Origin of the sequence: Aggregatibacter actinomycetemcomitans (assembly GCF_003130205.1) — a bacterium.
Lineage (GTDB): Bacteria > Pseudomonadota > Gammaproteobacteria > Enterobacterales > Pasteurellaceae > Aggregatibacter > Aggregatibacter actinomycetemcomitans_A.
Map to the genome: position 1 here is coordinate 1 of NZ_NRDF01000010.1, position 57,671 is coordinate 57,671.

52 protein-coding genes, 1 tRNA gene and 3 pseudogenes (1 of these 56 running past the window's edge) are annotated in these 57,671 nt (G+C 42.0%); 30 read left to right on the forward strand and 26 right to left on the reverse strand.

What is annotated here, in order from left to right; translation table 11 throughout:
- Positions 1 to 312: 312 nt before the first annotated feature.
- Positions 313 to 2,364, forward strand: coding sequence for an alpha-amylase (locus DK423_RS07770; protein ID WP_061886787.1), 2,052 nt, complete (start codon positions 313 to 315; stop codon positions 2,362 to 2,364).
- Between the two features lie 54 nt (positions 2,365 to 2,418).
- Here DK423_RS07770 and DK423_RS07775 read toward each other — a convergent pair whose 3' ends face one another.
- The 3 genes from DK423_RS07775 to DK423_RS07785 are packed head-to-tail and all read right to left on the reverse strand — an operon-like array spanning position 2,419 to position 6,504.
- Positions 2,419 to 3,459 (reverse strand): ATP-binding cassette domain-containing protein, encoded by a 1,041-nt coding sequence (locus tag DK423_RS07775; RefSeq protein WP_005556008.1) that lies wholly within the window; start codon positions 3,457 to 3,459, stop codon positions 2,419 to 2,421.
- On the reverse strand, positions 3,443 to 5,476 hold the full coding sequence (locus tag DK423_RS07780; protein ID WP_005556007.1) for an ABC transporter permease: 2,034 nt from the start codon (positions 5,474 to 5,476) through the stop codon (positions 3,443 to 3,445). Before DK423_RS07780 ends, DK423_RS07775 begins: the two co-directional genes overlap by 17 nt.
- Positions 5,476 to 6,504 (reverse strand): ABC transporter substrate-binding protein, encoded by a 1,029-nt coding sequence (locus DK423_RS07785; RefSeq protein ID WP_061886490.1) that lies wholly within the window; start codon positions 6,502 to 6,504, stop codon positions 5,476 to 5,478. Before DK423_RS07785 ends, DK423_RS07780 begins: the two co-directional genes overlap by 1 nt.
- Before the next feature lie 492 nt (positions 6,505 to 6,996).
- Between DK423_RS07785 and DK423_RS07790 the strand changes: the two are divergent.
- A pseudogene (locus DK423_RS07790) lies at positions 6,997 to 7,317 on the forward strand (type I restriction-modification system subunit M N-terminal domain-containing protein); the annotation flags it as partial.
- A gap of 470 nt (positions 7,318 to 7,787) precedes the next feature.
- Here DK423_RS07790 and DK423_RS07795 read toward each other — a convergent pair.
- The gene (locus DK423_RS07795) at positions 7,788 to 8,294 is read right to left on the reverse strand and encodes a helix-turn-helix domain-containing protein (RefSeq protein WP_061886788.1); all 507 of its coding nucleotides are present in this window, start codon (positions 8,292 to 8,294) and stop codon (positions 7,788 to 7,790) included.
- A gap of 136 nt (positions 8,295 to 8,430) precedes the next feature.
- Here DK423_RS07795 and DK423_RS07800 point away from each other — a divergent pair, with 136 nt between their 5' ends.
- From DK423_RS07800 to yfaE, 12 genes and pseudogenes are all read left to right on the forward strand, one after another.
- Positions 8,431 to 8,619, forward strand: a complete 189-nt coding sequence (locus DK423_RS07800) for a helix-turn-helix domain-containing protein (protein WP_061886789.1) — start codon at positions 8,431 to 8,433, stop codon at positions 8,617 to 8,619.
- 8 nt (positions 8,620 to 8,627) lie between these two features.
- Entirely contained in the window at positions 8,628 to 8,780 is a 153-nt protein-coding gene (locus DK423_RS07805) for a DNA-binding protein (protein ID WP_109043943.1), read from the forward strand.
- Complete coding sequence (locus DK423_RS07810; protein ID WP_081111338.1) at positions 8,773 to 9,495, forward strand: N-6 DNA methylase; 723 nt, start codon at positions 8,773 to 8,775, stop codon at positions 9,493 to 9,495. Before DK423_RS07805 ends, DK423_RS07810 begins: the two co-directional genes overlap by 8 nt.
- Positions 9,496 to 9,584: 89 nt before the next feature.
- Positions 9,585 to 9,845, forward strand: a complete 261-nt coding sequence (locus DK423_RS07815; protein WP_005556001.1) for a hypothetical protein — start codon at positions 9,585 to 9,587, stop codon at positions 9,843 to 9,845.
- Complete coding sequence (locus tag DK423_RS07820) at positions 9,835 to 11,073, forward strand: restriction endonuclease subunit S (RefSeq protein WP_109043944.1); 1,239 nt, start codon at positions 9,835 to 9,837, stop codon at positions 11,071 to 11,073. The genes DK423_RS07815 and DK423_RS07820 overlap by 11 nt, the downstream gene beginning before the upstream one ends.
- A 5-nt stretch (positions 11,074 to 11,078) precedes the next feature.
- The gene (locus DK423_RS07825; protein ID WP_061886790.1) at positions 11,079 to 12,161 is read left to right on the forward strand and encodes an AAA family ATPase; all 1,083 of its coding nucleotides are present in this window, start codon (positions 11,079 to 11,081) and stop codon (positions 12,159 to 12,161) included.
- Positions 12,162 to 12,164: 3 nt separating this feature from the next.
- Positions 12,165 to 12,405 (forward strand): annotated as a pseudogene (locus DK423_RS07830) (hydroxyacid dehydrogenase); the annotation flags it as partial.
- A gap of 34 nt (positions 12,406 to 12,439) precedes the next feature.
- Positions 12,440 to 15,569, forward strand: a pseudogene (locus tag DK423_RS07835) (type I restriction endonuclease subunit R).
- Positions 15,570 to 15,871: 302 nt separating this feature from the next.
- Positions 15,872 to 18,142: a class 1a ribonucleoside-diphosphate reductase subunit alpha gene (gene nrdA / locus DK423_RS07840; protein ID WP_032996516.1), complete on the forward strand. Its 2,271-nt coding sequence runs from the start codon at positions 15,872 to 15,874 to the stop codon at positions 18,140 to 18,142.
- Positions 18,143 to 18,246: 104 nt separating this feature from the next.
- Complete coding sequence (locus DK423_RS07845; RefSeq protein ID WP_005555990.1) at positions 18,247 to 18,687, forward strand: hypothetical protein; 441 nt, start codon at positions 18,247 to 18,249, stop codon at positions 18,685 to 18,687.
- Positions 18,688 to 18,789: 102 nt separating this feature from the next.
- Positions 18,790 to 19,920, forward strand: coding sequence for a class Ia ribonucleoside-diphosphate reductase subunit beta (gene nrdB, locus DK423_RS07850; protein ID WP_005555988.1), 1,131 nt, complete (start codon positions 18,790 to 18,792; stop codon positions 19,918 to 19,920).
- 353 nt (positions 19,921 to 20,273) lie between these two features.
- Positions 20,274 to 20,522, forward strand: a complete 249-nt coding sequence (gene yfaE, locus DK423_RS07860; RefSeq protein WP_005555986.1) for a class I ribonucleotide reductase maintenance protein YfaE — start codon at positions 20,274 to 20,276, stop codon at positions 20,520 to 20,522.
- Between the two features lie 111 nt (positions 20,523 to 20,633).
- On the opposite strand, the gene dapB is transcribed toward yfaE, so the two are convergent.
- Genes dapB through ribH form a run of 6 tightly spaced genes read right to left on the reverse strand, consistent with a single transcriptional unit; the run spans position 20,634 to position 24,508 of the window.
- Positions 20,634 to 21,446 carry a 4-hydroxy-tetrahydrodipicolinate reductase gene (gene dapB, locus DK423_RS07865; RefSeq protein WP_005555984.1) on the reverse strand — a complete coding sequence of 271 codons (813 nt, stop codon included), beginning with the start codon at positions 21,444 to 21,446 and terminating at the stop codon, positions 20,634 to 20,636.
- Positions 21,447 to 21,467: 21 nt separating this feature from the next.
- Positions 21,468 to 22,091 (reverse strand): LysE family transporter, encoded by a 624-nt coding sequence (locus DK423_RS07870; RefSeq protein ID WP_005555982.1) that lies wholly within the window; start codon positions 22,089 to 22,091, stop codon positions 21,468 to 21,470.
- Complete coding sequence (locus DK423_RS07875; protein WP_005555980.1) at positions 22,091 to 22,591, reverse strand: phosphatidylglycerophosphatase A family protein; 501 nt, start codon at positions 22,589 to 22,591, stop codon at positions 22,091 to 22,093. The genes DK423_RS07870 and DK423_RS07875 overlap by 1 nt, the downstream gene beginning before the upstream one ends.
- A 9-nt stretch (positions 22,592 to 22,600) precedes the next feature.
- A complete protein-coding gene (gene thiL / locus DK423_RS07880; RefSeq protein ID WP_005555978.1) occupies positions 22,601 to 23,584 on the reverse strand; it encodes a thiamine-phosphate kinase in 984 nt (327 codons plus the stop codon).
- Positions 23,585 to 23,602: 18 nt separating this feature from the next.
- The gene (gene nusB / locus DK423_RS07885) at positions 23,603 to 24,028 is read right to left on the reverse strand and encodes a transcription antitermination factor NusB (RefSeq protein WP_005555976.1); all 426 of its coding nucleotides are present in this window, start codon (positions 24,026 to 24,028) and stop codon (positions 23,603 to 23,605) included.
- 6 nt (positions 24,029 to 24,034) lie between these two features.
- Positions 24,035 to 24,508: a 6,7-dimethyl-8-ribityllumazine synthase gene (ribH, locus tag DK423_RS07890; protein WP_005537755.1), complete on the reverse strand. Its 474-nt coding sequence runs from the start codon at positions 24,506 to 24,508 to the stop codon at positions 24,035 to 24,037.
- A 245-nt stretch (positions 24,509 to 24,753) separates the two neighbouring features.
- Between ribH and DK423_RS07895 the strand changes: the two genes are divergently transcribed.
- Together DK423_RS07895 and DK423_RS07900 are read left to right on the forward strand one after the other, a co-directional pair.
- On the forward strand, positions 24,754 to 25,638 hold the full coding sequence (locus tag DK423_RS07895) for a hypothetical protein (protein WP_005555974.1): 885 nt from the start codon (positions 24,754 to 24,756) through the stop codon (positions 25,636 to 25,638).
- 12 nt (positions 25,639 to 25,650) lie between these two features.
- Positions 25,651 to 25,848: a YqaE/Pmp3 family membrane protein gene (locus tag DK423_RS07900; protein ID WP_005555972.1), complete on the forward strand. Its 198-nt coding sequence runs from the start codon at positions 25,651 to 25,653 to the stop codon at positions 25,846 to 25,848.
- Positions 25,849 to 25,959: 111 nt separating this feature from the next.
- Here DK423_RS07900 and pgi read toward each other — a convergent pair whose 3' ends face one another.
- From pgi to DK423_RS07955, 10 genes are all read right to left on the reverse strand, one after another.
- Positions 25,960 to 27,609, reverse strand: coding sequence for a glucose-6-phosphate isomerase (pgi, locus tag DK423_RS07905; protein WP_005555970.1), 1,650 nt, complete (start codon positions 27,607 to 27,609; stop codon positions 25,960 to 25,962).
- Between the two features lie 15 nt (positions 27,610 to 27,624).
- Positions 27,625 to 28,701 carry an alanine racemase gene (alr, locus tag DK423_RS07910; protein WP_176607394.1) on the reverse strand — a complete coding sequence of 359 codons (1,077 nt, stop codon included), beginning with the start codon at positions 28,699 to 28,701 and terminating at the stop codon, positions 27,625 to 27,627.
- Positions 28,702 to 28,730: 29 nt separating this feature from the next.
- Positions 28,731 to 30,137: a replicative DNA helicase gene (locus tag DK423_RS07915; protein WP_005555967.1), complete on the reverse strand. Its 1,407-nt coding sequence runs from the start codon at positions 30,135 to 30,137 to the stop codon at positions 28,731 to 28,733.
- Positions 30,138 to 30,287: 150 nt separating this feature from the next.
- Positions 30,288 to 31,367 (reverse strand): 3-deoxy-7-phosphoheptulonate synthase AroG, encoded by a 1,080-nt coding sequence (gene aroG / locus DK423_RS07920; protein WP_005555965.1) that lies wholly within the window; start codon positions 31,365 to 31,367, stop codon positions 30,288 to 30,290.
- Between the two features lie 100 nt (positions 31,368 to 31,467).
- Complete coding sequence (gene lolE, locus DK423_RS07925) at positions 31,468 to 32,718, reverse strand: lipoprotein-releasing ABC transporter permease subunit LolE (RefSeq protein WP_005555964.1); 1,251 nt, start codon at positions 32,716 to 32,718, stop codon at positions 31,468 to 31,470.
- On the reverse strand, positions 32,718 to 33,404 hold the full coding sequence (gene lolD, locus DK423_RS07930) for a lipoprotein-releasing ABC transporter ATP-binding protein LolD (RefSeq protein WP_005555963.1): 687 nt from the start codon (positions 33,402 to 33,404) through the stop codon (positions 32,718 to 32,720). The genes lolE and lolD overlap by 1 nt, the downstream gene beginning before the upstream one ends.
- A 15-nt stretch (positions 33,405 to 33,419) precedes the next feature.
- Complete coding sequence (locus DK423_RS07935) at positions 33,420 to 34,604, reverse strand: lipoprotein-releasing ABC transporter permease subunit (RefSeq protein WP_005555962.1); 1,185 nt, start codon at positions 34,602 to 34,604, stop codon at positions 33,420 to 33,422.
- Positions 34,605 to 34,982: 378 nt separating this feature from the next.
- Positions 34,983 to 35,312 (reverse strand): DMT family transporter, encoded by a 330-nt coding sequence (locus tag DK423_RS07945; protein ID WP_005555960.1) that lies wholly within the window; start codon positions 35,310 to 35,312, stop codon positions 34,983 to 34,985.
- 157 nt (positions 35,313 to 35,469) lie between these two features.
- Positions 35,470 to 36,414 (reverse strand): 2-hydroxyacid dehydrogenase, encoded by a 945-nt coding sequence (locus DK423_RS07950; RefSeq protein ID WP_005555959.1) that lies wholly within the window; start codon positions 36,412 to 36,414, stop codon positions 35,470 to 35,472.
- Positions 36,415 to 36,569: 155 nt separating this feature from the next.
- Entirely contained in the window at positions 36,570 to 37,136 is a 567-nt protein-coding gene (locus DK423_RS07955; protein ID WP_005555958.1) for an anthranilate synthase component II, read from the reverse strand.
- 102 nt (positions 37,137 to 37,238) lie between these two features.
- Here DK423_RS07955 and DK423_RS07960 point away from each other — a divergent pair, with 102 nt between their 5' ends.
- Positions 37,239 to 38,213, forward strand: a complete 975-nt coding sequence (locus DK423_RS07960) for an aminodeoxychorismate synthase component I (protein ID WP_109043945.1) — start codon at positions 37,239 to 37,241, stop codon at positions 38,211 to 38,213.
- 2 nt (positions 38,214 to 38,215) lie between these two features.
- Positions 38,216 to 38,803: an aminotransferase class IV family protein gene (locus DK423_RS07965; protein ID WP_005555956.1), complete on the forward strand. Its 588-nt coding sequence runs from the start codon at positions 38,216 to 38,218 to the stop codon at positions 38,801 to 38,803.
- 405 nt (positions 38,804 to 39,208) lie between these two features.
- Here the strand turns inward: DK423_RS07965 and DK423_RS07970 are convergent, their stop codons facing one another.
- Positions 39,209 to 40,744 carry a peptide ABC transporter substrate-binding protein gene (locus DK423_RS07970; protein ID WP_109043946.1) on the reverse strand — a complete coding sequence of 512 codons (1,536 nt, stop codon included), beginning with the start codon at positions 40,742 to 40,744 and terminating at the stop codon, positions 39,209 to 39,211.
- A gap of 55 nt (positions 40,745 to 40,799) precedes the next feature.
- Complete coding sequence (locus DK423_RS07975; RefSeq protein WP_005540969.1) at positions 40,800 to 41,165, reverse strand: YbaN family protein; 366 nt, start codon at positions 41,163 to 41,165, stop codon at positions 40,800 to 40,802.
- 123 nt (positions 41,166 to 41,288) lie between these two features.
- Here DK423_RS07975 and prlC point away from each other — a divergent pair, with 123 nt between their 5' ends.
- Entirely contained in the window at positions 41,289 to 43,328 is a 2,040-nt protein-coding gene (gene prlC, locus DK423_RS07980; protein WP_005555954.1) for an oligopeptidase A, read from the forward strand.
- A gap of 125 nt (positions 43,329 to 43,453) precedes the next feature.
- Here prlC and crr read toward each other — a convergent pair whose 3' ends face one another.
- The 4 genes from crr to rsgA all read right to left on the reverse strand — a co-directional run bounded on the left by crr (position 43,454) and on the right by rsgA (position 47,391).
- Positions 43,454 to 43,954, reverse strand: coding sequence for a PTS glucose transporter subunit IIA (crr, locus tag DK423_RS07985; RefSeq protein WP_005555953.1), 501 nt, complete (start codon positions 43,952 to 43,954; stop codon positions 43,454 to 43,456).
- 60 nt (positions 43,955 to 44,014) lie between these two features.
- Positions 44,015 to 45,742, reverse strand: a complete 1,728-nt coding sequence (ptsI, locus tag DK423_RS07990; RefSeq protein WP_005555952.1) for a phosphoenolpyruvate-protein phosphotransferase PtsI — start codon at positions 45,740 to 45,742, stop codon at positions 44,015 to 44,017.
- Positions 45,743 to 45,872: 130 nt separating this feature from the next.
- Complete coding sequence (locus DK423_RS07995) at positions 45,873 to 46,130, reverse strand: HPr family phosphocarrier protein (protein ID WP_005555951.1); 258 nt, start codon at positions 46,128 to 46,130, stop codon at positions 45,873 to 45,875.
- Between the two features lie 220 nt (positions 46,131 to 46,350).
- Positions 46,351 to 47,391, reverse strand: a complete 1,041-nt coding sequence (rsgA, locus tag DK423_RS08000; RefSeq protein ID WP_005555950.1) for a small ribosomal subunit biogenesis GTPase RsgA — start codon at positions 47,389 to 47,391, stop codon at positions 46,351 to 46,353.
- A 70-nt stretch (positions 47,392 to 47,461) separates the two neighbouring features.
- On the opposite strand from rsgA, the gene orn reads away from it, so the two are divergent.
- The 11 genes from orn to mutL form a co-directional block, all read left to right on the forward strand.
- A complete protein-coding gene (gene orn, locus DK423_RS08005) occupies positions 47,462 to 48,010 on the forward strand; it encodes an oligoribonuclease (RefSeq protein ID WP_005555949.1) in 549 nt (182 codons plus the stop codon).
- Between the two features lie 98 nt (positions 48,011 to 48,108).
- Positions 48,109 to 48,184, forward strand: a tRNA-Gly gene (locus DK423_RS08010).
- A gap of 234 nt (positions 48,185 to 48,418) precedes the next feature.
- The gene (locus DK423_RS08020; RefSeq protein ID WP_109043947.1) at positions 48,419 to 50,044 is read left to right on the forward strand and encodes a phosphoethanolamine transferase; all 1,626 of its coding nucleotides are present in this window, start codon (positions 48,419 to 48,421) and stop codon (positions 50,042 to 50,044) included.
- A 28-nt stretch (positions 50,045 to 50,072) separates the two neighbouring features.
- Positions 50,073 to 50,690 (forward strand): fused MFS/spermidine synthase, encoded by a 618-nt coding sequence (locus DK423_RS08025; protein WP_005555947.1) that lies wholly within the window; start codon positions 50,073 to 50,075, stop codon positions 50,688 to 50,690.
- Entirely contained in the window at positions 50,677 to 52,185 is a 1,509-nt protein-coding gene (locus tag DK423_RS08030) for a fused MFS/spermidine synthase (protein ID WP_005555946.1), read from the forward strand. Before DK423_RS08025 ends, DK423_RS08030 begins: the two co-directional genes overlap by 14 nt.
- Positions 52,186 to 52,192: 7 nt before the next feature.
- The gene (locus tag DK423_RS08035; protein ID WP_109043948.1) at positions 52,193 to 53,113 is read left to right on the forward strand and encodes a glycosyltransferase family 2 protein; all 921 of its coding nucleotides are present in this window, start codon (positions 52,193 to 52,195) and stop codon (positions 53,111 to 53,113) included.
- A gap of 5 nt (positions 53,114 to 53,118) precedes the next feature.
- On the forward strand, positions 53,119 to 53,475 hold the full coding sequence (locus DK423_RS08040) for a GtrA family protein (RefSeq protein ID WP_231102133.1): 357 nt from the start codon (positions 53,119 to 53,121) through the stop codon (positions 53,473 to 53,475).
- A gap of 24 nt (positions 53,476 to 53,499) precedes the next feature.
- Positions 53,500 to 55,293 (forward strand): hypothetical protein, encoded by a 1,794-nt coding sequence (locus DK423_RS08045; RefSeq protein WP_005555944.1) that lies wholly within the window; start codon positions 53,500 to 53,502, stop codon positions 55,291 to 55,293.
- A 155-nt stretch (positions 55,294 to 55,448) separates the two neighbouring features.
- Positions 55,449 to 55,943: a tRNA (adenosine(37)-N6)-threonylcarbamoyltransferase complex ATPase subunit type 1 TsaE gene (tsaE, locus tag DK423_RS08050; protein WP_005555942.1), complete on the forward strand. Its 495-nt coding sequence runs from the start codon at positions 55,449 to 55,451 to the stop codon at positions 55,941 to 55,943.
- Positions 55,940 to 57,424, forward strand: coding sequence for an N-acetylmuramoyl-L-alanine amidase (locus DK423_RS08055; RefSeq protein ID WP_005555939.1), 1,485 nt, complete (start codon positions 55,940 to 55,942; stop codon positions 57,422 to 57,424). Before tsaE ends, DK423_RS08055 begins: the two co-directional genes overlap by 4 nt.
- Positions 57,424 to 57,671 carry the 5' portion of a DNA mismatch repair endonuclease MutL gene (gene mutL, locus DK423_RS08060; protein WP_005555937.1) on the forward strand. 1,615 nt of this gene lie beyond the right edge of the window, so only the first 248 of its 1,863 coding nucleotides appear in the window; the start codon lies at positions 57,424 to 57,426; its stop codon lies beyond the right edge, outside the window. The genes DK423_RS08055 and mutL overlap by 1 nt, the downstream gene beginning before the upstream one ends.

The following is a 57,671-nucleotide window of genomic DNA, read 5'->3' on the forward strand; positions in this document are numbered from 1 at the left end:
CTCAGTGTCTGGCACTTGGGACAGGTTCAATTTCTTACCCTGATTTTATGATTTAACTTTATCGGTTGAGATACAAGGGGCGGGTCCCGTGCCCGCCCGATATAATGTATATCAATTCCCCTCCCCTACTTGCGGGGGAGGGTGGAGAAAATCCGAAGGATTTTCGGAGGGAGAGGGGAAATAGCGTCCACCTTCCCCTCTCTCCGGCTTCAAGTGCTAAACGCACTTTTCGCCTGTCTCTCTCCCGCTTGCGGGCGAGAGAGAAAAACACTGCAAAAAACCACCGCACTTTTGTTCATCAGGAGGCGTTCCATGCAAAGATCCCTACTCTATTTTTCCCTGTTCTGCGCCACCAATGCCTTTGCCGCGTGGCAACACCCACAGTTTAACGAACTGAACGATAACGCCGAAAAGCAACTCTTCCAAGGACAGGTAACGCTGGATAAAGGCAATTATCCGTTACAATTCCACAGCGACGGCAAATGCTTCCAGCCGCAAACCGCCGTGAAACTCAACCAAACCGCGTCCCTCGAACCTTGCCACGGCGACGCACCGCAATTACGCATTTTCCGTCACGGCAATTATCTCGCCCGAATCGACACCCGCAGTGGCACGCCGACTTTACGTATCAGCATTGAACAACAGCCGGAGCCGGAAGCCGTGGCGAAAACCTGCCCGAAGTGGAATCAGAAACCGTTGGAAATTGATGTGAGCCAAACCTTCGCCGATGGCGATAGCGTGCGCGATGCTTATTCGGGCAAAAGTGCGGTGGTAAAAAACAGTAAAGTAACCTTAACTCCGGATCCGCTGGCGGGTGGCTTGCTGTTATTGGAAAAAAGTGCGGTTAAAAATCCAAGTGTTTTTCACTGGAAGAATGCCACCGTCTATTTCGTGTTGACTGATCGCTTTCGTAACGGCAACCCGCACAACGATCATAGCTACGGACGACAAAAAGACGGTATGCAGGAAATCGGCACATTCCACGGCGGCGATTTAAAAGGCTTAACGGAAAAACTGGATTACCTGCAACAGCTCGGTGTAAACGTCATTTGGATTTCCTCGCCGTTGGAACAAATGCACGGCTGGGTCGGCGGCGGGGATAAGGGCGATTTTCCACATTACGCTTACCACGGTTATTATCATCAGGACTGGACGAAAATTGACGCCAACATGGGGACGGAACAGGATCTCAGCCATTTCATTGAGCAAGCCCATAAACGCGGCATGAAAGTGATTTTCGACGTGGTGATGAACCATACCGGCTACGCCACCCTAGCGGATATGCAGGAATTCGGTTTCGGTTCGTTTTACCTGAAACCGGAGGAAATGCAATCTGTGCTGGGTGAAAAATGGACGAATTGGAAACCGAAACGCGGTCAGAATTGGCATAGTTTTAACGATTACATTAATTTCGGCGATAGCGCAGGCTGGGCGAAATGGTGGGGCAAGGATTGGGTGCGCTCCGACATCGGCGACTATGACAGCCCGAAATTCGACGATCTGAAAATGTCCCTCGCCTCACTGCCCGATCTCAAAACCGAAAGCGACAACGCGGTGGGTTTGCCACCGTTTTATCAACATAAACAAACCCACGCCAAAGCCCTGCCGAATGCCAAAGTGCGTGATTATCTCATCGGTTGGCTGTCCGACTGGGTGCGTAACTACGGCGTGGACGGCTTCCGCGTGGATACCGCCAAACACGTTGAAAAATCCACTTGGCTGGCATTAAAACAATCGGCAGACGCAGCATTGCGCCAATGGCAACAAAAACATCCGTCCGAGAGCAACGGAGAACCGTTTTGGATGACGGGCGAAGCCTGGGGACACGGCGTGCTGAAAAGCGATTACTACCAAAACGGTTTTGACGCCATGATCAATTTCGACTTTCAGGATCAGGCGAAAAACGCCTTGGATTGCTTTGCCTACATTGACCCCGTATATCAGGACATGAGCGACAAACTGAAAGAGTTCAATGTGTTGAGTTATCTTTCCTCCCACGATACCCGCTTGTTCTATCACACCGACAGCCAAGGCAACAACGCGAAACAAAAAATCGCCGCCAACCTGTTATTACTGGCGCCGGGCGCCGTGCAAATCTATTACGGCGATGAAAGTGGTCGTGAATTCGGACCGACAGGATCAGACCCGATGCAAGGCACACGCTCCGACATGAACTGGCAGGAACTCGGCACGAACGCCGACAAACAAGCCCTGCTCACCCACTGGCAAACACTCGCCCGCTTCCGCCAGGCACATCCGGCAATCGGCGCGGGTAAACAAACCACCGCCAAAACGGATAAATACTACGCCTTCAGCCGTGAATTAGACGGCGATAAAGTGATGGTCGTTTGGGCGGGGGAATAAGATTGTTGCAAAAGTGCGGTCATTTCAAAAAACGTTTTTTAAATTTACCGCGCTTTACCCTTCTGCCGGCAGCAAAAACCAACCGATGGGGCGTAGTTGCACGAAATAATGCGGTTGGTTCGGTATGTAATCGTTCGGGTTAAGATGAATCAATAGCGGCAAGCTCTGCCACAAGGCGTGAATTTCCCAATAATTTCCCATGAATACTGCCGACCGAATCGTACATTGTGCAGCTGACTCACCTTGCAAACCAAGCAACACCCCTTCCGGGCGAATGCCCAGCTGATAATTGCCGTCCGCCAAGCCTGTTTGAGGGGCTAATGCCAACGGATTTTTCTCCATAAATAATTTACCGTTTTTTGACTGCACGGGAAAAAATGAGGCGTCGCCCATGAAGGTGGCGGTGAAGCGGGAAGCCGGCGCGCGGTAGAGTTCGCTCGAGGTGCCGATTTGCTCAATCTTGCCCTGATTCATCACCACCACTTCATCGGAAATAGCAAAGGCTTCGCTTTGATCGTGGGTGACATATAAGGTGGTGATATTCAGCTGTTGCTGTAAATGACGAATCATTTCGCGCAACGTGCGGCGTAAATTGGTATCCAGATTACTCAAAGGTTCATCAAACAATAAAATCTGCGGCGCGATAACCAAGGCGCGGGCAAGCGCCACCCGCTGTTGTTGCCCGCCGGAAAGCTGCTCGATACGACGTGTTTCAAAGCCCTCCAACTCCACCATTTTCAACGCATTTTTCACTTTAGCGGCAATGTTCGTCGCATTTTCATCCTGCATTTTTAAGCCGAACGCCACATTTTCGCCCACCGTTAAATGGGGAAATAAGGCGTAAGACTGAAACACAAAGCCCACGCCACGTTGTTGCGGAGCAAGCCGACTGAGGTCCCGTCCGTCGCACAAAATCTGCCCTTTATCCAGCTCCTCTAGCCCCGCAATCAGGCGCAAAATGGTGGTTTTCCCACAACCGGACGCGCCAAGCAAGGTGGTGAATTTATGCTTTTGGAAAGATAAATTGAAATCCTGCAACACCTTGGTTTGCCCGAAGGATTTATAGACGTGTTTTAATTCAATATGTTCTGTCATGTTGTTTGCTCTGCAAATTGAGATCGCCGACCCAACGCCCGAATAATCCGATAACCAGCATCATCACCACAATGAGGGTTGAGCCATACGCCACCGCAAGCCCGTAATCGCCGTCTTCCACGCGATTTAAAATATACGACGTGGCAACGCGGGTGCTTGGCGTGACTAAGAAAATAATGGCGCTGATGGTAGTCATGGCGCGCACGAAGCCGGTCACCAAGGCGGATAATAACGCCGGTTTTAATAAGGGCAGAAGAATAAAGCGCAGCACCTGAAAACTGCTCGCTTTTAGCGTATAGCCCGCTTCATCCAAGGTCGGATCCAACTGTTTGAAATTCACCAATGCCGCACGCAACCCGATGGGCATATTGCGTGTAATCATGGAAAGCACAATAATGGCGCCGGTGCCGGTTAAATACAGCGGCACATGATTAAATGCCAGAATATAAGAGACGCCCGCCACTGTGCCGGGCACGGCAAAACTTAATAAGGTGAAAAATTCCGCGTATTTTTTACCGAAAAAATGTCGGCGGGCGAAAAAATAGGCCAACAGAAAACCGCTGATGGCGGTAAAGGGCGCGGCAATTAAGGCGAATAACACGGTTTGCACTAAAGACGGAATGGCGCCGCTGTTCCAGCCCTGCCCGAATAAGGTGATGTAATGCTGAAAAGTAAATTGGTTATTAATGCCCCAACTTTGCATAAAACTGCCGTAAAAAATACTGCCGTATAAGATACCGTTAAAGCCCACCCAAAGAATAAAAACCGTCGTCACCAGCACGTTCAAGCCGGTAGCCAACGGCGTTATCCGTCCTTCAAAAGATTTGCCTGATACCGTGACATAGTTTTGGCTGCCGATAAAACGGTATTGCAACCAGAATATGCTCAACGAAATAGCAAGCAAAATCACCCCCAGGCTACTGGCGGCTAAATAATCGTTTTGTGCGCCGACAATATAAAAATAAATCTGCGTTGCCAACACATCAAAATTGCCACCCAACACGAAAGGCGTACTGAAATCCGCCAGCGACTGCACCATCACGATCAAAAACGCATTGGCTAACGCCGGTTTAAGCAGCGGCAACACAATAAAACGAAAACTTTGCCAACGGCTTGCCCCTAACATTACTCCGGCTTCTTCCAATTTGGGCGATAAGGCTTTTAGCGTCCCTTCAATGAGCATAAATGCCATAGGCGTGAGCGCCAGCGTGTGGGAAATCAAAATGCCGTTGAAACCGTATAACCAATTTGCCGACACACCGAAATGCTGCGTTAAAAACGGTGTGACGGCACCGTTGCGTCCGAACATGAGCATGACGCCAAGACTCACCACAAAAGGCGGTGTGACCATGGGTAAAATCGAAAAAATCTTACTAACCCATAAACTGCGTTTGGCGATACGGGTGGTATAAAGGGCGAAAATCAAGCCAAAGACGACGGAAACAACGCCCACGGAAGCGGACACCGCCAAAGAATTTCCGACCACCTGCCATAAACCGGTATTCGCCATTAAAGCGGAAATATTCTGCCAATCCCCCGGTTCTGTGCTAAAAAAGGCGGCGAACAATTTGCCGATAGGATAGAAAATAAAACCAATGACTAAACAGGACAGCCCCAAGGCGACACTTAATAAAAAACGATCGCCCTGCATAAACCGCAGGCGTGCCAAGGCATCCACCAAAATGGCGCCCAGTGCCAACGCCAGAAAAATAATGGCGTAGCCAAAACGAAATCGGAAAAATTCAGCGGAACACCAAATAAAGATGCCGAGAAAAATGGCTAAAAATAAGGTGATTTTAGGTCGCCCGAGAGCGCTACGGGAAAGAAAAGGGAAAAACAATAACGCCGCAAACCACAGCCAGCTGATATTCGGTTGCACCCACCCCAGCGCCGCGAAATATTCGCTGCCGGTGGCGCCGAAAATGCCGTAATCCAGAGCGCGCACGGGCAATAATGCAAATGCCGTGAATGCAAGCAGAATCCAGATGAGGTTGTGACGAAATTGTTTTTTTAGCATTATTTCGCCAATTTAATTTCCGCCAGCCATTTATTAATCAGGCGCTTGCCTTCTTCGCTGGAACCGAATTTCACAAAATCAAAATCCAGTAATTGTAAAGTTTTCGGATTAACGGATTTCGGTGAGGCTTCAGCGTTCACGTTTGTCGGAATTTGATACAAACCGAATTCACGCCACGGAATTTCTTCCACCTCTTTGGAAAGCACATAATCCATGAACAGTTTGGCGTTATCCAAATTACGCGCACCTTTAATAATACTTGCGCCCCCTAAGGCGTAACCCGTTTTGCCTTGCGGCATCACCGCCTCCACCGCCGCACCTTTTTCTTTTTCCGTGGCGTAAGAATGCACAAATCCAATACTGATCGCCGTTTCGCCGCGCGATAAATTCGCCGTCACCAAATTACTTTTCACATATTGCGACACATTTTCATTGAGTTTTTTCAGGTAATCAAAGGCTTTTTCTTCACCCCAAAGCTGAATTAAAGTCGCCATAATCGTGTAAGTGGTGCCGGAAGCACGTGGATCGGGCAGCTGAATTTCGCCTTTGTATTCCGGCTTTAACAAATCTTCCCAGGTTTGCGGCGTTGGCAAACCGAGTTGGGCTAATTTTTGCGTATTTACGCCGAAACCTAACACCAGCATATACGCCACGGACGTAAACTCGCCCTTTTCTGCCATCAATGTTTTAAACTGCGGTAGGATTTCCGCCTGTTTCGGCGAACGGTAGGCTTCCAGCAAGCCTAACTCCCCAGCCTGAAAATGCGGTTCGATAGTTCCGCCATACCAAAAATCCGCCTGCGGATTGTCTTTTTCCGCTTTAATCTTGCCAAAAATGGTTTCCGTGCCGCCGTGTACGAATTGGGTTTCCACGTTATATTTCGCACCGAAATCCCTCGTCACTTTTTCACACACTTTATTTTGCACCGTACAATACACGGTTAAGCGCCCTTCCGCCTGCGCCTGCTGGGCGAAGAAGAAAGGCGAAAGACAAACCAAACCTAAACTGCGTTTAAACCATTTTTGCATATTCAATCCCTCATAAGTTAAGTATCATCATTGATTGCGCAGGATTATATGCCATTGAATGCAAAATACTAAATAAATCACGTTTATTTTTGCGCTGATGAAAAACAGGTACAACCAATCACCGGCTAAAAACACGGAAAAAACTGACCGCACTTTAAGAGAGTTAGAATGTAACCCGGTGAAATTATCAGTGTTCATTTTATCTGTTATTGCAGTGTGCAACTTATTGTGCAAAAAAGTTTTCCTCTTCATCTATAACATCCAATACAACAAATCATTGCCGATCATACCTTCATCAAGATTTATTGGTAAATATAGTAATTCGTACAATAAGTTGCTCGCTACAATACCTATAAAATCCCCATAAAAATAAAGTCGTGGGGATTTTTATGATAGGAATCCGGTGATTGATATTTATAAATGAACAGGTGAAAGGTAGAATAACGGCTTCAATTAAACTTAAGATACTCAATTCCCTAAAGGAGCTTTTTTATGGCAGCAGCAATTCAACAACGCGCCGAACTTCAACGCCGTATCTGGCAAATTGCCAATGACGTACGTGGTTCGGTGGATGGCTGGGATTTTAAACAATATGTGCTGGGTGCATTGTTTTATCGTTTTATCAGTGAAAATTTTACTAACTATATTGAAGCCGGTGATGAAAACGTTAATTATGCTGCCTTACCTGATGAAGTGATTACACCGGAAATTAGAGACGATGCCGTAAGAACCAAAGGCTACTTTATTTATCCAAGCCAGCTGTTCAAAAACGTGGTTGCTGAGGCTAATACCAATTGTAAAACCTCTATCAAAATGAGGAACGGATAAAGTTAGGGATTAAGTTAAATTAAACGGGAACAAACGGAACAAAAAGAAAGACAAAGTCAATAAAAGCAAGGGCGCAAGAAAAAACGGCGTCCTTTTTTATTGGGTTGAAGTCCAAAATCTCAAAATGAGGACAAAAAACAAAAAAGGCCGAAAAATACAAAAAAAACGGCTATCAAAATGAGGATCGCAAAAAGCGTTTAAAAATCGTTTAAAAGCCGTTTAAAGCAGCTTTTTGTTTTTGCTCTTTAAAAGGCGGATAAGGGCGTAAACCTAACGTTTGTCAGCACAGGTGAGGTTTCATTGTCCGCTAATCCGCAGGTATTGTTTAAGATGCGGTTGCTGTTATGTTTAGATCTAAGAAAATGATTAACTACACAGTAAAAGATTTTTACTGTGTAGTTTTTCTGTGAACTTAAAGCGTCGATTAACTTATTGAAACATAAGAATTTAATTTTTTATCGTTTTTTTGTTTCCGTGTCGCTAAGTAAGCGTTTTTCTGTGTGTTCATTTAGCCTCATATTTGCGATTGATAAATCACAACTCATTTTTGCTGTATCAAAAATGAGACTCTTGCCTTTGCTATCGCTGCGTCTATACCAACTAAGCATTAATATCTCTTCAAGGTTTAATAAAACATACGATTCAGCATCTTTAGGGGTTATAAATACTTCTTCAATGTTAAAGTCATCTTCAGATAAATGGCTGCTAATTATTCTTTTGGAATTTTGAACTAAAAATTCCCGAGTAGCGTTCCTTTGCCCGCTCAATATATATTCCACATCCAGTTTAAGTTCAGGATGACCCAAATCAGCCAATCTTAACGCTTCTTCAGGAAATACTCCTCGGCGCTTTCTTTCTGCGAAAGCGCTTTTAGACATGCCCAAAAACTCCGCAACATCCTTGTCCATGGATATGGATAGTTCAGTTTTTAATCTGTTAACAATGTTTGTGAAATTTTTCATAAGAAACCTCTTGCAATTCATAAAATTCATATTTAATATGAACTCAGTAAACAATATTGAACTATATGATTCAATATTAAAACAAGGTAAGCAGTTTAGTTCATAAACTGTTTTTAGTCCATAAAAAGGTAGTTTTATGCAGAAAAAAACACGAGAAGAAGCCAAGGCTTGGTTTAAAGAGATAAATATGACTCAAGCTGAATGGGGGCGTAGAAATGGCTATAGTTCAAATGAAATCAGTCGAGTTTTAAGTGGGAAATCTAAACTTAACTACGGAAGAGAACGAGAAATAGCTATCAAATTGAATATTCAATTAGATTTATAGGAGTTCATATGAATGAACTTAAATCACATTTCAGTGCTCAGGAATTGGCCGATCTTGAGTTAGATAGCTTGCCTAAAACCAAGAAAGCAATCCTAGATAAAGCTAAGAGAGAAAATTGGACTAGCAAGCCAAGACAAGGCAAGGGAGGCGGATATGAATAACCGCTCGGACTGGTTAGCGGTGTTAGTTGGCAAAAACGGCGGCCAACGCGAAGAACGGTTTGCCGAATTTAACGAGGCGGCTTGGGAGTTTTTTAAGGCCGATTATCTCCGCCCCGAAAGACCACAATTTGCGCCGGCGGGCGTGCTTGCCCCAAAATCGAAAGCCGATTTTGCCTTTATTTTGCACGCATTAAGTTATCTTTCGGCAAAAGGCAGAGCGGCTATCGTTTCCTTCCCGGGAATTTTTTATCGTGGCGGCGCCGAGCAAAAAATTCGTCAATACTTAGTCGACAACAATTTTGTGGAAACCGTTATTGCCCTAGCACCGAATTTATTTTTCGGCACCAGCATTGCGGTGAATATTTTGGTGCTTTCCAAACACAAAGCAGACACTCAAACACAATTTATTGATGCCAGTGGTTTGTTTAAATCCGCCACCAATAACAACATTCTAGAAGACGAACATATTGAACAAATCCTAAAACTGTTCGTTGATAAAGAAGACGTTCCCCATTTGGCAAAATCTGTTAGCAATGATGAAATCGCCAATGATGAAAATAATTACAATCTTTCAGTAAGTTCTTATGTAGAACCAGAAGACACCCGGGAACTCATTGATATTGACCAATTAAACGAAGATATTCGTAAAACCGTTGCCAATATTGACCGCTTACGTGCCGAGATTGATAAAATTGTGGCGGAGATTGAGGCATAAAAGCAGCATAAATGTAGAGCGGGCTTCAGTCCGCTGAAAAATTTTCAATATCACAACGGCGGACTGAAGTCCGCCCTACGAGAAATACGATGAAAACTGACCGCACTTTAAACCACTCACTCGTGATTTTTAAGACTGATGATGGCAAAGTTTCCGTTGATGTGCAGTTTGATCAAGAAACGGCTTGGCTGTCGCTTGAGCAAATGGCAACGTTATTTGATCGAAATAAATCAACCATTTCTCGCCATATAAAAAATATTTTTAGCGAAGGCGAATTAATACCTGATTCAGTTGTTGCAAATTTTGCAACAACTGAATCAGGCAAAAAGAGAAAACATCATGAAAAATGACCGCACTTTTTTAGATAAATTATTGAATGGGGCTGAGGTTAAGTGGAAAACCGTAAAATCCCTTTGTAACGATAATTTTTGGCTAATGCCAGCTACTCCAGAATTTGATGATAATGGAAACATTCCATATATCACTTCCAAAAATATTAAAGGTGGAAAAATAGATTTCCAAAATACAAAGTATATCAATGAGTATGTTTATCAAGAATTATCAAAAACCAGATGCATTGTAGAAAATGATATTCTAATAAGTATGATTGGAACTATTGGTGAAGCTACAATTGTAAAACAAGAAGATTTGAATTTCTATGGGCAAAATATGTATGTTTTACGATTAAACCGTGAATTAGTTAATCATAAATTCTTTTTATATTATTTTACTGCGCCGTTTATTTTAAATAGTTTACTATCTAAGAAAAATTCATCTAATCAAGGTTATTTAAAAGCAGGGCAAATTGAGAATCTTGAAATTCCCATCCCTCCACTCTCCGTCCAAACCGAAATCGTACGAATTTTGGACGCATTGACAGCGCTTACCAGCGAGCTTACCAGCGAGCTTACCAGCGAGCTTATACTACGTCGAAAACAGTATCAATACTATCGTGATAAATTATTGAGCGAAGAAGAACTTGGGAAAGTTGGGTTTGAGTGGAGAACGTTGGGAGAACTTGTTGAAAAGACACAAAATATAAGATGGAAAAATAACACTAAAACATATCGTTATATAGATTTAACATCTGTAGACAGGGAAAATAATAATATTACAGAAACTATTGAGATTAATGCTCTAAACGCACCTAGCAGAGCACAAAAAATAGTCAAAGAAAATGATATTATCTTTGCAACAACTAGACCAACACAGCAACGTATTGCATCAATTACCAAAGAATTTTCAGGTGAAATAGCAAGTACAGGATATTGTGTATTACGAGCTAATACTGATATTGTTTTACCAAAATGGTTATTTTATTTTTTATCTACAATTAACTTTAAAAATTATGTAGAAGAAAATCAAAGTGGATCAGCATATCCCTCCATTTCTGATCAAAAAGTAAAAGAATTTAGAATTTTGGTTCCTAACATAGAAACCCAACAAGCTATTATTGAAAAATTAGATAAATTTTATACTTTAACAAACTCACTTAGTTATGGATTACCAAAGGAAATTATCAAAAGAAAAAAACAATATCTATATTATCAAAAAGAATTACTAAATTTCGAGAAGTAAAATTTATGAGTAAAACACTGTTAGAGTTATCTCAATTCTTAATGAATGATGAAGCAAGAGTGCATTTAATTTATGCCTTTAATGGAACAGGGAAAACAAGACTCTCAAATGAATTTAAAAAATTGATTCAATCTAAGTATAGTAAAACAGATGATAGAAAAATCATATACTATAATTCATACACTGAAGATATGTTTTACTGGGATAATGAAAGTATAAATCCAAAATTAAACATTTATAGAAATAATTTTCTAAAATGGATAAATGAAAAATTAGATGAAGATGAGAAAGAAGAAATAACTTCAAACTTCCAACGATATATAAATAATGATAAGTTAACCCCTAACTTTGGCAAAGAATTCTCTAGCGTTAATTTCTATTATGCTAGCGGAGATTCATTGGCTGAAGAAAGTATAAAAATATCAAAAGGAGAAGAAAGTAACTTTATATGGAGTATATTCTATACTGTTATAGATAAAATAAAAATAAGTATTGATGAAGGTAGTAATAATAGATTTAAAAGTATTGAATATATTTTTATTGATGACCCTGTTAGCTCTTTAGATGATAATTACCTAATAGAACTTGCTATAGATCTAGCTAAAATAATAAAAGTTATACAATCTAAAGTAAAAGTAATTATATCAACTCACAATCCATTATTTTATAATGTGTTACATAATGAGCTAAGAAAAAAAGATAAGTATAAAAAATATTATTTAGAGAAGTATGAAGATGGTAAGTATAATTTAACTAAACAAGATAATGATCATCCCTTTTCGTATCATATCTTTCTTAAAAAAGAACTTCAGAAAGCTATATCTAACGATTCACTACAAAAATATCATTTTAATTTTCTCCGAAATCTTATGGAAAAAACATCTACTTATCTTGGCTATAGTGGATGGAAAGAATTATTAGACGCTATTAATAAAAAAACAGGCAATAATTTTAAGCCAAGACTAATTGATCTTAATAGCCACTCCGCGCATTCAAGCGAAGAAATATCAAATTTACGCAATTCTGATAAAGATGAAGTAAAGAATTTGGTAAATGCTATCAATGAATTCTGCAATTTTATGGAGTAACTAATGAATGACTTAATCATCTACAACACCGATGACGGCAAATCTCACGTTGCTTTATTAGTTGTCGAAAATGAGGCTTGGTTAACCCAAAATCAGCTTGCCGAACTTTTTGACACCTCTGTACAAAATATAGCCTTTCGTATAAAAAAATATATTAGAAGACAATGAATTAGACAAAAATTCAGTTATCAAGGATTACTTGATAACTGCCCAAGATGGTAAACAATATCAAGTAAAATATTACTGCTAGCAAAAGAATCAATAATAAAGGAAAACTCATGACCCAATACAAAACCATCGCCGAATCCAATAATTTTATCGTTCTGGATCAATATATTAAATGCGTGGAAGAGCTACGGGCTGGCTATCAGACGGAAGATAGTTTAGAACGTGAATTTATCCGCGATTTACAAGGTCAGGGTTATCAGTATTTACCTGAAATCAATAACCACGAAAATACTGATAAATCTGCGTAATCAGTTGCAAGCGCTTAACAATGTTACCTTTTCAGATGCCGAATGGACGCGCTTTTTAGAAGAATATTTGGATAAACCTGCTGATAATCTCATTGAGAAAACACGCAAGATTCATGATGACTATATTTATGATTTTGTATTTGATAACGGGCGAATTCAAAATATTTATTTGCTGGATAAGAAAAATATTGCCAATAACAAATTACAAGTGATTAATCAATTTGAGCAAACCGGCAATTATGATAATCGCTATGATGTAACTGTCTTAGTGAATGGTTTGCCGCTTGTGCATATTGAATTAAAAAAACGCGGTGTGGCAATTCGGGAAGCCTTTAACCAAATTCACCGCTATAGCAAAGAAAGTTTTAATAAAGACAATTCTCTTTTTAAATATATTCAAATTTTTGTGATTTCCAACGGCACGGATACCCGCTATTTTGCCAATACCACCAAACGCGATAAAAATAGCTATGATTTCACAATGAATTGGGCAACGGCAAAAAATACCGCCATTCGTGATTTAAAGGATTTTACGGCAACATTTTTCCAAAAAAATACCTTATTAAAAATCTTGGTGGATTATTGTGTGTTTGATACGTCTGATACGTTACTGATTATGCGTCCTTATCAAATCGCCGCAACCGAACGGATTTTGTGGAAAATTAATAGTTCTTATCAATCGAAAAACTGGCGTAATCAAGAAAGTGGCGGTTATATTTGGCACACCACAGGTTCAGGCAAAACCTTAACCAGTTTTAAAGCAGCCCGCCTTGCAACGGGGCTCGACTTTATTGATAAAGTGTTTTTTGTGGTGGACCGTAAAGATCTGGATTATCAAACTATGAAAGAATATCAGCGCTTTTCACCTGACAGCGTTAATGGCTCGGAAAGTACGGCGGGGCTAAAACGCAACATTGAAAAAGAAGATAACAAAATTATTGTTACCACCATTCAAAAACTCAATAACCTAATGAAATCAGAAGATAAGTTACCGGTTTATGATAAACAGGTGGTCTTTATTTTTGATGAATGCCATCGTTCGCAATTCGGTGAAGCGCAAAAAAACTTAAAGAAAAAATTTAAAAAATTCTACCAATTTGGTTTTACCGGCACGCCAATTTTTGGCGACGATATTGTTGATGGAAAACTTATCCGTAAAGGCAACGCATTAGGTGCTGAAACTACAGAAAATGTTTTTGGTATTCAGCTACATTCCTACATTATCACCGACGCCATTCGTGATGAAAAAGTACTCAAGTTTAAAGTAGATTACAATGATGTTCGTCCGCAATTTAAAACCATCGAAACGGAAAAAAATCTTGAAAAACTGACCGCACTTGAGCAAAAAGCGGCTTTTTTACAGCCCAAACGCATTGAAGAAATCACACAATACATCTTGAACAATTTCAAACAAAAGACACATCGTTTCAACGCCAGTGATCAAGGCTTTAATGCGATGTTTGCGGTGAGTAGTGTGGACGCAGCCAAATGCTATTATGAAACCTTTAAACGACTACAAAGTGCGGTGGAAAATCCGCTTAAAATTGCCACCATCTTTTCTTTTGCCGCCAATGAAGAACAAGACGCGGTAGGTGATATTGCCGATGAAAGTTTTGAAGTGGAAGCCATGAATTCGAGCGCCAAAGAATTCTTAAAATCAGCTATTAATGACTACAACAAGTATTTTGCAACCAACTATGATATGGATGGAAAATCCTTCCAAAACTATTATCGAGATTTGGCAAAACGGGTGAAAAATAAAGAAGTTGACCTGCTTATTGTTGTCGGTATGTTTTTAACCGGTTTTGATGCGCCAACGCTAAACACCTTATTTGTCGATAAAAACCTACGTTATCACGGGTTAATTCAAGCCTTTTCCCGTACCAATCGAATTTATAACGCCACCAAAACCTTTGGCAATATCGTTACTTTCCGAGATTTGGAACAAAACACCATTGATGCCATTACGCTTTTTGGAAACGCCAATACACGTAATGTAGTACTGGAAAAAAGCTATCAAGAATATATGGAAGGCTATACCGACGCGGGCATCGATCGCCGTGGGTATTTAGACGTTATTACCGAACTCAGCAATCGTTTTCCTGATCCGACTGAAATTGAAACTGAAAAAGACAAAAAAGCCTTTGTTAAATTATTCGGTGAATATTTACGCGTTGAAAATATTTTACAAAATTATGATGAATTTGCCGCTTTACAAGCATTTCAATCCGTTAATAAAACCGATGAAAAAGCAATGCAAGCATTTAAAGAAAAATATTATCTTAGTGATGAAGCCCTTGCTGAAATACAAAAAATTAATATACCAAGCGAACGCGCTATTCAACAAAATTATCGTTCTACTTATAATGACATTCGTGATTGGCTTCGTCGGCAAAAAGATGGCGAAGAAAAGGGAAAATCAACCATTGATTGGGATGATGTAGTTTTTGAGGTAGATTTATTAAAATCCCAAGAAATCAATCTGGATTATATTTTAGAGCTGATTTTTGAACACAATAAAAAAATCAAAGACAAAGAGACATTGGTTGAAGAAATTCGTTCAATTATCCGCTCAAGTTTGGGAAACCGTGCCAAAGAAAGTTTAATTATCGATTTTATTCATCAAACAGATTTAGATGCTATTGTCGATAAGGCAAGTATCATTGAAGCGTTCTTTAAATTTGCTCAAACAGAGCAACAAAAGGAAGCTGATGAACTCATTGCTTCGGAAGATTTAAACATAGAAGCGGCTAAACGTTATATTAATGTCTCGCTAAAACGTGAATACGCCAGTGAAAACGGTACGGACTTAAATGAAGCGCTACCTAAAATGAGTCCTCTCAATCCGGCGTATCTGACGAAAAAGAGAAGTATTTTCCAAAAAATTGCGGACTTTGTTGAGAAGTTCAAGGGCATCGGTGGAAGTATCTGATCACCTTTTCCCTAAAAAGTGCGGTGGAAATTTAAAGTGTTTTTTCACCGCACTTTTCTCTTTCAAAACACCCCAACCTCATCATTTCGCACAAAATTTATCCCTTTGCACAAATTTTAATAATACGATTTTTACCACGCAAAAAATTCTTCTTGGTTTATAAGCAGTTATTTTATGTCAATAATTCAAGTAAAAAATTTAGTACTTGAATTTTCACATCTAACACATTATCTTGTGCAAAATTTTTATAACGCAACTATATGTTGTGTTTTTCATATATTTTAGAGAAATAGGTATCTTCCATGAACAAGGCATTGATGGTCACCAAACGTGACGGAAAACCGGAACCGATTAATCTTGATAAAATTCACCGCGTCATCACTTGGGCGGCGGAAGGGCTGGACAATGTGTCCGTGTCTCAAGTGGAATTGCGTTCCCACATTCAGTTTTACGAAGGAATTCGCACCTCCGATATTCACGAAACCATTATCAAAGCGGCGGCGGATCTGATCAGCAAAGATTCCCCGGATTATCAATACCTTGCCGCCCGTCTTGCAGTGTTCCATTTGCGCAAAAAAGCATACGGACACTTTGATCCGCCGCGTTTATACGATCACGTGAAAAAACTGGTGCGTATGAGCAAATACGATCCGTCTTTATTGGACGATTACACCCGCGAAGAATGGGATGAAATGGACGGTTTTATCGACCATTGGCGCGATATGACCTTCTCTTACGCGGCGGTGAAGCAATTAGAAGGCAAATATTTAGTCCAAAACCGTGTGACCGGTGAGATCTACGAATCCGCCCAATTCCTCTATTTATTGGTAGCGGCCAGCCTGTTCTCCAAATACCCGCAAGAAACCCGTTTGGATTATGTGCGCCGTTTCTACGATGCCACCTCCACCTTCAAAATTTCCCTACCGACCCCAATCATGGCAGGCGTGCGCACCCCAACCCGTCAATTCAGCTCCTGTGTATTGATCGAATGCGGCGACAGCTTAGATTCTATTAACGCCACCGCCTCCGCCATTGTGAAATACGTTTCCCAACGTGCCGGTATCGGTATCAACGCGGGGGCTATTCGTGCTCTTGGCAGCCCGATTCGTGGCGGCGAAGCCTTCCATACCGGTTGTATTCCGTTCTATAAACATTTCCAAACCGCCGTCAAATCCTGCTCACAGGGTGGCGTACGCGGCGGTGCAGCAACGGTGTATTACCCGATTTGGCACTTGGAAGTGGAAAGCCTGTTGGTGTTAAAAAACAACCGTGGCGTGGAAGACAACCGCGTGCGTCACATGGATTACGGCGTACAGCTCAACAAATTAATGTATCAACGCTTAATTAAAGGCGGCGATATTACCCTATTCAGCCCGTCCGACGTGCCGGGGCTTTACGAAGCGTTCTTTGCCGATCAAGATAAATTCGAGCAACTTTATGCGCAATACGAGCAGGATCCAAGCATTCGTAAACGCACCGTGAAAGCCGTGGAATTGTTCTCCTTATTAATGCAGGAACGTGCTTCCACCGGTCGTATTTATATTCACAACGTGGACCACTGTAACACCCATTCGCCGTTTGATCCGAAAGTGGCGCCGGTGCGTCAATCCAATCTTTGTTTGGAAATCGCCCTGCCGACCAAACCGTTAGAACATTTCCACGATGAAAACGGCGAAATCGCCCTTTGTACCCTTTCCGCCTTTAACTTAGGCAAATTGGAAAACTTGGACGAGTTAGACAATCTGGCAGAGCTTGCGGTACGCGCGTTAGATGCCTTATTGGATTACCAGGATTATCCGGTGATTGCGGCAAAACGCAGTTCCCTTGCCCGCCGTTCTTTGGGTATCGGCGTGATTAACTATGCGTATTACTTGGCAAAACACGGCGTGCGTTATTCCGACGGCAGCGCCAACGATTTAACCCACCGCACTTTTGAAGCCATTCAATATTATTTATTGAAAGCCTCCATGAATTTGGCGAAAGAACAAGGCGCGTGCGAATACTTCAACGAAACTACTTATGCCCAAGGCATTTTGCCGATCGATACTTACAAAAAAGACATCGACAGCTTAACCGCCGAACCGTTGCATTATGACTGGGAAAGCCTGCGCCGCGACATCAAAGAATTCGGTCTGCGCAACTCCACCCTCACCGCCTTAATGCCGTCGGAAACCTCTTCCCAGATTTCTAACGCCACCAACGGCATCGAACCACCACGCGGTCATGTGAGTGTGAAAGCCTCCAAAGACGGCATTTTGAAACAAGTGGTACCGGATTATGAAAACCTCGGCGAGAACTACGAATTGCTTTGGGATATTCCAAGCAACGACGGCTACTTACACTTAGTGGGCATCATGCAAAAATTCGTGGACCAAGCTATCTCCGCCAATACCAATTACGATCCGAAACGCTTTGAAGACGGCAAAGTGCCGATGAAAGTGTTGTTAAAAGATCTCTTAACCGCTTACAAATACGGCTTAAAAACCCTCTACTACCAAAACACCCGCGACGGCGCCGAAGACAGCCAGGAAGATTTGGATGATGGTTGTGCCGGTGGGGCGTGTAAAATTTAATAAAGAAAAGTGCGGTCAAATTTTTTTGAGCATTTAAAAATACTTTAAAAATTAATCGCACTTTGTACTTTTTGTTTTAAGAACATTTATTACAGGAGATTATTATGGCAATTCAATATTGGCATATGCAAATGCACCCAGATGAAATGGATTTTTCAGGTGTCGAATATATTCTTGAACATAAAAAAATTATTGGCTTAGGGCATTGGGAAGAAAAATCAAATCAGATTTCTCAATTTATTGATGATATGAAAGTTAATGATATTGTTGCGATTAAACAGGGTGCTCGTCTTATTGCATTAGTCCAAGTTATTGGTGGAAATTATGATGTAAATAACGATTCAGACTTAGATACGGAATGGATTATTCATAGAAGACCAATTAGAGTTTTAGACTGGGCTTTAACAGAACGTACTATTCCACAACCTCGTGGTGCATTAAGTCGTTGCACAGATCCAAACGTTGAAACAACTAAAATTATTCAAGAGTGGCATAAACAAGTCGAAGAATCATTCACGAAAAGAAAATTAGCTCTAACCGTTTAAAAATAGCGTAAGCGTAGTAAGCCCTCCGATAGCGCAAGCATGAAGTAAAAACACTTAAAAAAATGACCGCACTTTACTCATAAGATTAAAGGATAAACAAAAATGGCATACACCACCTTCTCACAAAACAAAAACGACCAGCTCAAAGAACCGATGTTCTTTGGTCAAAACGTCAACGTGGCGCGTTACGATCAACAAAAATATGAGACTTTTGAAAAGCTCATTGAAAAACAACTTTCTTTCTTCTGGCGTCCGGAAGAAGTGGATGTGTCGCAAGACCGTATAGACTACGCGGCGTTACCTGAACATGAAAAACACATTTTTATCAGCAATTTAAAATACCAAACTCTGTTGGATTCCATTCAAGGCAGAAGCCCGAATGTGGCGTTATTGCCGTTGGTGTCCATTCCGGAACTGGAAACCTGGATCGAAACCTGGACGTTCTCCGAAACTATCCATTCCCGTTCTTACACCCACATTATTCGTAACATCGTGAACGATCCGTCCATCGTGTTTGATGACATCGTGACCAACGAAGAAATCATCAAACGCGCACGCGATATTTCCTCTTACTACGACGATTTAATCCGCGACAGCCAGCTTTACAGCCTCTACGGCGAAGGCACTTACACCGTGGACGGCAAAGAATGCGTGGTGAGCCTGCGTAACCTGAAAAAACAACTTTACCTGTGCTTAATGAGCGTCAACGCCTTGGAAGCCATTCGCTTCTATGTGTCTTTCGCCTGCTCCTTCGCCTTTGCGGAACGCCAATTAATGGAAGGAAACGCGAAAATCATTAAATTCATCGCCCGCGACGAAGCCCTGCACTTAACCGGTACGCAACACATTTTGAACATTATGGCGGCAGGTCAGGACGATCCTAAAATGGCGGAAATTGCCGAAGAATGCAAACAGGAAGCCTACGATTTGTTCTTAGCCGCAGCGGAACAGGAAAAAGACTGGGCGGATTACTTGTTCAAAGACGGTTCCATGATCGGTTTGAACAAAGAAATTTTGGTGCAATATGTGGAATACATCACCAATATCCGTATGCAGGCGGTAGGCTTGCCGTTGCCGTTCCAAGCGCGCTCCAACCCGATTCCTTGGATCAACGCCTGGTTGGTTTCCGACAACGTACAGGTGGCGCCGCAAGAAGTGGAAGTGAGTTCTTATCTTGTGGGTCAAATCGATTCCAAAGTAGATACCAAAGATTTTGATGATTTTGATTTGTAGTCATCCTTTATGAGGCGGGTCATGTACCCGCCTTTTTTATATTCCATTTTTGAACAGGTACATCCAAAAAAACGCCGCCAAAAACCACCGCACTTTCTCTCACCACCCTCCAACCGCCTAACATTCGTCACAAACTTGAACCTATTACCAAACCGAAACAACTTTTTTCTCAATATAACAGCCTGATTATGCTTATTTAAATTTCATTTTCGTATTGGTGTTAATTGACACCAGCCTTTCTCTCTACAGGAAATCATGAACCGGCGTATTCCGCGTCGATCTAATTTCTATTACAATAGAACTAATGCTATTTAGCACAGTCTCCTAGCTGCTCTTTTTTTATTTTAACGATCATGAAAATCCATTTATTACTTCGCCGACAAACCATCGAACACGATAACCGAATCCCACTCCTCAACCGCCTGGAACAACACGGCATTCATCACGAATACCAATGTCGCAGCGGCTATTGCGGGTCCTGTCGGGTAAAAATCAAAAAAGGCAAGGTGTCCTACGCAGAAACACCGTTAGCCTTTTTACAAAAAGATGAGATTTTATTGTGTTGTTGTCGGGTGGAAGAAGATTTGGAGATTGAATTGTAAAATTTGGAAATTGAGGTGTAAAAACAGAGGAAAAAACGACCGCACTTTATAAGGTGCAACTTGTTGCACCACTCACACAAACGAAAAAGGTGCGTTGACACGCACCCGAGCTTATAAATTATTCAAATCCAACACATCCGTCATGTCGAACAAGCCGTTGTTTTTACCTTCAAGCCATTTGGCGGCACGTACGGCGCCATTGGCGAAGGTCATGCGGCTGGAGGCTTTGTGGGCGATTTCCACCCGTTCACCGATGTCGGCAAACCAGACGCTGTGCTCGCCCACCACATCGGAGGCGCGAATGGTAGAGAAGCCGATTTCATCACGTTTGCGTTCGCCAATAATGCCGTCGCGGCAAAATACGCCGTGGGTTTTCAGATCCCGACCGAGGGTTTTCGCGATATGTTCCCCCATGGAAAGCGCGGTACCGGACGGCGCATCGACTTTGTGGCGGTGGTGCGCTTCGATGATTTCGATGTCGCAATAATCGCCCATCACCTTAGCGGCTTTTTCCAATAATTTAAAGACCAAATTTACGCCTACGCTGAAATTTGAAGCAAATACGATAGCGGTTTTCTCGGCAGCCGATTTAATCGCCGCTTTGCCGGCGTCGCCAAAGCCCGTGGTGCCGATGACGATTTTTTTATGGTTGGCGACACAAAATGCCAAGTATTCCAATGTGCCTTCAGGGCGGGTGAAATCAATTAATAAATCAAATTGATCTTTTGCTGCATTTAAATCATCGCCCACGCGAATGCCTAAGTGACCGATACCCGCCAATTCGCCGGCATCGGCGCCAACTAATGAGGATCCTTTGCGCTCAAACGCCGCGCCCAACGCCACACCTTCCGCGTTATGTACCGCTTGAATTAATTGGCGCCCCATGCGTCCGCCTGCGCCCACAACGGCAATTTTTAATGTCATGTTATTTCTCCCGAAAATGAATTAGCCTAACACTTTCACCGCACCACTATAAATTAAGTAGGTGCCGAATAAAATAAAAATCACGCCCGACACATTATCAATATAGCGGCTGTATCGGCTGTAAAACCGTTTGGCGAAAGGGCGTGAAAATAAAATAGAAATGACGTAAAAATACAAAAAAGTTTCCACCGTGATAATCAAAAGTGCGGTCAAAATTTGCTGCGTTTCGGTGATGTTGACTAACACAAAAGACATCACGCTGCTGAAATAAATCACCACTTTGGCATTGGATAAATTCACCAATAACCCTTTCAGCAATTCACTTTTAGAACCTACGCTTTTTTGCCCTTCCGCCGAATCATTAAACACCGCATTGGTTTTTACACGCGCCATTTTCACGCCGAGATAAAACAAATAACTGCCCCCCAACGCCATCACCACGCCTTGCAATGCCGGCGAGGTTTTAAAGACGATGGCAAGCCCCAACACGGCAGCGGTTGCCCAGATGAACACACCAAGCGTAATACCGATGACGCCGTAAAGCGCGGTGCGACGTGAACGGATTGCTGCGACACGGCTCACGTAGAAAAAATCCGGTCCGGGGGAAAGTAATCCCATTAAATGGACGAACATTAAATTTAACATCATGTTACCTGAATAAACTGCGCTAAGACGAGAATGACAACGACACTGTAGCCTGCCGCCAGAATATCATCTGCCATAATGCCAAAACCGTTGGTGAGTTTTTCGTCGAAATAGCGAATTGGATAAGGTTTTAAAATATCAAACAGGCGGAAAGTGACGAAAGCGATAGCGCACCATAATAGCGAAATTTGCGGCACGGCTAACAACACAAGGAAAACTGCGACAATTTCATCCCACACAATGCTGCCGTGATCGTGTACACCCATGTCGTGACTGGTGCGCTCGCATAACCAAATACCAATGACGAAGCAAAGTGCGGTCAAAATAAAAAATATTTTTGCGCCGAGTGCCGGCAGCAATAACGCGCCTAAAATCACGCCTGCCAAGCTGCCCCAAGTGCCGGGCGCGGGACGCAATAAACCGGAGCCGAACCCCAGCGCGAAAAAATGAATAGGATTGCGCAAATTCACCCGTTCGAGCGGATGTTGTAATGACGTCATAAATTAAACCTATTTGAAATGATCAAAACCGCGTGGCAATTTAAGCTCTACCGCTTGTCCGTTGCGTTGGAATTGAATGCGTTTTTTGCCCGCGTGACGAATTTGCCCGATGCAGGTATAAGGCACGCCGAGGTGTGCCAGGGCTTTTTCTAATTTGGCAATATTGCTGTCGGACACGGTGAAACAGAGCTCGTAATCCTCGCCGCCCGATAAAGCAAACTGCTCCGCTTGCGCCAAACCGACTTCGGCGACCAACTCGGCGGAAAGGGGCAATTTATCCAATTCAATCACTGCTCCGCATTGGCTGCGTTCTAAAATATGGCCTAAATCGGCAACCAGCCCGTCAGAAATGTCAATTGCCGCATTTGCCAAGCCGGAAACGGACAGCTCTAATCCGAGCAGCACCCTTGGTGTCGGGCGCAAATGGCGTTGGATTAAAAATTCTTGCGCAGAATTCACCGCACTTTTGCCCTGTAAAATAAAAGATAAGCCTGCCGCGCTGTCGCCCAAGGTGCCGGAAACATAAATCCAATCCCCCACTTTCGCCTGATGGCGACATAAGCCCTTATTTTTCACAATGATGCCGTGCGCGGTGATGGTTAAACCTAACGGGCCTTTCGTGGTGTCGCCACCGATTAAATCGACGTTGTAATGATCGAGAATGGCAAAAAAACTTTCGCTGAATTCTGCCAACCAATCATGATCGATTTTCGGTAAGGTTAAAGCGAGAGAAATCCAAGCGGGTTCGGCCCCCATAGAGGCAAGATCACTTAAATTGCTGGCGACCGCTTTATAAGCCAAATCGGCGGGGCGAATGGTCGGTAAGAAATGAATGTTTTCCACCATGGTGTCGGTGGTGATAGCTAAGTGCTGATTGGTGTTCAATTCGGTGATGGCGCAATCATCGCCCACCGAAAGCACTACATCTTTGCGCGGGGAACGCTTGGAAGCAGTAAAATAACGTTGAATGATGTCAAATTCACCTTCTCTCATACTGCCCCCCTGCACTATTTAAGCATGTACAACCAGTGCGATTTTATCTAATACGCCGTTAATATATTTGTGACTTTCGTCTGCGCCGAACACTTTCGCCACTTCAATGGCTTCGTTAATCACCACTTTGTAAGGCACATCCGCTTCAAATTGCAGCTCATACACCGCCAAGCGCAAAATGGCTTTTTCGATAGGATCCAATTCTTCTAACGTACGATCCAAATAGCCTTGCATGGTGGCATCCACTGCTTCCACATTTTCCACCGTTTGGCGGAATAATTTGCGGAAATACGGTTTATCAACGCCTTTCATGTCCTGTTCGGTAATGAAATTCAATTCCACGATTTCCGGAGAATTTTGCGAAATCGCCCAAGAATATAACGCCTGAACGGCACATTCGCGGGCGCGGCGACGGGGAGAGATTTTTTTAGTTTGTTCAGCCATTGTGATTTACGCAGCCTGAATTTGATTTAACAGATTCACCATTTCTAACGCAACCAAGGCGGCTTCCGCTCCTTTGTTACCAGCTTTGGTGCCTGCACGTTCAATGGCTTGTTCGATGTTTTCGGTGGTTAATACACCGAATGCCACAGGAATTTCGGATTCCATCGCCACTTTGCCTAAACCGCTGCTGGCTTCGCCCGCCACATATTCAAAGTGGGCGGTACCGCCACGGATTACCGTCCCCAAGGCAACAATGGCGTCGAATTTTTTACTTTCCGCCAAACGACGTGCCACTAACGGCAGTTCATACGCACCAGGTACGCGCACTAATGTGATGTTTTCATCTTTCACCTGACCGACGCGTTTTAACGCATCCAAGGCGCCTTCAAGCAGGCTTTCGTTGATAAAACTGTTAAAACGGCTGATAACCACAGCGACTTTAGCTTCCGGCGTTGCGATATGGCCTTCTAAAACTTTCATGTTCTTTCCTATTGATGTGTTAATGAAAAATAGCGCGCGAATTCTAGCATAAAATTCCTTTGCTGGCAGTAAGAAAGGAAAAAGTGCGGTTAAAAAAATAGTATTTCTCTAAAATGAATATCCATCATACAGAGATCTTTGGTAGTTTTTATCGAAAAAATTATATTAAGCTTGACAAGGTTATTTTTTTTGAAAAATACGACTTATCATATTGATAAGTAAAATTTAAACAAAAGGAATACACAATGAAAAAATTATTCTGGCTTATACCTGTTGGCTTGTGTTTAAACTTGTCAGCCTGTTCTGAAAAAGATGCAGCCTATTATTTATCTCATATTGACGAAGCCAAAACTAAATGGACGCAATGTGAAAATGATATGGAAACAGCCATGCGTACAAAAGATGAAACGGCTTTAGAGAAAATTATGGCTAAAGGGTCTGAGTGTGATCTCGTCAGAAACGCTATCAAGGAAGACAGACGCTTACAATTTGAAAAAGAAGAAAATGAGCGCAAAGCCCAAAAAGCGGCTGAAATAGCAAAAGCCAAAGAACTTATAGAACAACAGTATGGTTCCCAGTCTTGGCAAGAGTTTGTTAAAACATTTGTCAATTCAAAATGCACCAATATTTTGGGAAAAACGCCCGAATGTGAAGCAATGGAATCTTTGTATCAAGAGAAAACACAACCCATAATTAAGGAGCTTAAAGCAAAAGGTTTAAATAGCCTGCTTAATGAAGAACAAAATTATTGCAAACAGGATAAACGTCGATACTCTGCGTGTGATGTATGGCAAACCGCGGTAAAAGAGCAAGCAACTGAAGAGTTTCAAGCAATGTCTTTAGAACAATTAAATGCCTTAAAAGCGTACGATGAAGACTACAAAAAAGAACAACCTAGACAAGCATGGCGTAGCGTGTTTCAAGAGAAAGAAGATACTTACATTAAGCAACTCACAGAGAATTATGATCACCTAAAAGAGATTTATAACACTTGTGTTGATCAGGTGCAATCCGCTAAAAATTGGAGTGAGAAACATAGAATAAGCAGTGACTATCCTTGCAGACAAGCTTCTAGCGCGAGAATAAGACTACAATTACCTTCAGACGATTTTCAAACTAAAATGGAATAACAGGAGAACATAATGAGACTTATCATTGCATTAATTTTACCATGGCTAACCTTCTTTACCATTGGTCGCCCATTTTCCGGCATTATTTGTTTAATTTTACAGATTACTTTAATTGGGTGGATCCCAGCGACTCTTTGGGCTGTATATGCGTTATCTCAATATAAAACAGATAAAAAAATTGAAAACGCCCTGAACCAACAAGTTAAATAAATCTTAGCCTAAATAAAACGGCGGTTAGATTTGATGAAACTCTCAAAAATCTAACCGCTCTTTTATTCCTTAAAAAATCCCGCTTAATTCAGTTTAAAGCTGAGATAATACTTAACGCCAGGCTTTGAATTGATTAATCAAGCCGTTGGTTGAACTGTCGTGGCTTTCGATTTTATCGTTATTCACCAATTCCGGCAGGATTCGGTTGGCTAGTTGTTTACCTAATTCCACACCCCATTGGTCGAAGCTGTAAATATTGAACAGCACGCCTTGCACGAAAATTTTGTGTTCATACATGGCGATAAGGGCGCCAAGGCTGAACGGGGTAATTTTTTGTAACAAGATGGAGTTGGTCGGTTTGTTGCCGGTGAACACTTTGAACGGCACGATGTCTTCCACTTCCGCCAGGGTTTTACCCGCTTTCAGGAATTCCGCTTCCACTTGTTCTTTGGTTTTACCGAAAGCCAAGGCTTCGGTTTGCGCAAAGAAGTTGGAGAGCAATTTGTTGTGATGATCGGACAACGGATTGTGGGTTTGCGCCGGTGCGATGAAATCACAAGGGATTAATGTGGTGCCTTGGTGAATCAATTGATAGAACGCATGCTGACCGTTGGTGCCCGGTTCACCCCAGATAATCGGACCGGTTTGGTAGTTGTCGATGACTTTGCCGTCACGTCCGACATATTTACCGTTGGATTCCATGTTGCCTTGTTGGAAATAGGCGGCAAAACGGTGTAAATATTGGTCGTAAGGCAAAATGGCTTCCGTTTGCGCGCCAAGGAAATTGGTGTTCCATAAGCCCACTAACGCTAACGTGGTCGGGATATTTTGCTCCAACGGTGCATTGCGGAAATGTTTATCCATTTCGTGCGCACCGCTTAGGAGCGCTTCAAAGTTTTCAAAGCCGATGGAAAGGGCGATAGATAAACCGATGGCTGACCATAAGGAATAACGTCCGCCGACCCAATCCCAGAAGCCGAACATATTGTCGGTATCGATACCGAATTTTTCCACTTCTTTGGCATTGGTAGAAAGCGCCGCAAAGTGTTTGGCAACGTGTTTTTCCTCTTTCGCCGTCGCCAAGAACCAATCACGGGCGGAATTGGCGTTGGTCATGGTTTCCTGGGTGGTGAAGGTTTTGGAGGCAACCAACACAAGGGTGGTTTCCGGATTGACTTTCTGCAGGGTTTCCGCAATGTGCGTGCCGTCCACGTTGGACACAAAGTGCATGGTTAAATGGTTTTTATACGGGCGCAAAGCTTCGGTGACCATGTAAGGACCAAGATCCGAACCGCCGATACCGATATTGATCACGTCGGTAATGGCTTTGCCGGTGTAACCTTTCCATTCACCGGAAATCACGCGTTCGCAGAAGGACTTCATTTTCGAAAGTACCGCATTCACTTCCGGCATCACGTCTTTGCCGTCCACCAAAACAGGCGTATTGGCGCGGTTACGCAGTGCGGTGTGTAAAACGGCACGATTTTCCGTACGGTTGATTTTTTCCCCGTTGAACATGGCTTCTTTCGCTTGCGCCAGACCGCATTCTTCGGTGAGTTGACGCAATAAACCAAGGGTTTCTTGGGTCAGATTATTTTTGGAAAAATCAACTAAGATTTCATTATTGAAAGTTAAAGAATAATGCGCAAAGCGATCTTTTTCTTGCGCAAATAATTGCTGAATCGTGGCGTTTTTGCGTTGTGCATGGTGTTGCGTTAGTGCTTTCCATGCGTTAGTTTGGGTTGGATTAATTTTTTGCATAAGCTCTCCTTAAACTTAATCTATGTATTCGGTTAAAACACGCGGGGTTAATTTGGTGATTAATTCATAGCTGATAATACCGGTAATTGCTGCAATTTCTTCGATAGGCAATGCTTTGCCCCACAGGATCACTTCATCACCGACCTTTTCCTGACTGTCTGCACCCAGATCCACGGTGAGCATATCCATGGAAACCTTTCCGACGATAGGCACACGGCGGCCATTCAGATAAACCGGCGTACCTTCCGGCACATCACGCGGATAGCCGTCGCCGTAGCCGATTGCTACCACGCCGATTTTGGTATCTTTGTCACTCACCCAAACGCCGCCGTAACCCACCGGTTCGCCTTTTTTATGTTCGCGTACGGCGATTAAGGAAGAAGTGAGATTCATCACCGGAATTAAACCGTATTCTTTGCCGGCGATATTATTCGGTGAAATGCCGTACATAATAATGCCCGGGCGAATCCAATCCAAATGCGCGTCATGCCAGAATAAAACGCCGCCGGATGCGGAAATGCTGCGCTCGCCGCCTTTGCCTTCCGTCGCCCATAAAAAACGCGCCAATTGTTTTTCGGTATAACCGCATTCCAATTCATCGGCACGACTAAAATGGCTGACAAAACCGATATTCGGATCAACGCAAGGTAACGATTTTAATTTTTGATAAAAGGCGTCCACTTCGTCTAAATGTACCCCTAAACGGTGCATACCGGTATCAATTTTTAACCAGACTTTGATCGGATTCGGGGTTTTCGCCTGCTCCAGCGCATCCAGCTGTTCTTGGCTGTGTACCACGGTTTGAATGTTGTTCACCGCCAGAACGGGTAAGTCTTTGGAAGAGAAAAAACCTTCCAACAATAAAATCGGCTTGGTAATGCCGTTGGAACGCAATTTTAACGCTTCTTCCAAACGCGCCACACCGAAACAATCCACCAGATTTTCTACGGCGGAAGACACGAACACGACGCCGTGTCCGTAGGCGTTGGCTTTGACCACCGCAATAATTTTGCTTTCCGGGGCTTTTTGTTTAATAGTTTGAATATTGTGCTTCAAGGCAACAGAACTGATTTTGGCTGTTGCGGGTTTCATGTGCATTTTTCAATCTCTTCGCTGATTCTTTAATATTCATCATCGTAATAGTGATGTTCCGCCAAATTATCAAACCGGGAAAATTGCCCTTGGAACACCAGTTTTACGCGCCCGATAGGACCGTTACGCTGTTTACCGATAATAATTTCCGCAATGCCTTTTTCTTCCGACTCACGGTTATACACTTCATCACGATAAATAAACATGATCAAATCCGCATCCTGCTCAATGGAGCCCGATTCCCGCAAATCCGAGTTTACCGGACGTTTGTCCTGGCGGTTTTCCAACATACGGTTTAATTGTGACAGGGCGATTACCGGCACTTCCAATTCTTTTGCCAGGGCTTTTAAAGAACGGGAAATTTCCGCGATTTCCAACGTTCGATTATCGGAAAATGCCGGCGCGCGCATTAATTGAAGATAGTCCACCATGATTAAACTTAACCCGCCGTTTTCCCGATAAACCCTTCTGGCGCGGGAACGCAGCTCAGTTGGCGTTAAACCTGAGGAGTCATCAATAAATAAATTCGGTTTTTTGGCAAGCACGCCCATGGTGCTGGAAATTTTCGCCCAGTCGTTATCGTCCAAGCCCTGACCGGTACGAATTTTGGTTTGATCCACTCGGGAAAGTGACGCAAGGCTACGCATCATAATTTGTTCTGCCGGCATCTCCAAACTGAATACCAGCACCGGTTTTTCACTGCCTAACGCCGCATTTTCACACAGGTTCATGGCAAACGTGGTTTTCCCCATGGAAGGACGCGCCGCCACAATAATCAAATCGGATTTTTGCAAGCCTGCGGTTTTTTTATCCAAATCTTTAAAGCCGGTAGAAACGCCGGTGACGCCGGAATGATCTTTGGTTTGACTGAGTTGTTCGATTTTACTGATGGTGTTTTCCAGAATGGCGATAATATTTTTGGGACCTTCATTGCCCGAGGTACGTTTTTCCGCGATGGCAAACACTTCCCGTTCCGCTTCGTCCAGCAAATGTTTCACATCCTGCCCTTTCGGCGAATAGCTGTTCTGCGCGATTTTATTCCCCACGGAAATCAATTCGCGCATGATGGCTTTTTCCCGCACGACGTTTGCATACGCCACCACGTTGGCGGCACTCGGCGTGTTATTGGAAAGTTCCGCCAAATAAGCAAACCCGCCCACCTGTTCAATCACTTCACGGCTTTTGAGGGCTTGTTCCAAAGTGATTAAATCCACCGGTGCCTGCCGGGCAATAAGCTTTTCCATCTCCTCAAAAATCAAGCGATGTTCAAAGCGATAAAAATCCTCTTTCACCACATTTTCCGCTACATCATCCCAATAAAAATTGTTCAATAAAATACTGCCTAACACCGCTTGTTCGGCTTCAATGGAATGAGGGGGAATATTTAAATTGGTGGTATTTTTTTCTTTTGCAGGAGGTGAATTCTTAGACGCCATCGTTGCCTCGGTTAATGGAAAAAAGTCGCTATATGATATACCAAATCCGAGGCCGGTTTAACTTAAAAATACAAAAAAGTGCGGTGGAAATTCTTCGTAAAAATCCACCGCACTTTTCTTTTCTTTAGAAGGGAGCAATTAAGATATGAATTAGCCGTTTAATTTACGTCTTGCCACCACGGCATCGGATAATTCCTGCAAGACTTTTTCACTATCGTCCCAGCCGATACAACTGTCGGTGATACTTTGCCCGTACATCAATTCTTTGCCTTCCACCAAATCCTGACGACCTTCCACCAAATGGCTTTCAATCATGACGCCGAAAATTTGTTTTGAGCCATTGGCAATTTGGCGTGCTACTTCATGACTAACGTCTAATTGCTTTTTGAACTGTTTGCTGCTGTTAGCATGGCTGAAATCTACCATAACATGCGGTATGTAGCCGGCTTTGGCAAGTTCCGCACATACCTCGGAAACGTCTTTTTCGCTGTAATTCGGACCATTGTCACCACCGCGTAAAATAATGTGGCAGTCTTCGTTACCTTTGGTGGAAACAATGGCGGAATGGCCGAATTTGGTTACGGATAAGAAATGGTGCGGTGCTTCTGCAGCGCCGATAGCATCTAAAGCAATTTTCACGCAACCGTTAGTGGCATTTTTAAAACCTACCGCACAGGATAAACCGGAGGCCAGCTCACGGTGTACCTGGGATTCGGTGGTTCTTGCACCAATGGCACCCCAGCTCATAAAATCCGCTAAATACTGCGGTGTGATCATATCCAAAAACTCACCGGCGGAAGGCACGCTCAAATTGTTAATGTCGGATAATAACTTACGCGCCATGCGCAAACCATCATTCAGGGCATAGGTATTATTTAAGTGCGGGTCATTAATTAAGCCTTTCCATCCTACCGTGGTACGCGGTTTTTCAAAATATACGCGCATGATGATTTGTAAGGTATATTTAAATTTTTCACGCATCAATTTGATGCGTTGCGCGTACTCCAATGCCGCTTTCGGATCGTGAATGGAGCAAGGCCCGATCACCACCAACAGGCGATCATCTTTGCCATGAATAATATCGTGTGCTTCTTTGCGGGCTTGTTCTACGGTTTTTACCGCAATGTCGCTGGCGGGGAATTTTTCTAATAACGCGATGGGCGGTAATACCTGTTCAATCTTACCGATTCGGGTATCATCGTTTTTAATATTAATATCTTTTTTCTTCATTTTTCACTCTTGATTACACAACAACAAAACTAAATTTAAAAAAGCGACTCTACTCTACCACCATCTCTTGTACTAGCAAACGAGTTTATTGAATTTCTTGTTAATGACCGCTTAACACCTGTGCCGGTTGTAATTTTGCCGCGCGGTTTGCCGGATAAAGACTGGCGAATAAACTTAAAATTAACGCGGACAACAACACCAAAAGCACATCCTGCCAATGTAATTCCGTCGGTAGGAAATCCACGAAATAAATGCCATCGGACAATAACTTTTTGCCTATCGCCTTTTCCAGCAACTGAATCAACTGGGTCAGATTCAAGGCTAAAATCACGCCAAGCACAATGCCAATCAGGCAGCCTTTCATGCCCGCCTGCAAGCCGTACCAAATAAAAATCCGTTTAATGAAACGATTATTTGCGCCGAGGGTGCGCATAATGGCAATATCGCCGGCTTTGTCTTTCACCGCCATAATTAAGGTAGAAACAATATTAAAACAGGCGACCCCGATAACCAACACCATGGCGATATACATGACCATGCGGATCAGCTGAATATCGCGGTACATATAGCCGAATTTGCTGATCCAGTTTTGCAGATACAACATCTGCGGATAATCCTGCAACATGGAATAGTCCATGGCTTGCACACTAAATGGATCGGCGGTTTTCAGTTCCACGCCGGTCACTTGATCTGCCCGGTAACTCATCAATTGCTGCGCCTGTGCCAACGGCATCAAGGCATAACTGTGATCCAGCTGACCATCCAAACGCAGAATACCGGTCACTTGAATACGTTCACGTAACGGTTGGGTGAGATTTTCCGAACCTTTTTGCCAGGAAATCAACAAAGACACCCAATCCCCTTCCTGCACGTCCAAATCTCGCGCAATACCGGAGCCGAGAACCAATCCACCGTTTTGCGCAAAATTCTGCCACCCGGCATTTAACACGAAATGCCCGAGAGAACTCACTTGATCCTGCAATGTCGTTTCCACGCCTTTAATTTGCACGACTTTTAATTTTGCGCCGTTTTCCACCAACGCGGTAAAACTCACGAAAGGCGAAATACCGCAAATTTGCGAATTTTGTTTGAGCCTCACCGCCAGATTCTGCCAATGATCGATAGGCGCATCCCCCTGCCCCGGGGCGGAAATAATTTCCACATGCGGCACCACCGCCAAAATGCGCTGATTCAGCTCGCGCTCAAAACCGTTCATGGCACTTAAGCCGATAATGAGTACCGCCACGCCTAAGGCAATGCCCATACTGGAAAAAAAGGCAATCAGCGACACCAAGCGGTTTTTATGCTTACTGCGCTGATAACGCCAGCTAATAAAAAATGGCGTATTCATCAGGCATTTTCCTCACGTAGCACGCCGTCTTGCATAATCAGGCGCCGATTGAGTTTTTCCGCCAAGCTTAAATCATGCGTCACCAACAAAAAGGCGATATGCTTTTCCCGGTTTAGCTGTTGAATCAGCTCAAAAATGCTCTCTGTGGTTTTATGATCCAAATTTCCTGTGGGTTCATCCGCCAGCACCAGCGCGGGGTTATTCACCAGCGCGCGGGCAATCGCCACACGTTGACGCTCACCGCCGGACAAGGCGGACGGACGATGTGAAATTCTGTGCTGTAAACCGACCGCACTTAACATCTGCTCGGCGCGTGCCTGCGATTCGCTTTTATTTTGTCGCCCGATTAACATCGGCATCATGACATTTTCAAGTGCGGTGAAATCCGCCATCAAATGATGAAACTGATACACGAAACCCAAATACTGATTACGCAGTTTCGCCAAAGCGTTAGGTGTCATTTGTTGCAGCGACTGCCCTTTAATGAAAACCTCTCCGCCACTCGGTTGATCCAAACCGCCCAAAGCGTGTAACAAGGTGCTTTTGCCCGAACCTGAACTGCCCACAATGGCAACCAGTTCGCCCGGTTGCATGGCGAAAGAAACCTGTTTCAACACTTCCGTTTGTTGCGTGCCTTCTTGGTAAAATTTACTGATATTTTGGCAGGATAATAATGCTTTAGTCATGTTTTCATCTCTTGTTTATTCGTAGCGCAAGGCTTCCGCCGGCTCAACTTTCGCCGCCCGATATGCCGGATAAATGGTGGATAATAAAGACAATAATAGGGAAAAGGCGATAATCGTCAGAATTTGCCAAGGCTCAAGTGCGGTAGGTAAATACATCGTTTGTGCGCCGAATAAATTCACAATGCCGTCTAAATTTAACGTCACCAGCACACCTAAAATCGAGCCCGGCAAGGTTCCCATCAAGCCCACCAATAAACCTTGATAAATAAAGATGGAACGCACTTGTCCTTTGGTCAGCCCTTGGGTTTGCAAAATGGCGATTTCGCCCTGTTTGTCCACCACCATCAGACTTAAAGACGTAATGATATTGGAAATCGCCACGACGATAATCAGGCTCACCAACAAGCCCATCATATTTTTTTCCATACGCACCGCTTGGAAAAATTCGCCTTTTTGGGTGCGCCAATCGCTGATTTGATAGTCCGCCGGAAACGCAGTCGGCAAAGCGGTAATCTGGAAAGGATCCGCTAAGAATAAGCGAAAGCCCTGCGCCTCGCCCGGCTGAATACGCATTAAGCGCCCGATGTCCGTTAAATTGGCAAAGGCTTCATAGCCGGACACTTCACCACTATCAAAATAGATTTCGCTCACAGTAAATAAGCGCTGTAAGGACACGCGTCCGAAAGGCGTATATTGGCTATTCTCGGTGATCATTAAGCGCACTTTATCGCCCACATGCAGATTTAGTTTCTGCGCCAGTTGATCACCGATAATGATTTTAAACTCGCCCGCCGGCAACATTTTATCGAATTCCTGCTCGGGAAAATCAAATAAAATCGGATCATCGGAAAACTGCCGAATCCCAATCACCTGCCCCGCGCTAACACCGCCCGCCGTCTGGAAAATCACGTTAGTCATGTTAATCGGCACGGCTTTTTGTACGAAATTCGGTATCGGCAGCTGTGCTTCGTCAATTTTGGCATTGCCGTTCAGACTGACAATGGCGTGCGGAATAGTGGACAGCACCTGTTGCTTTTGGTAGCCCTCCAAGCCGTTCATCACGGACAGCACGATGATCAACGCCATCACGCCGAGCACAATCCCGAAGCCGGCTAAGTTCGTCACCAAACGCCCGAAACGATCGGCACTTTTCGCCCGCCAATAGCGTAACGCGATAAAAAGAGGTGTAGATAAAGTCATAACTGATTAAAAATAGTCAAAAATACGGAAAAAATTGTGCGCTAGTTTAGCATAGAAGGAAAGAAAAAGCAGAACAGCAAGAAGTCTCTCATGCCACACATGAAAAATACGCCAAACCAGTGCGGAAATACGACGCAGCTGTAGTCGTATAATAGCATTCGAAGAAATGTGACAAGTAGACACCAAATAATGTAAAACTCTGCTCAAGTGGTGCCAAACGAGCTTAAATAAAATCAAAAAATCAAGCCGAGCGGTATTATGAGTATGTCCCTAACTAAACGTGTGGGCAATAACACTGTGGTATTAAAAGATAAAAACTGTCAAAAAATCGCAGACAGAATGTATCACCTCTGTCAACAAACATTTCATTGGGCGTCACTAATGGCTACCCATATGTGAAAGGGTATTTAAAATTATCACGCCGGCGAGAATAAGTCCTAACCCGATAATGCCCCAAAGATCTACTTTCTGTCCAAAAATAGAAACGCTAATCAAAGCAGTTAGTACCAAACCTACGCCAGCCCAAATGGCATATGCAGTGCCGAGCGAAATGCTTTTTAGCGCAATAGACAGAAAATAAAAGGCACAGCCAAAACCGATTATGACACCAACCGATGGCAATAATTTGCTAAAACCGTTACTTATTTTTAACATTGATGAACCGAAAACTTCGCCCACTATAGCTAATGCCAGGAATAGCCAGTGCATAGATAATCCTCTTTATCGTAAATGTAAGAATATTTTACTTAAAAATAGCTTTAAATTGCAGTTGTAATCGGTTTTTTATGTTGCCTTCAAGTTTCACAGTAAGATATAAAAATATGGCGCCCGTTTCAGGCGCCGTATATAGCACAGGACACGGAAATTACTTACCGTTCGCCACAAAATCTTCAATATTTTGCGCTACTTTATTCACCAGCGTGGTGACGGCGGAATCGCTCGCCCAGGCAACATGCGGGGTCAGCAAAAGATTCGGTAAGCGTTTTGCCGCCTGAATAAGCGGATTGTCTTTTTCCGGCGGTTCTTTCACCAACACGTCCAACGCCGCCCCGGCGATTTTGCCGCTTTCCAGGGCAGCCAATAAGGCGCTTTCGTCCACCAACGGACCACGCCCGGTATTAATTAAATACGCCGTCGGTTTCATTAATGCCAAGGTGTCGGCATTGATAAGATTTTTGGTGGTGTCGGTGAGTGGGCAATGCAGCGTCACAATATCCGCCTGTTTCAGTACGGTTTCAAAATCGGTATAACCGTCACGAATTCGGTCGGCGCCTTTGTGTTCCGCATACAATACCTTCATGCCCAACAACTGCGCCAAACGTCCGATTTCTGTGCCGATGTTACCTTTGCCGAATACGCCTAAGGTTGCGCCGCGCACATCGGTAATCGGGTAATCGGTGTAGCAAAATTGTCCGCAGGTCGCCCAGCGATCGGAAGTGACTTGATCGCGATAATAGCTCATCAAGCTATGTTTCAGCGCAAAAATCATGCCCAAAACGTGTTCCGGCACGGTGACGCCGGAATAACCGGTGACGTTCTTCACGGCGATCCCGAGCGCTTTCGCCGCCGCTAAATCAATGTTATTGGTGCCGGTGGCGGTAATGGCGATGAGTTTTAATTTCGGCAAGCGGCTGAGGAGATCGCGATCGAACACCACTTTGCTAGTCACCACAATGTCGGCATCTTTGGCGCGTTCAAAGGTTTCTTGTGGTAACGTGCGGTCATATTCCGTCCAGGTATGCGGGAAGCTCGGGCGCGGGATGTCGTGGCTGGCGGGAATGCCGGTGCGATCTAAAAAAACAATATTCATCAAAAACTCCTTTTGTGCGTAATACATTCTGAATGCGGTTCATAACTTTAAAGAGGCCTTTAAGGAAAAACAAGAGGATGGCGGGATTTTTGTGATTTGTGTGATCCCGATCTAAAAAACGCTGAGAAAAACCACCGCACTTTTTGCTCAAGAATTTATGATGCCTGTAACCAGTTTCGTAAAATCCGCTCGCCGTGTTCGGAAATGTAGGATTCGGGGTGAAACTGCACGCCGTAAATAGGCAGGGTTTTGTGCTGCATTGCCATGATGATGTTATCGCTACAACGGGCGGTAATCTGTAATTGTGCGGGGAAATGCGCCTCGCTCACCGCCCAGGAATGATATAAACCGATTTGAAAGGTTAGTGGCAAATTTTTGAATAACGGGGAATCCGACACAAAGTGCAACGACGTTGCCTGCCCGTGGCGGGGCGACGGCAGGTTATATAACGTCGCGCCGAAAAATTCGCATAACATTTGATGCCCCAAACACACGCCGAAAATGGATTTGCGTTGATGATAGCGTTCCAACAAGGCAAATAATTGCGGATACGCACGCGGCACATCGGGACCGGGCGAAATGAGCAAATGAGAGAAATTGTCCACCGCGTCCAAATCCAAGTCTTCCACATTCACCACCTGAAACGGCACATCCAAACGGCGGATTAAATCCACTAAATTGAAAGTAAAAGAATCGTGGTTGTTAATGATTAATAAAGACATAAATTCTCTCTCGTCAGACAGGCGCGTCACATAGGCGCGAAAGTATATAATTTTACGCCGATTTAGGCTAAAATTTTTGCCGTTTTTTCACGAGATAAAGTTATGTGGCAAGATTTTATTCAACAAGCGAACCAATTTGGCAAAACAAAAACGCCTTTCTTCTTTCTAATCGATTTTGAACAACAAAAACCGATACTCTGCTCATTAAATGAAACGGCAGAACAAGGCATTTTCGTGCAATTTCCGGGCTATACCAACGTAAATTGGCAGGAAGCCCTGTCCGAAGCCTTTTGCTTACACAAGAAACCCATGGATTTTGCGGCGTATCAACCGGGATTTGAGTTAGTGCAGCGGGAATTGCATTTCGGCAATTCGTATTTGCTGAATCTCACCTACCCGACACCCATTGAAACCAATTATTCTCTGCGCCAGCTGTTTTGGCAAAGTCAGGCGAAATATAAATTGTTATTCAAGGATCAGTTCGTTTGCTTCTCGCCCGAATGTTTTGTCAATTTACGCGACAACCGTATTTTTACGTACCCTATGAAAGGCACCATTGACGCTACCCTGCCCGACGCGCAAGCCCTCTTGCTCAATAATCCAAAAGAACAGCGGGAGCATTACACCATCGTAGATTTAATGCGCAACGACTTAGCCACGGTGGCGAAAAATATTCAGGTGACACATTTTCGTTATGTGGAAGAAATCCAAACGGAACAAGGTGCGATTTTACAAACCAGCTCGGAAATCTGCGGCGAATTGGCAAAAAATTGGCAGGGGCAGATTGGATCTATCCTCGCCAACTTACTGCCGGCGGGTTCCATCAGCGGCGCGCCGAAAGAAAAAACCGTGCAAATCATTCAACGGGCGGAACAGCAACCGCGCGGCTATTACACAGGCATTTTCGGCATTTTTGACGGAGAATCGCTACAAAGTGCGGTGGCAATTCGCTTTATCGAACAGACGGGAAAAGGGTTATTCTTCCGCAGCGGTGGCGGCATTACCATTCAAAGTGATGCGCAGGAAGAATATCGTGAGCTGATTCAAAAAGTGTATGTGCCGCTAAAACGAGGTTAATCATGGAATTTCCCCTATTTGAAACCCTTGCCATAGCAAAAGGCAAAGTTCGCAACATCGAACATCATCAACAACGCTACGAGCGCAGTTTGCAGGCGTTTTACGGCAAAAGTGCGGTCGTTTTTCCAAACGTTTTTCAACTTGCCGAACAGATTCAGGTGCCGACAGCATTGCGCGCCGAACCGCTGATTCGCTGCCGAATCGATTACAACGCCGAGCAAATCCTTTGCCGTTATTTTCCCTACACACGCAAAACCTACCGCACTTTTAAGCCGATCGTCTGCGACCACATTGACTACGGATTAAAATACACCGACCGCACCTTATTAAACGACCTGCTCGCTCAAAAAGGCGACTGCGACGAAATCATGATCATCAAAAACGGCTACGTCACCGATTGTTCCATCGGCAACCTCATCTTCCGCAAAAACACCCAATGGTTCACTCCCGACACTCCCCTACTCGAAGGCACCCAACGGGCGGCATTACTCGCCCAAGGTCGCATAAAAGTGCGGTCGATTTTAGCAACGGATTTGCACTTGTTTGATGAGGTGAGATTGATTAATGCGTTGAATGGGTTGGATAATTAGTGTAACGATTCAAAATTCTTCAATATCACAAAGATAAATTTATTGTGTTAGACACATTTGTTTCACTTCAGACATCATTGGTATAAAACTACCTAAGGCTGAGTGAAGCCGTTTCGGATTATAAAAATTCTCAATACTCCGCAATAACGGGGACAGTCTCTGCTCAGGCGACATCGTTTTGACAATAAATTCTCTGCCTTCAAACTATAAAAAAGCCTTCCGTTTCCGTATTATCCGTACATTTTCCACCCGGCTTTAGCTTTGTTTTATTTTATACTAAGAAGATTATTCAGTTAAATGATGCGTCAAGTATGGAATAATGAATGCCATCCGGCTAAAAAAGCCTGTTGATCGACCTCAATTTTGAGTATTTACTAAGGCATGTAGTTAAATTTTATCAGTACATTATCTAACCTTACGAAATAAATCCTTACTATAAATCACTTCCGTCGGGTTGGCGGGGTCGTAGCCGTTTAGTGTGGGGTTGAGATAGACGGGAACGGTGGATTGATATAACGGCAGAACCACATTTTCCTCTTGCAGGATTTGCTCTATTCGTCCGTAAAGTGCGGTGCGTTCCGCCTGTGAAATGACTTTCAGGCTTTGCTCAAATAAACTGTCCAGTTCATCGTTACGATAGCCGCTTTTGTTATCCGGGCTACGGCTGTAGAACAGGCTTAAAAATGCGGAGGGTTCGTTATAATCGGCACACCAACCGGCGCGGGCGATTTGAAACTCGCCTTTAGCAATATTCTCCAGCAGTTGTTGTTTCGGCATCCCTTCGCCGATAATCTGAATCATGTCCGATTGTGACCACATGCGAATCAACCCCTGCACCAGTTGACTTTGTAGTTCCGATTGATCGTAACTTAAAGTCAGTTTGAGCGGTGCCTTCTCACTAATTCGCGCTTGACTTAATAATTGTTCAACCGGCGTTTGCTCCCATTGGCTTTCGATGGTTTGCATGGAAATCGGTAAAAAATTATCTGTTAAGGGAATCCTGTTTTTGCTTTCCGGCAACAAATTGCGGGCGGATGTCATCATCGCCAATGCCTTACGCACCGGGCTTTGCGCCAGTTGCGGCGTGTTAAAATTAAAGGCGTAAAAATAGGTGCAAAGTTGCGGAAAATATTGCGTTTGATCCGTTTGCTGCTGCGGCTGCCATACCACATCTAAGGCGCTGACATCCTGTTGCGGTGCGATTTTCTGATAATCCACATTTTTAAACGCCACTTTTTCTTTCGCCCAATATTGCGGGCTTTTTTCCAAATGAATGAGATTGCCTTGCTGCCCCATCACTTGATACGCCCCGTTGGTCACGCCTTCATGTGGCGATAAATATTGCGGCAACAGGCTGATATGCGCCAGCATTTGCGGCAAGTAAGGGGTTGCTTTATCTAACGTTAAACGTAAAGTGCGGTCATTTTCCACAACGATTCCCAACTGCTCAGGCGACAGGGTTTGTTGTAACACGTTCTCCGCGTTGGCTAAGTTAAGGTAGCGTAAATAGTGCTTTAAAGGAGAATTCGATTGCGCCAGCCGTTGCCAACTCGCAACAAATTGCTGCGCAGTCACCGGCTCGCCGTTAGACCATTTTGCCTCTTTTCGTAAAGTGAAGTGCCAGATTTTGTTGTCTTTAGTTTGCCAGCTTTCCGCCACTGCCGGCACCACATTGCCTTGCGGATCATAAATCACTAAACCTTCAAAAATATCGCGCAAAAAGGCGATTTGTTCAATATTTGAAGCTTGCAACGGATCCAAGGATAAGTCGGAATAAGCGCCACGCACCAATAATTGGCGGCTCGCTTGAGGTGAGGGTTGTTCGGTTGGTACGTCAACCGTTGAAACAGGTTCGGCGGGCTTTTGGGGTTGGTCGTCACATCCGTTCAGCCAAAAAACACTGAAAAAAAGCACCACACTTTTAAAGTGGAAAATACGCATTTAAATGAATTCAATGAAATAAATGCGCATATTATACACCAGTCTGTTTGATTGTTTATTCTTCTTTCAGGGTTTTGATCCAGAAAAAGAAGCACCAATATTTAATCAGGAGGACAGCAATAATAATACTTTTACCAATGATACTCGGCGTAAAATAAAAGCCTAGCAATAGCATAGAAGTGGAAAAGCTCAAAATATAGATTTTCGCTTTCTTGGTTAGTGCGCGTTGTTGCTGGAAATCTTTCAGATGATTTTGATAGATTTTTGTGCCGATGAACCAGTTATGCAAACGATCAGAGCCCTTGGCAAAACAAAATAAGGTCAGCAGCAAAAACGGCGTGGTAGGCAAAAGAGGAAGGACAATACCGACAATACCTAATGCCAAAAAGATAAAGCCAAGTCCGATGTAAAAATACTTCATTGAGAACCTCAAAATAAAAATTATTCGCAATTATCCTTGAATTGGTGGATTTTTCAAGCTTGAAATCATAAAATCGAACCCAATTTAATTAATCAGTTTTTTCTATAATAAAAGGACATTTGAATGACAAATCCATTACTCACACCCACCGCCTTACCCGCATTTTCTAAAATCGAACCGCAATATATCGAACCTGCAATCAAGCAATTAATTCAAGAAAATCGTAAAACCATCGAACGCGTGGTAAAACAACCGCACTTTACCTGGGAAAATTTCATCCTGCCGTTAACGGAAGCCGGCGATCGTTTAAGCAAAGTTTGGTCGCCGATTTCCCATTTGAATTCGGTAAAAAACAACCCCGAATTACGCGAAGCCTACCAAACCTGTCTGCCGCTATTGGCGGAATACAGCACGTGGGTCGGGCAACACCAGGGATTATATGAGGCCTATTTGCAATTAAAAAACAGCCCTGAATTTGCCGGTTATAGCCAAGCACAGAAAAAAGCCATTGAAAACAGTCTGCGTGATTTCAAATTATCGGGCATCTCTTTGCCGCAGGAAAAACAACAACGTTATGGCGAAATTGCCGCGCGTTTATCGGAGCTCACCTCCCAATTCAGCAATAACGTGCTGGATGCCACCATGGGGTGGGAAAAAGTCATTGAAGACGAAAACCTCCTTAAAGGCTTGCCGGAATCCGCTTTGGAAGCGGCAAAACAATCGGCGGAAAGCAAAGGTTTAAGCGGCTATCGTTTTACTTTAGAATTTCCAAGCTACATTCCGGTGATGACGTATTGTGAAAACCGTGAATTGCGCGAAGAAATGTATCGTGCTTTCGCCACCCGCGCCTCCGATCAAGGTCCAAATGCAGGCAAATGGGATAATTCTGCTATTATGCAGGAAATTTTGAGCCTGCGTGTTGAATTGGCAAAATTGCTGGATTTCAACACCTATACCGAATTATCCCTTGCCACCAAAATGGCGGAAAGCCCACAGCAGGTGTTGGACTTCTTAGAAAATCTCGCCACCCGCTCCAAAGCACAAGGCGAGCGTGAATTACAGGAATTAAAAGATTTCTGCAAAACACACTATAATTTAACCGCACTTGAGCTTTGGGATTTGTCCTTTTACAGCGAGAAACAAAAGCAACATTTATATGCCATTAACGATGAAGAATTGCGCCCTTATTTCCCGGAAGATCGCGTCCTTAGCGGCTTATTTGAACTGATTAAACGTATTTTCAACATTCATGCCGTAGAACGTCATGATGTGGAAACCTGGCATAAAGATGTGCGCTTCTTTGATTTAATCGACGAAAACAGTGAAGTCCGCGGCAGTTTCTATTTGGATTTGTATGCCCGTGAACATAAACGCGGCGGCGCATGGATGGACGATTGTATTGGTCGTCGCAAAACCATCGACGGTAGTCTACAAAAACCGGTCGCCTATTTAACCTGTAACTTTAATCGCCCGCTCGGTGATCAACCGGCGTTGTTTACGCACGATGAAGTCACTACCCTGTTCCATGAGTTCGGGCATGGGTTACATCATATGCTCACGAAAATTGATGTGGCAGATGTCGCCGGCATTAACGGTGTGCCTTGGGATGCCGTGGAATTGCCAAGTCAATTTATGGAAAACTGGTGCTGGGAAGAAGAAGCGTTGCAGTTTATTTCCGGTCATTACCAAACAGGTGAACCGTTGCCAAAAGAGAAACTGACCCAATTACTCAAAGCGAAAAATTTCCAAGCGGCGATGTTTGTTTTACGCCAGCTGGAATTCGCGTTGTTTGATTTCCGTTTGCATCATACTTTTAATCCGAACAAACAAAATCAAGTGTTGGATATGTTACACGCCGTGAAGCGCCAAGTTGCGGTAATTCCGGGCGCAGAATGGGGAAGAATGCCACACAGCTTCAGCCACATTTTTGCCGGCGGTTATGCGGCGGGCTATTACAGCTATTTATGGGCGGAAGTGCTATCGGCAGATGCTTATTCTCGCTTTGAGGAAGAAGGCATTTTCAATGCGAAAACCGGTCAATCTTTCTTAGATGAAATCCTCACCAAAGGCGGTTCCGAAGAACCGATGACGTTATTCAAAAGCTTCCGTGGTCGTGAACCGCAATTAGATGCGCTACTCCGCCACAAAGGCATTGCAAATTAAAAAACGCCGTTGAAAACGACCGCACTTTTTCCTTCAGACGATAAAGTGCGGTCACTATTTTGGGTGTTTTTTACTATGAAAAAAGGCTTACTCATTACAAGTAAGCCTTCTTATTTAAAATCGAGTTATTTTTTCAGAACCAATACAACAGAATCACCGGCAACCACTTCACCGGATTTTTTCTCCATATTACTGATTTCGTCCATATTAGAGATCACCACCGGCGTTAATACGGATTTGGCTTTTGCTTCTAATAACGGAAGATCCAATTCAATAATGGTATCACCACGTTTTACGGTTTGACCTTCTTTTGCAATACGGGTAAATCCTTCGCCTTTCAATTCAACGGTATCAATGCCGAAGTGTACAAACAATTCAACGCCTTCTTTTGATTCCATTGAAAAGGCATGGTTAGTTTCAAAGATTTTACCGACTACACCATCCACCGGTGCAACCAGTTTGTTACCGGTCGGGCGAATTGCAACACCGTCACCAACGATTTTTTCAGAGAATACGACATCCGGAACATCTTCAATGTTCACGATTTCTCCGGAAAGTGGCGCATAGATTTCCACATCCATCGCTTTCTTGTCTTTTGAACCAAATAATTTGTCAAATAAACCCATTTTACTCTCCTGACGTTAAAAAATGCGGTCGTATTTTAGCTTAAAATCTGAAAGTTGTATCTAATTTAATGCTTTTTCAGACAAAAAATCAGAGACTAAACTTTCAATTTCGGCAGCCGTCGGTTGTTGCAACGCTTTTTCAGCTAAGGCTTTTGCATCTTGGAAATTCACATTACGGATTAATTTTTTAATGCGCGGTACAGAAATAGCACTCATGCTGAATTCATCCAAGCCCATACCCAACAATAGAATCGTCGCGCGCTCATCACCTGCCAACTCACCGCACATACCGGTCCATTTGCCTTCCGCGTGAGAGGCATCAATCACCTGTTTAATTAAATTCAGCACCGATGGGCTCATTGGATTATAGAGGTGGGAAATTAACTCGTTACCACGGTCAACCGCCAAAGTGTATTGCGTTAAATCATTGGTACCGATACTAAAGAAGTCCACTTCTTTTGCTAAGAATCCGGCATTGACTGCCGCCGCCGGAGTTTCAACCATTACGCCGATTTGAATATCTTCATCAAAGGCTTTGCCTTCGTTACGCAATTCAACTTTTAATTTTTCAACCACCGATTTTAATTCACGAATTTCCTCCACGGAAATAATCATCGGGAACATCACCGCTAATTTCCCGTAAGCAGAAGCACGCAACACGGCTCTTAATTGCGCATGTAGAATCTCACGACGATCCAACGCAATGCGAATTGCACGCCAGCCAAGGAACGGGTTCATTTCTTTCGGCAGATTCAAATATGGTAACTCTTTATCGCCACCGATATCCATGGTACGCAACACCACGAGATTACCATTCATGGCTTCGACCACTTCTTTATACGCAATAAACTGTTCTTCTTCGGTTGGCAGCTGGTCGCGGTCCATGAACAAAAATTCGGTACGGTATAAGCCGACACCTTCCGCGCCGTTACGTTCAGCGCCTTCCACGTCACGGATCGTACCGATATTCGCCACTACATCTACGCGGTGACCATCTAACGTGAGCGCCGGTAAATCTTTTAATTTTGCCAATTCGGCTTTTTCTTCCGCCAATTTCGCTTGTAATGCTTTCAAGCGTTGAATCTCTTCTTGAGAAGGATTGACATAAACTACGTTATTTAGCGCATCCAGGATCAGGTAATCCCCGGTGTTTACTTTGTGGGTAACGTTATTGGTTCCCACGATTGCCGGCAATTCCAAAGAGCGCGCCATAATTGAAGTATGGGAGGTGCGACCGCCAATGTCGGTCACAAAGCCTAACACTTTATCCAAATTTAACTGTGCGGTTTCAGAAGGGGTTAAATCATAGGCAACCAAAATCGCTTCTTCATTAATTTCACCTAAATCGACGATATGCATACCTAAAATATTTTTAATTAAACGATTACCAATATCACGAATATCGCCGGCGCGTTCTTTCAAATATTCGTCATCAATTTCCGATAACATCGCTACTTGCTGATCGATAATTACATTCGCAGCAACTGCAGCATTGACATGATTTGAACGAAGATAATCAATGATTTCTTCTTCCAGTTCCTCATCTTCCAAAATCATTAAATGACCTTCAAAGATAGCCGCCTTCTCTTCCCCTAAAGATTGATAAGCCCGATCTTTAATGGAATTTAACTGTTCAACTGCGGCATCGCGTCCCGCATAAAAGCGTGCCACTTCATCTTCAATTTGGCTGTCTTTAATTTTTTGTGTATCAAGTACAATTTTTTCTTCTTTAAGCACAAGTGCTTTGCCAAAAACAATACCCGGAGAAGCCGGAATTCCTGAAATCATAGTAACCTTCTTATTAAACTGAACAAAAAATTAAACCGAACAAAAATCAATCATTCACTAAATAGAATAAAAGCCATAACCCGCCATCCAAACGCTTATAGCAACAAGGAGGCAAATTATGGCTGCTTAATTATTCTAATGTAGGAATTAATGCAACAAGATGCTCAACCGCTTTTTCCGCGTCCTCACCTTCTGCCGAGATAGTAATCACAGTTCCTTGAGTTAACGCCAGTGTCTGTAATTTAAACAAACTTTTCGCACTGGCACTTTTACCGGCGGATGTGACCGTAATGTCAGAAGCAAACGCTTTCGCTTCTTTTACAAATTGCGCTGCCGGACGCGTGTGTAAACCATTAGCTGCAGCAATTTCAACATCTTTTGAATACATGTTACTTTCCTCTAAAAAGTTAATAGAATGCGTTTAATTCATTTCAGTATTTTGTCAATTATTTATTTAAAATACTAAAATAAATGGAAGTATCTTGTGTTTCATCTTCCGATGCAAGCCGTTTTACCCAAAAGTTTGAATCAGATCACAAAAAAATTCAAAATAGATTAATCTTTTAACTAAAAATTAACATTTAATGCCTAAAAAGCAGTAAACCATCTCATTCAATAGAAAAATGCCGTTGTGATTTCATGTCCTTTCGGCCGGTGAGTAAGCGATGATAATTTTCATAACGTACAGCGCTGATTTTTCCTTCTTCCACCGCTTGTCGCAAAGCGCACCCCGGGTCATTTAAATGCTTACAATCACGGAATTTACAGGTTCCCAACACGGTCTGGAATTCACGGTAACCTTTTGTAATCTGCTCATCTTCCAGGTGCCACAAACCGAATTCCCGAATGCCCGGCGAATCAATCAGGCTACCGCCTTGCGACAAATGATATAAACGGGATGATGTGGTGGTATGCTGTCCCAAACCTGAAGTAGAACTGATTTCCCCAACCCGGGCTTCGACATGAGGTAACACTGCGTTAATCAAGCTGGATTTTCCCACACCGGATTGCCCCACAAAAATAGATACGCCGTCGGATAAAAGTGCGGTCAGTTTTTCCAGATTTTTTCCGCTCTGAGCAGACACCATCAACGTTTGATAGCCAATTTTACGGTAAATTTCCAGTTGCGAATCCACCGCCTGCCACTGCGACTCCGTCAGCATATCTGCCTTATTTAGTACGATAATCGGTTCAATTTTGGCTTCTTCACACACCACTAAATAGCGATCGATAATATTTAACGATAAACTCGGCAATACGGAAGAAACGATAATAATGCGATCAATATTGGCGGCGATCACTTTCATGCCATCGTAATAATCCGGGCGGGAAATTTCATTTTGACGCGGATGCACACCTTCAATCACCCCACTCACGCCCTGCAATTGTTCGTTGCCTTGTCGCCAAATTACACGATCGCCGACCACCACACCGGCCAGAGTCCGACGCAAATTGCAACGGAAAATTCCACCCCGCTCATTTTCGACATCCGCATGACGGGCATAGCGGGTCACCACCAAGCCTTCTTGCGACGCGCCCAACATGTCATCCTGCCACTCAATCTCTTTTTTCTGATGGCGATGCAAAACTTTCTTGTTGTTGGACTGAATACGGCGTTGTTGATTTTGGGTTAATTTCGGTTTGCTCATAAAAGTGCGGTCGTTTTTTGGGGCGTTTTTCGCTAGAATAACAAAAATTTTGCATAGGATACCTTATATCATGTCATTCGATAAACAAAATCTGATTTGGATTGATTTAGAAATGACCGGGCTTGATCCGGAAAAAGAACGTATTATTGAAATCGCCACCATCGTGACCGATAAAAATTTAAACATCCTTGCCGAGGGCCCTGTCCTTGCTATTCACCAGCCCGATGCGTTACTGAATAAAATGAGTGAATGGTGTGTAAAAACCCACACGGCAAACGGCTTGATCGAACGTGTTAAAGCCAGCAAACTCACCAAACGCGCGGCAGAGCTACAAACACTTGATTTCTTAAAAAAATACGTTCCGAAAGGCGCCTCCCCGATTTGTGGCAACAGCGTTGCGCAGGACAAACGCTTCCTGTTTAAATACATGCCTGAACTTGCCGACTATTTTCATTATCGCCACCTTGACGTCAGCACCTTAAAAGAACTTGCCGCCCGCTGGAAACCGGACATTTTAAACGGCTTTAATAAGCAAAATACGCATTTGGCGCTGGACGATATTCGTGAATCTATCAAAGAGTTAGCCTATTATCGTGAACATTTTTTGAAGATGGACTAAATCGTCGAATATATAAACAAGTGCGTAATTTCCACGATTTTATACTTGCACTGCACAAAAATATTCGTATAATGCCGTCTCATTCGTTTTATGTGAACGCGGGAATAGCTCAGTTGGTAGAGCACGACCTTGCCAAGGTCGGGGTCGCGAGTTCGAGCCTCGTTTCCCGCTCCAAATTTACAATCCCTCGCCTTTCAGCGAGGGATTTTTTATTCTGTGCGCGACCTTGAGACTGAAAAGTGCGGTCAGAATTCCCAGTGTTTTTCAATACAAACTGACAAATCTTTAACTTATCTTTACATTGGCATATCCCTAATGCTATTGAGTTTATAAGTTATTAGGTATAAAATTAGCACTCTTACTTTGTCTTTTCTGTTATCTTCAGTCTTAAACCTAAAGAACCAATTTATGTTTAAAAAATTTCTTAATTATCTAAATAGCCGAATCTTTTGGATTTGGCTACTCTTTTTCTCATTTATTACGCTTATTATATCACCTGAGAATACTATTTATTATGGCATGTTTGTAATATACATTATCTATTATTTAATATTCTCACTAAATCAGAAATTATTCTGGAGCCTTATTACATTCGTTATCATAACGTTATCTATTTATCAGCCTATATATTTATCTTATGGAAACTTAAACTCCGGAGTTGTTGCTGCTTTTTTTGAAACCAACCCGGAAGAATCTTTTGAATTTTTAGGAAAATTAAAATTTAGCCAATTTTTACTGCCATTCTTATTTATTTTATCCGGATATATTTTATATAGACTAAGAAAACAAGCAATACCGGAAACCCCACCGACTCAACAAGAAATGAAACTTCAAAAGATCTTAAAGTATGCATTAACGGCAGTAGCAATTCTGAGTATTATTTGGCTCCCTACAAAACATCATTTCGATTATGCTTCCACAGAACAAGTAGATTCCCGTTGGACTTTAGCCAACAGCCCAATAAATCTGATTTCGTTTTATGCGAATATAATAGACAGTGTGAGCGAATATTATAGTGATAAAGAAGACTTAGAATCAGCTAAAAGTATGCGATCTCTTTGGCATATTATTTCCAGTCATCCTAAATATAAAAATTATGTGCTAATTATCGGCGAAAGTGCGAGAAAGGATTATATGTCAAGCTATGGTTTTAAGTTACCGACAACACCCTTCCTGGATAAAACGAATGGATATATTAATGCGGGTTATATTTCTGCTGCGCCGGCAACATACCATTCACTATTAAATACATTGTACTTTAAACCCAAAGATAAGGGAGAAAAAAATTATTCTTTTAATATTATTACGTTAGCGAAGGCTGCCGGTATAAAGACCTTCTGGTTGTCAAACCAAGGGTGTATAGGAAAATATGACACGTTGGCAAGCAGATCAGGTGCAAGTGCAGATTTTCATTACTTCACGAAAAAAGGTGGATTTATTACTAATAATACCGATGATTTTAAATTACTGGATGAGCTTAAAGTCAAATTTAAAGAGAAAAGTTACGCAAATGATACTCGGCTATTTGTCATTCATTTGATGGGATCGCATCGTAATTTTTGCCAGAGAATCACAAAAGATGAAAAAGAATATGAATTTATTAATGAAAGTTTATCCTGTTATGTCAATAGTATTTTAAAAACAGATAAATTAATTGAAGAGATCGTCTATTTATTAAAAGCACAGAATGAAAGCTATTCTTTAATTTATTTTTCAGATCATGGATTATCGCACAAAAATAAAGAAAGCAAAGAAGAAATAGATTTAGATTTTGGCGAAGAATCAAAACAAAATTTTGAAGTACCTTTTGTTAAACTTTCCAGTGATGACACATCAAGAAATTTAGTGAATGTGAAGCGAAGTGCATTTAACTTTATCTATGGTTATGCAGAATGGTTAGGAATAAAAACAGAAGAATTAAATAATGGTTATGAGTTTTTCTCAAATAAAGATGATAAAGACATTAAGGTATTTAATTTCAAAGAAAATATTTCTTATGACACATTAAAAAACGACAATATACCGAATTTTTAAATTATAATTAAAACAATAGGATATCATAATGGATAAATATTCTACCGGAACAGTAAAATCTGTATTTTTTATGTCCGGCTTTGCTGCCTTAATTTATCAAATAGCATGGCAAAGAATGTTATTTACTGCTTTTGGCGTAGATTTAGAATCAATCACTGTTATTATTGCCGTCTTTATGGCCGGATTAGGCGTAGGTGCTTATTTTGGCGGACGCATTGCAGATAAATTTCCTAAACAAATTATTTTACTCTTCGCATTAACAGAAATCGGGATTGGTACATTCGGTTTCTCAAGCCCCACACTAATTAATTTAACCCAAGCGTTATTTTTACATTCGGCACTTCTTACTGTCGCGTTCTCTAACTTTGTTTTATTGCTATTCCCTACGTTTCTAATGGGAAGCACTCTTCCCTTACTAACGCAATATTTAAACCAACACTTTGATAATATTGGCAATAATATAGGCTGGTTATACTTTACCAATACTTTAGGCGCGGCATTTGCCTGTATAACAACCGGGTTTATCTTATTCAATTATTTTACAATCACACAAGTAATCTACTTGGCAGCAATTATTAATTATCTTGTAGCGACAATTATATTCTTAAAATACGGGAAAAAAGGAATCAGTCATGACAATCACTAAAAAAGCAATAATATTATCTTTTCTAAGTGGCTTCCTAAGCTTAGGATTAGAAGTGATTTGGATTAGACTTTTTGGTTTCTACGGTCTTTCTCTACCCCAAATATTTTCTTTAACGCTTGCCTTATTTTTATTGGGTATCGCTTGTGGTTCTTTAATTGGCAAGCGTTTATGTCAATCAGAAAAAGGAACCATTCAATATATTGGGTATTCTTTTCTGCTATCTTCAATTTTTGATTGCTTAACAATCTCACTAATAATTAATTTCCCTATTGAGGGTATGTTAGGTATCTTTATCGTATGCATATTCTTCAGCGCATTGCTAAGAGGAATTGTGTTCCCAATTGTTCATCATTTAGGTGCGGAACAGAAAAAAACAGGTGCAGCAATTTCTAATGTCTATTTTGCTAATGTTCTGGGATGTACAATTTCTCCGATATTAATTGGATTTTACCTCCTTGACATTTTTACTACACAGCAAACATATTTTATCATCACATTTATTACGCTGGTTACAGCCGCATTCTGCATACAAGAAAAATGGCTAAAAAGCACAACCGCTCTTATGGCTGCTATTATTATAGCGACAACCTTCGTTTTACCTGAAAATATGATTCATTCATTAGCCAAGAAAAAAGATGAAAACGGGAAATACTTAAAATTAGAGAAACTTATTGAGAATAAACATGGTTTTATTCAAGTATACCTAAGCGAAAACAATGATGAACTCGTATTCGGCGGTAATGCTTATGATGGTATGCTAAATACAAATTTGAATCATAGTCATAATGGCATTGAAAGAGCTTATTTATTACCGGTTATTGCACCTCATGCGAAAAACATTCTTGTTATCGGTTTAAGCACAGCCTCTTGGACGAGAGTTTTAACATCAATGCCCGAATTGGAATCAATGACTGTTATTGAATTAAATCCAGGCTATCCTAAGCTAGCCGGGATGTACTCTGAAATGGGCAAATTTCTGCAAGATAAGCGGGTCAATCTCATCACTGATGATGGTCGCCGTTGGTTAAACCGTAATCCGGAGAAAAAATTTGACTTTATTCTAATGAATACCACATTTCATTGGAGAAATTATGCATCTAATTTACTTAGTAAAGAGTTTTTAGAATTAACAAAATCACATTTAAATGAAAATGGTTTTATCTATTTCAACACAACGGAATCATATGATGCATACTACACCTCAAAAGAAGTTTTCCCTCATGTTTATCAATATATGAATATGTCACTAGCTTCACTGAATCCGATCAGCGCACTAACCAAAGATCAAATTACGTCCGGATTATCAAGATTAAAATGGGAAAATGGAAGTCATGTCTTTAGTTCACAAGAAGAGTTAGAGAAAGGCGTTAATACTATTTTTATAAAACCTCTAATTCGTTATGAAGAGATAAATTTCCAAAATTTAGGACGCCCATTAGAAATAATTACAGATGGAAACATGATTCCGGAATATAAATATGGATTTTTTAATTAGGTAAATTATGAATCAATCAATCAATCAATCAATTTCAATATTAATTCCTTGTTATAATGAAGAACATAGTATATCCGATACTGTTCTCTCATTTAGATCCGCTTTGCCTTTGGCAAAAATCTATGTTTATGATAATAATTCGACAGATAAAACTTTTGAAATAGCAATTAAACTAGATTGTATTGTACGCAATGAACCTAAACAAGGAAAAGGTGCTGTCGTTCGCAGAATGTTTGCAGATATTGATGCAGACATTTATATTCTGGTGGATGGAGATAATACCTACGATGCCAACATTGCTCCGGATTTAGTTAACACCCTGATTCAGGAGAATCTGGATATGATAATCGGGGCGCGAAATAGAAAATCAGAATCCTACCCTAAAGGTCATATACTGGGTAATAAAATTTTTTCAAAAATAATTAGTTATTTTTTTAATTCAACTATAAATGATCTTTTTTCCGGCTATAGAATAATGACGAAACGTTTTGTCAAATCTTTACCATTAATCAGTAATGGGTTTGAAATTGAAACAGAGATGACGGTATTAGCATTACAATTAAACATGCCAATAAAGGAAATTCCCACTAACTATAGTTCAAGAAAAGAAAATAGCAAGAGCAAGTTAAGAACATATAGAGATGGGTTTAAAATATTAAGTTTTATTTTCTTCTTAATTAGAGAGCAAAAACCGCTATTATTTTTTATGACACTCTCTTTACTTTGCACACTATTTTCACTGATTAGTGGCACTTCCGTTATCTTCCAGTATCTCAAGCTTGGCACTGTACTAAAAATATCCACTGCTGTATTCGCTACCGGCATGGGAATTCTGGCTATATTATTTTTTGCAATTGCATTAATTCTAGACTCAATATCCAATGCAAGAAAAGAACTTAAAAGAATGAATTATCTAAATATTAAATAAAAATGATGAAGCAATTCTTTCGATACTTCTCAGTGGGTATCATAAATACAATAATACACTGGGGAGTATTTTATCTTTTTTATCGGTTAACATACATACAGTCATTAAGCAACCTTATAGGATTCAGTGCCGCCGTAATATTCTCTTTTTTTGTAAATTCAAAATATACATTTGAAAAAGAAATTAATATTATACGAATGGTTTTCTATGTTTCCTTCATGGGTTTAATGAGTTATCTCATAGGATTGATAGCCGATAAAATAGAAGCGCTTCCGGCAATTACGCTAATAATCTCTTCCGGTATAAGCCTAATCCTAGGTTTTTTATATTCCAGATATATTATTTTCAGAAATAAGAAGTAATAATTAAACACTACAAAGGTTTATATGTATAAAAAATTATTGATAAATAATGACATAAAAAAATTAGTTTATATCTCTTGTATTATTTGGATATTATGTGCTACTTTTTTAATTATACGGAACTGGAGTGATGTCGCAAATTTCGCATTGAGTGATACTGATGATCTTATGCGCTATCATCAATACAGTGAATGGTTAAAAAATGGGAATTGGTATTTACTGCCGGATCCTCAATTTAACCCACAAGACGGTGTTATCATGCACTGGTCCAGAGTTGTGGATATTCCATTAGCCAGTGTAGCCCTGCTTGCTTCTATTTTCACCGATTGGAACACCGCATTCACCATATCGAATGTTATAACACCACTCCTTTATCTATTAATTTTTTTATTAATTATATCATTCATATCTTACCGTTTATTTGGGCTGGAGACAGCTAAAATAGCAATGCTGTTTCCGCTATTAGCACCAATTAGTTATCGTTTTCTTCCGGGTGCTTTAGATCACCATAATCTTCAGTTTATTTTATTAATATCTTTTTGCATTTTCTCTATAGCAAAAAATAAACAAAATCAAAACGGGCAGCCATTTTTTATAGCGATAAGTATAGTTTTATCATTATGGATAGGTCTAGAAAACATATATAGTTTTGTTGCCATTTTAATACTATTTGTTTTATATGGTTTGCTGAATAATTTATATTACTTAGAATTAGCCAAAAAAATATGCCTGCATAGTAGTATTCTATCTTTTGCAGTATTAATACTAAACAGACCTGTAAATGAATTATTTATCCCACAATATGACGCTTTATCGTTTCCATTCTTACTTTGTTTTATTGCAGGATCTATTCTTTGTACTTTATTGATTAAGTTCTCTATTCATTTTACTAACAAAATTAAAAAAATTGCTTTTTTGTGTGTAACAGGTATTGCTTTAGTTCTGCCTATCATAATTATTTATCCAAACCTAATAAAAGGAGGGTATGCCGACTACCCTATTTTCCTTAAGGATAACTGGCTATCTTTTGTCTCTGAAGCAAGACCATTAACTGTGACAATATCTCAGGATATCGGAGATATAGGTTATTTTATTGCGATTCTTCCTGCTATCATTTCTCCATTATTTTTATCTGATAAAAAGGAATTAAATTACTGGATTATATATATCGCTTTAATCACTAATTTATTACTGGCAATATTTTGGCAAGTAAGAATGTTCTATACAGCAATGTCTGTTGCAATTCCCTTACAAGCTTATACTTGCTACTCATTAAGAGAGAAATGTTCATTACCGATAACAAAAACTATCATTTTATTTTTATCAATACCTACATTTCTATTGATTTCAACTAAAATAATCATAAATTTCAACGATGAAGATGAATCCAAACAAATTTATGATGAAAAATATAACAATAGCTACTATGCGACAAAAAAATTACTTAATAAAAACAATTTAGAAAACAAAGTGATATTACCTCCTATTGACTTAGGTGCTGCTGTTATTGCTACTACATCCAATGCTTCTATTTCTGCGCCTTACCACAGAAATATAAGAGGAAATTCTGATACAATGCGATTTTATACGTCAGTGAATACAGATGATGCAGAAAAATATTTAATTAGAAATAAGGTGGATTATATTCTGATTGAGAAAAATTTTGCCAATGTTTTAGCCGATAAATATAAAGAGAAAGAAATCATGGCTCAAAAATTAATAGATAAGAAAGATATACCTGATTATCTTGAATTTATTGACACCAATGAAAACTCTAATATTATTTTATATAAATTTATTAAACCCGAACTCAAATAACTTAACTATAATGTAATGAGAAAAAGTCATTTTTTAAAATAATGACTTTTTCTCATTTAAAATGCCCACTATAACCATATATCAATTCAAAGCCACTACGTAATCCCTCCAAAGTGCGGTACAATTCCCCACTATTTTTTAAACTGACAAACAGCATGATCGATAGATTTAGCCAATATATTTCTGATGAAAATGCCATGTGCGCCTTTGGGGCAAAACTTATCAATGCGATAAGCCATGTTCCGAATAAGCAAGGCATTGCACTTTATTTGAACGGTGATCTTGGCGCGGGGAAAACGACCTTAAGCCGTGGGATGATTCAAGCTTTGGGCTATCAAGGTAAAGTAAAAAGCCCGACTTACACGTTAGTAGAAGAATATCGATTCCGCGACAAAATCGTTTACCATTTTGATTTGTATCGTCTTGCCGATCCTGAAGAGTTGGAATTTATGGGCATTCGTGATTATTTTAGCGAAAACACGCTTTGCTTGATTGAGTGGGCGGAGAAAGGAGCAGGCATGCTTATGGCGGCAGATTTATTGGTCAACATTGCCTATGCGGAAACTGCCCGTCATATTGAGTTGATTGCCCAATCGCCAATCGGCAGACAGATTATTGAACAATTAGATAACGATGATGTACCACAATGAAACTCGGCAATATCTTTAAATTATTTCTTATCAACAGCATTTTTTTCTGTGCAATGCCCGTTCTCGCTGATAATGCATGGACGATTGCCGTTGATCCCGGTCATGGCGGGAAAGACCCGGGTGCTATCGGGCGCAACTTAAAAATTTATGAAAAAAATGTGACACTTTCTATCGCTCGTGAACTAAAAGCACTTTTAGATAAGGATCCGCGTTTTCATGCCGTATTAACCCGCAACGGCGATTACTTTATTTCCGTGCCGCAACGTTCCGAAATCGCGCGTAAACACAAAGCCAATTATTTGGTTTCCATTCATGCGGATTCTTCCGAAACCCCGAATTTACGCGGCGCTTCCGTTTGGGTGTTGTCAAACCGTCGCGCCAATGACGAAATGGGGCAATGGCTGGAAGATCATGAAAAACGTTCGGAGCTTTTGGGCGGAGCGGGTAGCGTGCTCGCCTCACATAATGAAAAATATCTGGATCAAACGGTGTTAGATTTGCAATTCGGGCATAGCCAACGGGTGGGTTATGAATTAGGCAGTATCGTGCTACGCCATTTTTCCCAAATTGCTTCTTTAAGCCGCCCTACCCCACGCCATGCAAGTCTTGGCGTCTTGCGTTCACCGGATATTCCATCCATTTTGGTAGAAACGGGCTTTCTCTCCAACCAGGATGAAGAACTGAAATTAAGCACTCCCGCCTACCGTAAAAAAATTGCAAAAGCCATTTACAACGGTTTGGTCGAATATCGTCGTCAAAATTATAAAGCCGAGCCAAAAATTCCGACCATAAAAACACCTGAAAAATCCACCGCACTTGACGTGACGGACAGTGGTATTCGCCATAAGGTGAAATCAGGCGAAGGCTTAGGTAAATTGGCTGAGAAATACCATGTCAATGCCGCGGATATCGTTGCCTTAAACAAATTAAAACGCAAAAGATTGTGGGTGGGCGAAACTATTAAAATCCCGGATAACGGCAAAAACAACGCAACCAACACGAAAGAAAACACCGAAACTAAACCGGAAAGTGCGGAAATTAAAGACAGCGGCATTCGCCATAAAGTGAAAAAAGGCGAAACTTTAACTAAACTTGCGGCGAAATATAAGGTTTCCGGTAACGATATTCTTACGCTCAATAAATTAAAGCGTAAAGAACTGCAAATGGGTGAAACCATTAAAATTCCTGCCGTTGCCAAAGCGGAAGGCGCCATGAAAACCGAAACCAAAACAGAAAAAGAGAAAGCGGCAGAAGATACGAAAACTAAAGACAAAAATACCTCGGGGAAAGGCAAAGCGGAAGTAAAACAAGCTGTGCCGACCTTCCATGCGGTGAAAAAAAATCAAACACTCTACTCCATCGCACGTGAGTATAATCTTTCGCCAAATACCTTGCTAAAACTGAACCCGCAATTAAAAAACGGCAAAGTGTTAAGCGGGCAAAAAATCCGACTGGTTGAAGACAAGCACGGGAAAAAATAATGACCATACGCATTTTATCGCCACAATTAGCCAACCAAATTGCCGCCGGGGAAGTGGTTGAACGCCCGGCTTCGGTGGTGAAAGAATTGGTGGAAAACAGCCTTGATGCCGGTGCCGATAAAATTCAAATTGATATTGAAAACGGGGGCGCCGGGCTGATTCGCATTCGTGATAACGGCATCGGTATTGCTAAAGAGGAATTGGCCTTAGCCCTTGCCCGCCATGCCACCAGCAAAATTGCCGATTT

Coding starts and splice junctions, on each gene's coding strand:
- rsgA (WP_005555950.1), bottom strand. CDS start 47,391: ATGAGCAAACCGAAATTAACCCAAAATCAACAACGCCGTATTCAGTCC.
- prlC (WP_005555954.1), top strand. CDS start 41,289: ATGACAAATCCATTACTCACACCCACCGCCTTACCCGCATTTTCTAAA.
- ribH (WP_005537755.1), bottom strand. CDS start 24,508: ATGAAAGTTTTAGAAGGCCATATCGCAACGCCGGAAGCTAAAGTCGCT.
- DK423_RS07825 (WP_061886790.1), top strand. CDS start 11,079: ATGAGTAAAACACTGTTAGAGTTATCTCAATTCTTAATGAATGATGAA.
- DK423_RS07915 (WP_005555967.1), bottom strand. CDS start 30,137: ATGGCGTCTAAGAATTCACCTCCTGCAAAAGAAAAAAATACCACCAAT.
- thiL (WP_005555978.1), bottom strand. CDS start 23,584: ATGAGAGAAGGTGAATTTGACATCATTCAACGTTATTTTACTGCTTCC.
- crr (WP_005555953.1), bottom strand. CDS start 43,954: ATGGGTTTATTTGACAAATTATTTGGTTCAAAAGACAAGAAAGCGATG.
- DK423_RS08025 (WP_005555947.1), top strand. CDS start 50,073: ATGGATAAATATTCTACCGGAACAGTAAAATCTGTATTTTTTATGTCC.
- DK423_RS07875 (WP_005555980.1), bottom strand. CDS start 22,591: ATGACGTCATTACAACATCCGCTCGAACGGGTGAATTTGCGCAATCCT.
- DK423_RS07955 (WP_005555958.1), bottom strand. CDS start 37,136: ATGTCTTTATTAATCATTAACAACCACGATTCTTTTACTTTCAATTTA.
- DK423_RS07975 (WP_005540969.1), bottom strand. CDS start 41,165: ATGAAGTATTTTTACATCGGACTTGGCTTTATCTTTTTGGCATTAGGT.
- DK423_RS07770 (WP_061886787.1), top strand. CDS start 313: ATGCAAAGATCCCTACTCTATTTTTCCCTGTTCTGCGCCACCAATGCC.
- DK423_RS07900 (WP_005555972.1), top strand. CDS start 25,651: ATGAGACTTATCATTGCATTAATTTTACCATGGCTAACCTTCTTTACC.
- DK423_RS08055 (WP_005555939.1), top strand. CDS start 55,940: ATGAAACTCGGCAATATCTTTAAATTATTTCTTATCAACAGCATTTTT.
- DK423_RS07970 (WP_109043946.1), bottom strand. CDS start 40,744: ATGCGTATTTTCCACTTTAAAAGTGTGGTGCTTTTTTTCAGTGTTTTT.
- DK423_RS08020 (WP_109043947.1), top strand. CDS start 48,419: ATGTTTAAAAAATTTCTTAATTATCTAAATAGCCGAATCTTTTGGATT.
- pgi (WP_005555970.1), bottom strand. CDS start 27,609: ATGCAAAAAATTAATCCAACCCAAACTAACGCATGGAAAGCACTAACG.
- DK423_RS07950 (WP_005555959.1), bottom strand. CDS start 36,414: ATGAATATTGTTTTTTTAGATCGCACCGGCATTCCCGCCAGCCACGAC.
- aroG (WP_005555965.1), bottom strand. CDS start 31,367: ATGAAGAAAAAAGATATTAATATTAAAAACGATGATACCCGAATCGGT.
- nrdB (WP_005555988.1), top strand. CDS start 18,790: ATGGCATACACCACCTTCTCACAAAACAAAAACGACCAGCTCAAAGAA.
- DK423_RS08040 (WP_231102133.1), top strand. CDS start 53,119: ATGAAGCAATTCTTTCGATACTTCTCAGTGGGTATCATAAATACAATA.
- yfaE (WP_005555986.1), top strand. CDS start 20,274: ATGAAAATCCATTTATTACTTCGCCGACAAACCATCGAACACGATAAC.
- dapB (WP_005555984.1), bottom strand. CDS start 21,446: ATGACATTAAAAATTGCCGTTGTGGGCGCAGGCGGACGCATGGGGCGC.
- nusB (WP_005555976.1), bottom strand. CDS start 24,028: ATGGCTGAACAAACTAAAAAAATCTCTCCCCGTCGCCGCGCCCGCGAA.
- DK423_RS07805 (WP_109043943.1), top strand. CDS start 8,628: ATGAATGAACTTAAATCACATTTCAGTGCTCAGGAATTGGCCGATCTT.
- DK423_RS07870 (WP_005555982.1), bottom strand. CDS start 22,091: ATGTTAAATTTAATGTTCGTCCATTTAATGGGATTACTTTCCCCCGGA.
- alr (WP_176607394.1), bottom strand. CDS start 28,701: ATGAAACCCGCAACAGCCAAAATCAGTTCTGTTGCCTTGAAGCACAAT.
- DK423_RS07845 (WP_005555990.1), top strand. CDS start 18,247: ATGGCAATTCAATATTGGCATATGCAAATGCACCCAGATGAAATGGAT.
- DK423_RS07780 (WP_005556007.1), bottom strand. CDS start 5,476: ATGCTAAAAAAACAATTTCGTCACAACCTCATCTGGATTCTGCTTGCA.
- DK423_RS07960 (WP_109043945.1), top strand. CDS start 37,239: ATGTGGCAAGATTTTATTCAACAAGCGAACCAATTTGGCAAAACAAAA.
- DK423_RS07935 (WP_005555962.1), bottom strand. CDS start 34,604: ATGACTTTATCTACACCTCTTTTTATCGCGTTACGCTATTGGCGGGCG.
- DK423_RS07785 (WP_061886490.1), bottom strand. CDS start 6,504: ATGCAAAAATGGTTTAAACGCAGTTTAGGTTTGGTTTGTCTTTCGCCT.
- ptsI (WP_005555952.1), bottom strand. CDS start 45,742: ATGATTTCAGGAATTCCGGCTTCTCCGGGTATTGTTTTTGGCAAAGCA.
- DK423_RS07995 (WP_005555951.1), bottom strand. CDS start 46,130: ATGTATTCAAAAGATGTTGAAATTGCTGCAGCTAATGGTTTACACACG.
- DK423_RS07820 (WP_109043944.1), top strand. CDS start 9,835: ATGAAAAATGACCGCACTTTTTTAGATAAATTATTGAATGGGGCTGAG.
- DK423_RS07810 (WP_081111338.1), top strand. CDS start 8,773: ATGAATAACCGCTCGGACTGGTTAGCGGTGTTAGTTGGCAAAAACGGC.
- DK423_RS07895 (WP_005555974.1), top strand. CDS start 24,754: ATGAAAAAATTATTCTGGCTTATACCTGTTGGCTTGTGTTTAAACTTG.
- DK423_RS07965 (WP_005555956.1), top strand. CDS start 38,216: ATGGAATTTCCCCTATTTGAAACCCTTGCCATAGCAAAAGGCAAAGTT.
- DK423_RS08030 (WP_005555946.1), top strand. CDS start 50,677: ATGACAATCACTAAAAAAGCAATAATATTATCTTTTCTAAGTGGCTTC.
- tsaE (WP_005555942.1), top strand. CDS start 55,449: ATGATCGATAGATTTAGCCAATATATTTCTGATGAAAATGCCATGTGC.
- DK423_RS08045 (WP_005555944.1), top strand. CDS start 53,500: ATGTATAAAAAATTATTGATAAATAATGACATAAAAAAATTAGTTTAT.
- lolE (WP_005555964.1), bottom strand. CDS start 32,718: ATGAATACGCCATTTTTTATTAGCTGGCGTTATCAGCGCAGTAAGCAT.
- DK423_RS07800 (WP_061886789.1), top strand. CDS start 8,431: ATGCAGAAAAAAACACGAGAAGAAGCCAAGGCTTGGTTTAAAGAGATA.
- orn (WP_005555949.1), top strand. CDS start 47,462: ATGTCATTCGATAAACAAAATCTGATTTGGATTGATTTAGAAATGACC.
- DK423_RS08035 (WP_109043948.1), top strand. CDS start 52,193: ATGAATCAATCAATCAATCAATCAATTTCAATATTAATTCCTTGTTAT.
- nrdA (WP_032996516.1), top strand. CDS start 15,872: ATGAACAAGGCATTGATGGTCACCAAACGTGACGGAAAACCGGAACCG.
- DK423_RS07945 (WP_005555960.1), bottom strand. CDS start 35,312: ATGCACTGGCTATTCCTGGCATTAGCTATAGTGGGCGAAGTTTTCGGT.
- lolD (WP_005555963.1), bottom strand. CDS start 33,404: ATGACTAAAGCATTATTATCCTGCCAAAATATCAGTAAATTTTACCAA.
- DK423_RS07815 (WP_005556001.1), top strand. CDS start 9,585: ATGAAAACTGACCGCACTTTAAACCACTCACTCGTGATTTTTAAGACT.
- DK423_RS07775 (WP_005556008.1), bottom strand. CDS start 3,459: ATGACAGAACATATTGAATTAAAACACGTCTATAAATCCTTCGGGCAA.
- DK423_RS07795 (WP_061886788.1), bottom strand. CDS start 8,294: ATGAAAAATTTCACAAACATTGTTAACAGATTAAAAACTGAACTATCC.